The 51,949-nt window shown below is 30.1% G+C and carries 84 protein-coding genes and 1 other RNA gene (2 of these 85 cut by a window edge); 46 read left to right on the top strand and 39 right to left on the bottom strand.

Translation table 11 applies throughout. The features are described from left to right. The 8 genes from tsf to HA152_RS04055 all read right to left on the bottom strand — a co-directional run. Window positions 1–579 carry the 5' portion of a translation elongation factor Ts gene (tsf, locus tag HA152_RS04090; RefSeq protein ID WP_025923057.1) on the bottom strand. Its footprint begins 78 nt before the window's first position, so 579 of the gene's 657 nt are visible here — the first part of the coding sequence; the start codon lies at window positions 577–579; its stop codon lies off the left edge, out of view. A 44-nt stretch (window positions 580–623) separates the two neighbouring features. Continuing rightward, the gene (gene rpsB, locus HA152_RS04085; RefSeq protein WP_011818259.1) at window positions 624–1,328 is read right to left on the bottom strand and encodes a 30S ribosomal protein S2; all 705 of its coding nucleotides are present in this window, start codon (window positions 1,326–1,328) and stop codon (window positions 624–626) included. Window positions 1,329–1,457: 129 nt separating this feature from the next. After that, a complete protein-coding gene (locus HA152_RS04080) occupies window positions 1,458–2,369 on the bottom strand; it encodes a glycosyltransferase family 2 protein (protein WP_209133818.1) in 912 nt (303 codons plus the stop codon). Window positions 2,370–2,430: 61 nt separating this feature from the next. Further along, complete coding sequence (locus HA152_RS04075) at window positions 2,431–2,580, bottom strand: hypothetical protein (RefSeq protein WP_011376314.1); 150 nt, start codon at window positions 2,578–2,580, stop codon at window positions 2,431–2,433. Window positions 2,581–2,598: 18 nt separating this feature from the next. Next, window positions 2,599–3,327 (bottom strand): DevA family ABC transporter ATP-binding protein, encoded by a 729-nt coding sequence (locus tag HA152_RS04070; protein WP_209133816.1) that lies wholly within the window; start codon window positions 3,325–3,327, stop codon window positions 2,599–2,601. A 13-nt stretch (window positions 3,328–3,340) separates the two neighbouring features. Beyond that, window positions 3,341–4,513 (bottom strand): ABC transporter permease DevC, encoded by a 1,173-nt coding sequence (gene devC, locus HA152_RS04065; protein WP_209133814.1) that lies wholly within the window; start codon window positions 4,511–4,513, stop codon window positions 3,341–3,343. After that, window positions 4,513–5,427: an HlyD family efflux transporter periplasmic adaptor subunit gene (locus HA152_RS04060; RefSeq protein WP_209133812.1), complete on the bottom strand. Its 915-nt coding sequence runs from the start codon at window positions 5,425–5,427 to the stop codon at window positions 4,513–4,515. The genes devC and HA152_RS04060 overlap by 1 nt, the downstream gene beginning before the upstream one ends. Continuing rightward, entirely contained in the window at window positions 5,427–6,152 is a 726-nt protein-coding gene (locus HA152_RS04055) for a phycocyanobilin:ferredoxin oxidoreductase (protein WP_209133811.1), read from the bottom strand. The genes HA152_RS04060 and HA152_RS04055 overlap by 1 nt, the downstream gene beginning before the upstream one ends. 41 nt (window positions 6,153–6,193) lie before the next feature. On the opposite strand from HA152_RS04055, the gene HA152_RS04050 reads away from it, so the two are divergent. Together HA152_RS04050 and HA152_RS04045 are read left to right on the top strand one after the other, a co-directional pair. Continuing rightward, on the top strand, window positions 6,194–7,444 hold the full coding sequence (locus tag HA152_RS04050; RefSeq protein WP_209133809.1) for a M16 family metallopeptidase: 1,251 nt from the start codon (window positions 6,194–6,196) through the stop codon (window positions 7,442–7,444). After that, on the top strand, window positions 7,438–8,655 hold the full coding sequence (locus HA152_RS04045; protein ID WP_209133807.1) for a M16 family metallopeptidase: 1,218 nt from the start codon (window positions 7,438–7,440) through the stop codon (window positions 8,653–8,655). The genes HA152_RS04050 and HA152_RS04045 overlap by 7 nt, the downstream gene beginning before the upstream one ends. A 1-nt stretch (window position 8,656) precedes the next feature. On the opposite strand, the gene HA152_RS04040 is transcribed toward HA152_RS04045, so the two are convergent. Further along, entirely contained in the window at window positions 8,657–8,866 is a 210-nt protein-coding gene (locus tag HA152_RS04040; RefSeq protein WP_025938222.1) for an NAD(P)H dehydrogenase assembly family protein, read from the bottom strand. A 107-nt stretch (window positions 8,867–8,973) separates the two neighbouring features. On the opposite strand from HA152_RS04040, the gene ftsH reads away from it, so the two are divergent. Further along, window positions 8,974–10,887, top strand: a complete 1,914-nt coding sequence (gene ftsH / locus HA152_RS04035) for an ATP-dependent zinc metalloprotease FtsH (RefSeq protein ID WP_209133805.1) — start codon at window positions 8,974–8,976, stop codon at window positions 10,885–10,887. A 2-nt stretch (window positions 10,888–10,889) separates the two neighbouring features. Here the strand turns inward: ftsH and clpP are convergent, their stop codons facing one another. Further along, window positions 10,890–11,474 carry an ATP-dependent Clp endopeptidase proteolytic subunit ClpP gene (clpP, locus tag HA152_RS04030; protein ID WP_308789021.1) on the bottom strand — a complete coding sequence of 195 codons (585 nt, stop codon included), beginning with the start codon at window positions 11,472–11,474 and terminating at the stop codon, window positions 10,890–10,892. Between the two features lie 32 nt (window positions 11,475–11,506). Between clpP and psb29 the strand changes: the two genes are divergently transcribed. Then, window positions 11,507–12,163 (top strand): photosystem II biogenesis protein Psp29, encoded by a 657-nt coding sequence (gene psb29 / locus HA152_RS04025; RefSeq protein ID WP_209133801.1) that lies wholly within the window; start codon window positions 11,507–11,509, stop codon window positions 12,161–12,163. A gap of 140 nt (window positions 12,164–12,303) precedes the next feature. Here the strand turns inward: psb29 and petN are convergent, their stop codons facing one another. Then, window positions 12,304–12,405 carry a cytochrome b6-f complex subunit PetN gene (petN, locus tag HA152_RS04020; protein WP_011376303.1) on the bottom strand — a complete coding sequence of 34 codons (102 nt, stop codon included), beginning with the start codon at window positions 12,403–12,405 and terminating at the stop codon, window positions 12,304–12,306. Between the two features lie 114 nt (window positions 12,406–12,519). On the opposite strand from petN, the gene HA152_RS04015 reads away from it, so the two are divergent. After that, window positions 12,520–12,795 (top strand): DUF2103 domain-containing protein, encoded by a 276-nt coding sequence (locus HA152_RS04015; protein ID WP_209133799.1) that lies wholly within the window; start codon window positions 12,520–12,522, stop codon window positions 12,793–12,795. A 263-nt stretch (window positions 12,796–13,058) separates the two neighbouring features. On the opposite strand, the gene HA152_RS04010 is transcribed toward HA152_RS04015, so the two are convergent. After that, the gene (locus HA152_RS04010) at window positions 13,059–13,328 is read right to left on the bottom strand and encodes a hypothetical protein (protein ID WP_209133797.1); all 270 of its coding nucleotides are present in this window, start codon (window positions 13,326–13,328) and stop codon (window positions 13,059–13,061) included. 127 nt (window positions 13,329–13,455) lie between these two features. Here HA152_RS04010 and HA152_RS04005 point away from each other — a divergent pair, with 127 nt between their 5' ends. The 3 genes from HA152_RS04005 to HA152_RS03995 all read left to right on the top strand — a co-directional run bounded on the left by HA152_RS04005 (window position 13,456) and on the right by HA152_RS03995 (window position 14,543). Continuing rightward, on the top strand, window positions 13,456–13,893 hold the full coding sequence (locus HA152_RS04005; RefSeq protein WP_209133795.1) for a hypothetical protein: 438 nt from the start codon (window positions 13,456–13,458) through the stop codon (window positions 13,891–13,893). A gap of 81 nt (window positions 13,894–13,974) precedes the next feature. Then, on the top strand, window positions 13,975–14,151 hold the full coding sequence (locus tag HA152_RS04000) for a hypothetical protein (protein ID WP_198936888.1): 177 nt from the start codon (window positions 13,975–13,977) through the stop codon (window positions 14,149–14,151). A gap of 41 nt (window positions 14,152–14,192) precedes the next feature. Then, a complete protein-coding gene (locus tag HA152_RS03995) occupies window positions 14,193–14,543 on the top strand; it encodes an alpha-2-macroglobulin (protein WP_209133793.1) in 351 nt (116 codons plus the stop codon). 313 nt (window positions 14,544–14,856) lie between these two features. Here HA152_RS03995 and HA152_RS03990 read toward each other — a convergent pair whose 3' ends face one another. Continuing rightward, entirely contained in the window at window positions 14,857–15,039 is a 183-nt protein-coding gene (locus tag HA152_RS03990) for a hypothetical protein (protein WP_209133786.1), read from the bottom strand. Between the two features lie 141 nt (window positions 15,040–15,180). Here HA152_RS03990 and HA152_RS03985 point away from each other — a divergent pair, with 141 nt between their 5' ends. Beyond that, the gene (locus tag HA152_RS03985) at window positions 15,181–15,375 is read left to right on the top strand and encodes a hypothetical protein (RefSeq protein ID WP_011818239.1); all 195 of its coding nucleotides are present in this window, start codon (window positions 15,181–15,183) and stop codon (window positions 15,373–15,375) included. Between the two features lie 12 nt (window positions 15,376–15,387). Here the strand turns inward: HA152_RS03985 and HA152_RS03980 are convergent, their stop codons facing one another. After that, a complete protein-coding gene (locus HA152_RS03980; RefSeq protein WP_032518729.1) occupies window positions 15,388–15,585 on the bottom strand; it encodes a hypothetical protein in 198 nt (65 codons plus the stop codon). Between the two features lie 135 nt (window positions 15,586–15,720). Between HA152_RS03980 and HA152_RS03975 the strand changes: the two genes are divergently transcribed. Next, window positions 15,721–15,894: a hypothetical protein gene (locus HA152_RS03975; RefSeq protein ID WP_209133778.1), complete on the top strand. Its 174-nt coding sequence runs from the start codon at window positions 15,721–15,723 to the stop codon at window positions 15,892–15,894. 56 nt (window positions 15,895–15,950) lie between these two features. On the opposite strand, the gene HA152_RS03970 is transcribed toward HA152_RS03975, so the two are convergent. After that, entirely contained in the window at window positions 15,951–16,154 is a 204-nt protein-coding gene (locus HA152_RS03970; RefSeq protein WP_209133777.1) for a hypothetical protein, read from the bottom strand. Between the two features lie 229 nt (window positions 16,155–16,383). Between HA152_RS03970 and HA152_RS03965 the strand changes: the two genes are divergently transcribed. The 9 genes from HA152_RS03965 to HA152_RS03925 all read left to right on the top strand — a co-directional run bounded on the left by HA152_RS03965 (window position 16,384) and on the right by HA152_RS03925 (window position 25,385). Further along, the gene (locus HA152_RS03965) at window positions 16,384–16,752 is read left to right on the top strand and encodes a CopG family transcriptional regulator (RefSeq protein WP_209133775.1); all 369 of its coding nucleotides are present in this window, start codon (window positions 16,384–16,386) and stop codon (window positions 16,750–16,752) included. Window positions 16,753–16,883: 131 nt separating this feature from the next. Then, the gene (locus HA152_RS03960; RefSeq protein WP_209133772.1) at window positions 16,884–18,203 is read left to right on the top strand and encodes a DUF2130 domain-containing protein; all 1,320 of its coding nucleotides are present in this window, start codon (window positions 16,884–16,886) and stop codon (window positions 18,201–18,203) included. A gap of 97 nt (window positions 18,204–18,300) precedes the next feature. Beyond that, entirely contained in the window at window positions 18,301–18,582 is a 282-nt protein-coding gene (locus HA152_RS03955) for a translation initiation factor IF-2 N-terminal domain-containing protein (RefSeq protein ID WP_209133770.1), read from the top strand. 83 nt (window positions 18,583–18,665) lie between these two features. Then, window positions 18,666–19,079 (top strand): competence protein ComC, encoded by a 414-nt coding sequence (locus HA152_RS03950; RefSeq protein WP_209133762.1) that lies wholly within the window; start codon window positions 18,666–18,668, stop codon window positions 19,077–19,079. Between the two features lie 35 nt (window positions 19,080–19,114). Beyond that, window positions 19,115–20,101 (top strand): ligase-associated DNA damage response exonuclease, encoded by a 987-nt coding sequence (locus HA152_RS03945; RefSeq protein WP_209133760.1) that lies wholly within the window; start codon window positions 19,115–19,117, stop codon window positions 20,099–20,101. Window positions 20,102–20,103: 2 nt separating this feature from the next. Beyond that, a complete protein-coding gene (locus HA152_RS03940) occupies window positions 20,104–21,744 on the top strand; it encodes an ATP-dependent DNA ligase (RefSeq protein ID WP_209133757.1) in 1,641 nt (546 codons plus the stop codon). Then, complete coding sequence (locus tag HA152_RS03935; protein ID WP_209133755.1) at window positions 21,741–24,227, top strand: ligase-associated DNA damage response DEXH box helicase; 2,487 nt, start codon at window positions 21,741–21,743, stop codon at window positions 24,225–24,227. Before HA152_RS03940 ends, HA152_RS03935 begins: the two co-directional genes overlap by 4 nt. After that, complete coding sequence (gene pdeM / locus HA152_RS03930; protein ID WP_209133752.1) at window positions 24,228–24,878, top strand: ligase-associated DNA damage response endonuclease PdeM; 651 nt, start codon at window positions 24,228–24,230, stop codon at window positions 24,876–24,878. It begins immediately after the preceding gene. A gap of 204 nt (window positions 24,879–25,082) precedes the next feature. Beyond that, window positions 25,083–25,385: a hypothetical protein gene (locus tag HA152_RS03925; protein ID WP_209133749.1), complete on the top strand. Its 303-nt coding sequence runs from the start codon at window positions 25,083–25,085 to the stop codon at window positions 25,383–25,385. Between the two features lie 183 nt (window positions 25,386–25,568). Here HA152_RS03925 and HA152_RS03920 read toward each other — a convergent pair whose 3' ends face one another. The 10 genes from HA152_RS03920 to HA152_RS03880 all read right to left on the bottom strand — a co-directional run bounded on the left by HA152_RS03920 (window position 25,569) and on the right by HA152_RS03880 (window position 32,483). Further along, window positions 25,569–25,715 (bottom strand): hypothetical protein, encoded by a 147-nt coding sequence (locus tag HA152_RS03920; protein WP_002808068.1) that lies wholly within the window; start codon window positions 25,713–25,715, stop codon window positions 25,569–25,571. 393 nt (window positions 25,716–26,108) lie between these two features. Further along, on the bottom strand, window positions 26,109–26,918 hold the full coding sequence (gene pstB, locus HA152_RS03915) for a phosphate ABC transporter ATP-binding protein PstB (protein ID WP_209133747.1): 810 nt from the start codon (window positions 26,916–26,918) through the stop codon (window positions 26,109–26,111). Continuing rightward, window positions 26,919–27,812, bottom strand: a complete 894-nt coding sequence (pstA, locus tag HA152_RS03910) for a phosphate ABC transporter permease PstA (protein ID WP_025952644.1) — start codon at window positions 27,810–27,812, stop codon at window positions 26,919–26,921. Window positions 27,813–27,818: 6 nt separating this feature from the next. Continuing rightward, window positions 27,819–28,766 (bottom strand): phosphate ABC transporter permease subunit PstC, encoded by a 948-nt coding sequence (pstC, locus tag HA152_RS03905; RefSeq protein ID WP_075537642.1) that lies wholly within the window; start codon window positions 28,764–28,766, stop codon window positions 27,819–27,821. A 105-nt stretch (window positions 28,767–28,871) separates the two neighbouring features. Beyond that, window positions 28,872–29,843, bottom strand: a complete 972-nt coding sequence (pstS, locus tag HA152_RS03900) for a phosphate ABC transporter substrate-binding protein PstS (protein WP_209133744.1) — start codon at window positions 29,841–29,843, stop codon at window positions 28,872–28,874. A gap of 99 nt (window positions 29,844–29,942) precedes the next feature. Then, complete coding sequence (locus tag HA152_RS03895) at window positions 29,943–30,998, bottom strand: potassium channel family protein (RefSeq protein WP_011376270.1); 1,056 nt, start codon at window positions 30,996–30,998, stop codon at window positions 29,943–29,945. A gap of 183 nt (window positions 30,999–31,181) precedes the next feature. Continuing rightward, a complete protein-coding gene (locus HA152_RS10040) occupies window positions 31,182–31,313 on the bottom strand; it encodes a hypothetical protein (protein ID WP_011818220.1) in 132 nt (43 codons plus the stop codon). A gap of 77 nt (window positions 31,314–31,390) precedes the next feature. After that, window positions 31,391–31,744 (bottom strand): DUF1499 domain-containing protein, encoded by a 354-nt coding sequence (locus tag HA152_RS03890; protein WP_209042739.1) that lies wholly within the window; start codon window positions 31,742–31,744, stop codon window positions 31,391–31,393. Window positions 31,745–31,865: 121 nt separating this feature from the next. Then, the gene (locus tag HA152_RS03885; protein ID WP_193742477.1) at window positions 31,866–32,003 is read right to left on the bottom strand and encodes a hypothetical protein; all 138 of its coding nucleotides are present in this window, start codon (window positions 32,001–32,003) and stop codon (window positions 31,866–31,868) included. Window positions 32,004–32,099: 96 nt separating this feature from the next. Further along, window positions 32,100–32,483, bottom strand: a complete 384-nt coding sequence (locus HA152_RS03880; protein ID WP_209133742.1) for a DUP family protein — start codon at window positions 32,481–32,483, stop codon at window positions 32,100–32,102. Window positions 32,484–32,766: 283 nt separating this feature from the next. Between HA152_RS03880 and HA152_RS03875 the strand changes: the two genes are divergently transcribed. Both HA152_RS03875 and HA152_RS03870 read left to right on the top strand, forming a co-directional pair. Continuing rightward, a complete protein-coding gene (locus tag HA152_RS03875; protein ID WP_011818215.1) occupies window positions 32,767–33,078 on the top strand; it encodes a DUF3303 domain-containing protein in 312 nt (103 codons plus the stop codon). Between the two features lie 96 nt (window positions 33,079–33,174). Next, window positions 33,175–33,366 carry a hypothetical protein gene (locus tag HA152_RS03870; RefSeq protein WP_245211199.1) on the top strand — a complete coding sequence of 64 codons (192 nt, stop codon included), beginning with the start codon at window positions 33,175–33,177 and terminating at the stop codon, window positions 33,364–33,366. 20 nt (window positions 33,367–33,386) lie between these two features. On the opposite strand, the gene HA152_RS03865 is transcribed toward HA152_RS03870, so the two are convergent. Next, a complete protein-coding gene (locus HA152_RS03865) occupies window positions 33,387–33,629 on the bottom strand; it encodes a hypothetical protein (RefSeq protein ID WP_209133736.1) in 243 nt (80 codons plus the stop codon). 21 nt (window positions 33,630–33,650) lie between these two features. Further along, complete coding sequence (locus HA152_RS03860; protein WP_025890625.1) at window positions 33,651–33,887, bottom strand: hypothetical protein; 237 nt, start codon at window positions 33,885–33,887, stop codon at window positions 33,651–33,653. Between the two features lie 532 nt (window positions 33,888–34,419). On the opposite strand from HA152_RS03860, the gene HA152_RS10035 reads away from it, so the two are divergent. From HA152_RS10035 to HA152_RS03835, 6 genes are all read left to right on the top strand, one after another. Beyond that, entirely contained in the window at window positions 34,420–34,545 is a 126-nt protein-coding gene (locus tag HA152_RS10035; RefSeq protein ID WP_257470643.1) for a hypothetical protein, read from the top strand. A gap of 290 nt (window positions 34,546–34,835) precedes the next feature. Further along, window positions 34,836–35,087 carry a hypothetical protein gene (locus HA152_RS03855; RefSeq protein ID WP_025931689.1) on the top strand — a complete coding sequence of 84 codons (252 nt, stop codon included), beginning with the start codon at window positions 34,836–34,838 and terminating at the stop codon, window positions 35,085–35,087. 14 nt (window positions 35,088–35,101) lie between these two features. Then, window positions 35,102–35,257 (top strand): hypothetical protein, encoded by a 156-nt coding sequence (locus HA152_RS03850; RefSeq protein ID WP_012007524.1) that lies wholly within the window; start codon window positions 35,102–35,104, stop codon window positions 35,255–35,257. 90 nt (window positions 35,258–35,347) lie between these two features. Further along, entirely contained in the window at window positions 35,348–35,575 is a 228-nt protein-coding gene (locus tag HA152_RS03845) for a hypothetical protein (protein WP_011862743.1), read from the top strand. Then, window positions 35,575–35,829, top strand: a complete 255-nt coding sequence (locus tag HA152_RS03840) for a hypothetical protein (protein ID WP_209133734.1) — start codon at window positions 35,575–35,577, stop codon at window positions 35,827–35,829. Before HA152_RS03845 ends, HA152_RS03840 begins: the two co-directional genes overlap by 1 nt. 291 nt (window positions 35,830–36,120) lie before the next feature. Beyond that, window positions 36,121–36,261, top strand: a complete 141-nt coding sequence (locus HA152_RS03835; protein WP_209133732.1) for a hypothetical protein — start codon at window positions 36,121–36,123, stop codon at window positions 36,259–36,261. Window positions 36,262–36,362: 101 nt separating this feature from the next. Here the strand turns inward: HA152_RS03835 and HA152_RS03830 are convergent, their stop codons facing one another. Beyond that, window positions 36,363–37,028, bottom strand: coding sequence for an SDR family oxidoreductase (locus tag HA152_RS03830; protein ID WP_209133730.1), 666 nt, complete (start codon window positions 37,026–37,028; stop codon window positions 36,363–36,365). Between the two features lie 174 nt (window positions 37,029–37,202). On the opposite strand from HA152_RS03830, the gene HA152_RS03825 reads away from it, so the two are divergent. From HA152_RS03825 to HA152_RS03790, 8 genes are all read left to right on the top strand, one after another. Next, window positions 37,203–37,409, top strand: coding sequence for a hypothetical protein (locus HA152_RS03825; RefSeq protein WP_042850175.1), 207 nt, complete (start codon window positions 37,203–37,205; stop codon window positions 37,407–37,409). Window positions 37,410–37,470: 61 nt separating this feature from the next. Next, window positions 37,471–37,662, top strand: a complete 192-nt coding sequence (locus HA152_RS03820; protein WP_209133728.1) for a hypothetical protein — start codon at window positions 37,471–37,473, stop codon at window positions 37,660–37,662. Then, entirely contained in the window at window positions 37,652–37,861 is a 210-nt protein-coding gene (locus HA152_RS03815; RefSeq protein WP_209133726.1) for a hypothetical protein, read from the top strand. Before HA152_RS03820 ends, HA152_RS03815 begins: the two co-directional genes overlap by 11 nt. A gap of 181 nt (window positions 37,862–38,042) precedes the next feature. Further along, window positions 38,043–38,255 carry a TIGR02450 family Trp-rich protein gene (locus HA152_RS03810; protein ID WP_209133723.1) on the top strand — a complete coding sequence of 71 codons (213 nt, stop codon included), beginning with the start codon at window positions 38,043–38,045 and terminating at the stop codon, window positions 38,253–38,255. 98 nt (window positions 38,256–38,353) lie between these two features. Then, entirely contained in the window at window positions 38,354–38,527 is a 174-nt protein-coding gene (locus HA152_RS03805; protein ID WP_209133721.1) for a hypothetical protein, read from the top strand. Window positions 38,528–39,048: 521 nt separating this feature from the next. Further along, a complete protein-coding gene (locus tag HA152_RS03800; protein ID WP_209134655.1) occupies window positions 39,049–39,303 on the top strand; it encodes a chlorophyll a/b-binding protein in 255 nt (84 codons plus the stop codon). Window positions 39,304–39,399: 96 nt separating this feature from the next. Beyond that, the gene (locus HA152_RS03795; protein ID WP_025888115.1) at window positions 39,400–39,597 is read left to right on the top strand and encodes a hypothetical protein; all 198 of its coding nucleotides are present in this window, start codon (window positions 39,400–39,402) and stop codon (window positions 39,595–39,597) included. A 6-nt stretch (window positions 39,598–39,603) separates the two neighbouring features. Next, window positions 39,604–39,786 (top strand): hypothetical protein, encoded by a 183-nt coding sequence (locus tag HA152_RS03790; RefSeq protein WP_209133719.1) that lies wholly within the window; start codon window positions 39,604–39,606, stop codon window positions 39,784–39,786. A gap of 498 nt (window positions 39,787–40,284) precedes the next feature. On the opposite strand, the gene HA152_RS03785 is transcribed toward HA152_RS03790, so the two are convergent. Together HA152_RS03785 and HA152_RS03780 are read right to left on the bottom strand one after the other, a co-directional pair. Beyond that, complete coding sequence (locus HA152_RS03785) at window positions 40,285–40,518, bottom strand: hypothetical protein (protein ID WP_209133717.1); 234 nt, start codon at window positions 40,516–40,518, stop codon at window positions 40,285–40,287. 2 nt (window positions 40,519–40,520) lie between these two features. Further along, window positions 40,521–40,811, bottom strand: coding sequence for a DUF1651 domain-containing protein (locus HA152_RS03780; protein WP_209133715.1), 291 nt, complete (start codon window positions 40,809–40,811; stop codon window positions 40,521–40,523). Window positions 40,812–40,941: 130 nt separating this feature from the next. On the opposite strand from HA152_RS03780, the gene HA152_RS03775 reads away from it, so the two are divergent. The 4 genes from HA152_RS03775 to HA152_RS03760 all read left to right on the top strand — a co-directional run bounded on the left by HA152_RS03775 (window position 40,942) and on the right by HA152_RS03760 (window position 42,556). After that, window positions 40,942–41,241 carry a hypothetical protein gene (locus HA152_RS03775; protein ID WP_245211198.1) on the top strand — a complete coding sequence of 100 codons (300 nt, stop codon included), beginning with the start codon at window positions 40,942–40,944 and terminating at the stop codon, window positions 41,239–41,241. Between the two features lie 69 nt (window positions 41,242–41,310). Further along, window positions 41,311–41,568, top strand: coding sequence for a hypothetical protein (locus HA152_RS03770; protein WP_025890613.1), 258 nt, complete (start codon window positions 41,311–41,313; stop codon window positions 41,566–41,568). 31 nt (window positions 41,569–41,599) lie between these two features. Next, window positions 41,600–41,806 (top strand): hypothetical protein, encoded by a 207-nt coding sequence (locus tag HA152_RS03765; protein ID WP_209133713.1) that lies wholly within the window; start codon window positions 41,600–41,602, stop codon window positions 41,804–41,806. Beyond that, window positions 41,807–42,556: an NAD-dependent DNA ligase gene (locus tag HA152_RS03760; protein ID WP_209133711.1), complete on the top strand. Its 750-nt coding sequence runs from the start codon at window positions 41,807–41,809 to the stop codon at window positions 42,554–42,556. A 123-nt stretch (window positions 42,557–42,679) separates the two neighbouring features. On the opposite strand, the gene HA152_RS03755 is transcribed toward HA152_RS03760, so the two are convergent. The 4 genes from HA152_RS03755 to HA152_RS03740 form a co-directional block, all read right to left on the bottom strand. Then, window positions 42,680–42,832 (bottom strand): hypothetical protein, encoded by a 153-nt coding sequence (locus tag HA152_RS03755; RefSeq protein ID WP_209133709.1) that lies wholly within the window; start codon window positions 42,830–42,832, stop codon window positions 42,680–42,682. Then, a complete protein-coding gene (locus tag HA152_RS03750; RefSeq protein ID WP_209133707.1) occupies window positions 42,822–42,962 on the bottom strand; it encodes a hypothetical protein in 141 nt (46 codons plus the stop codon). The genes HA152_RS03755 and HA152_RS03750 overlap by 11 nt, the downstream gene beginning before the upstream one ends. Further along, window positions 42,959–43,258, bottom strand: a complete 300-nt coding sequence (locus tag HA152_RS03745; protein WP_011818187.1) for a DUF1651 domain-containing protein — start codon at window positions 43,256–43,258, stop codon at window positions 42,959–42,961. The genes HA152_RS03750 and HA152_RS03745 overlap by 4 nt, the downstream gene beginning before the upstream one ends. Window positions 43,259–43,353: 95 nt before the next feature. Then, complete coding sequence (locus HA152_RS03740; protein ID WP_209133705.1) at window positions 43,354–43,521, bottom strand: hypothetical protein; 168 nt, start codon at window positions 43,519–43,521, stop codon at window positions 43,354–43,356. A 13-nt stretch (window positions 43,522–43,534) separates the two neighbouring features. Here HA152_RS03740 and HA152_RS03735 point away from each other — a divergent pair, with 13 nt between their 5' ends. The 5 genes from HA152_RS03735 to HA152_RS03715 all read left to right on the top strand — a co-directional run bounded on the left by HA152_RS03735 (window position 43,535) and on the right by HA152_RS03715 (window position 46,132). Further along, the gene (locus HA152_RS03735; protein ID WP_209133703.1) at window positions 43,535–43,684 is read left to right on the top strand and encodes a hypothetical protein; all 150 of its coding nucleotides are present in this window, start codon (window positions 43,535–43,537) and stop codon (window positions 43,682–43,684) included. A 256-nt stretch (window positions 43,685–43,940) separates the two neighbouring features. Further along, on the top strand, window positions 43,941–44,078 hold the full coding sequence (locus HA152_RS03730; protein WP_209133701.1) for a hypothetical protein: 138 nt from the start codon (window positions 43,941–43,943) through the stop codon (window positions 44,076–44,078). Between the two features lie 30 nt (window positions 44,079–44,108). Then, complete coding sequence (locus HA152_RS03725) at window positions 44,109–44,372, top strand: hypothetical protein (protein ID WP_209133699.1); 264 nt, start codon at window positions 44,109–44,111, stop codon at window positions 44,370–44,372. A gap of 792 nt (window positions 44,373–45,164) precedes the next feature. Further along, on the top strand, window positions 45,165–45,530 hold the full coding sequence (locus HA152_RS03720) for a MarR family winged helix-turn-helix transcriptional regulator (RefSeq protein ID WP_209133697.1): 366 nt from the start codon (window positions 45,165–45,167) through the stop codon (window positions 45,528–45,530). A gap of 2 nt (window positions 45,531–45,532) precedes the next feature. Then, window positions 45,533–46,132 carry a GNAT family N-acetyltransferase gene (locus tag HA152_RS03715; RefSeq protein WP_209133696.1) on the top strand — a complete coding sequence of 200 codons (600 nt, stop codon included), beginning with the start codon at window positions 45,533–45,535 and terminating at the stop codon, window positions 46,130–46,132. Between the two features lie 6 nt (window positions 46,133–46,138). Here HA152_RS03715 and HA152_RS03710 read toward each other — a convergent pair whose 3' ends face one another. Beyond that, entirely contained in the window at window positions 46,139–47,278 is a 1,140-nt protein-coding gene (locus HA152_RS03710) for a hypothetical protein (RefSeq protein WP_209133694.1), read from the bottom strand. 7 nt (window positions 47,279–47,285) lie between these two features. After that, window positions 47,286–47,717, bottom strand: coding sequence for a hypothetical protein (locus HA152_RS03705; protein ID WP_209133692.1), 432 nt, complete (start codon window positions 47,715–47,717; stop codon window positions 47,286–47,288). 57 nt (window positions 47,718–47,774) lie between these two features. Between HA152_RS03705 and HA152_RS03700 the strand changes: the two genes are divergently transcribed. Further along, complete coding sequence (locus HA152_RS03700; protein ID WP_209133690.1) at window positions 47,775–48,395, top strand: hypothetical protein; 621 nt, start codon at window positions 47,775–47,777, stop codon at window positions 48,393–48,395. 459 nt (window positions 48,396–48,854) lie between these two features. Here the strand turns inward: HA152_RS03700 and ssrS are convergent. Further along, window positions 48,855–49,039: non-coding RNA, 6S RNA (ssrS, locus tag HA152_RS03695), on the bottom strand. Window positions 49,040–49,056: 17 nt separating this feature from the next. Then, a complete protein-coding gene (locus HA152_RS03690) occupies window positions 49,057–50,247 on the bottom strand; it encodes a 5-(carboxyamino)imidazole ribonucleotide synthase (RefSeq protein WP_209133688.1) in 1,191 nt (396 codons plus the stop codon). 125 nt (window positions 50,248–50,372) lie between these two features. Between HA152_RS03690 and aroB the strand changes: the two genes are divergently transcribed. After that, window positions 50,373–51,464, top strand: coding sequence for a 3-dehydroquinate synthase (aroB, locus tag HA152_RS03685; protein WP_209133686.1), 1,092 nt, complete (start codon window positions 50,373–50,375; stop codon window positions 51,462–51,464). On the opposite strand, the gene HA152_RS03680 is transcribed toward aroB, so the two are convergent. Continuing rightward, window positions 51,461–51,949, bottom strand: partial view of an SAM-dependent methyltransferase gene (locus HA152_RS03680; RefSeq protein ID WP_209133684.1) — the 3' portion only. 702 nt of this gene lie beyond the right edge of the window; the window shows 489 of its 1,191 coding nt (coding positions 703–1,191); its start codon lies off the right edge, out of view; the stop codon is at window positions 51,461–51,463. The two genes, aroB and HA152_RS03680, sit on opposite strands and share 4 nt — an antisense overlap.

Below are 51,949 nucleotides of genomic sequence, written 5' to 3'. Positions count from 1 at the left end.
TGTAAAGCGTCTCACTTTGATATTTTCCCCAATTTTTGCAGCTGCTTGTTTAACAAGATCCTCAACTGTTAGAGAACTATCTTTAATGTAGGGTTGTGAAAGCAAAACAAGCTCATTAAGTCTTTTTGCTATTCTCCCTTCAACTATTTTTTCTTTAATTTGTTCTGGTTTTCCAGATAAATCATCCCTACCCATTTCAATCTGCTTTTCTTTTTCCACAACATCTTCTGGTATTTCATCAATTGATACATACTCAACATTTGGGCATGCTGCTACTTGCATTGAGACATCCTTCAACAGAGATTGGAATATATCACCTCTAGCAACAAAATCAGTTTCACAATTTAACTCTAGTAAAACTCCGACTCTTGATCCGGTATGTATATAACTACCAATTGACCCTTCGGCCGCTACTCTTCCCGATTTCTTTTCAGCACTGGCTATGCCTTTCTTTCTTAACCATTCCAAAGCTTTATCTAGATTTCCTTCAGTTTCGTTAAGTGCTTTTTTGCAGTCCATCATTCCTGCGCCAGTTTTGTCTCTAAGATCTTTTACAAGTTTTGCTGTAATGTTTCCCATTTGAAGTAATAAAAAATAGTGAATAGTAAGTTTTAAATTGGAATTTAATTTTTTCTTTCGGCATTTGAGCCCTTTCTACCCTCGTTTATGGCATCTGCAAGTCTTCCTAAAATAAGTTGCACAGATCTAACGGCATCATCGTTACAAGGGATTGGAACTTCACACAAATCCGGATCGCAATTTGTATCCAACATTGATACTAATGAGATGTCTAATTTTCTAGCTTCTAATACTGCATTAGATTCTCTTCTCTGATCAACCAATACAACCACATCTGGTAATCTTCTCATACCCTTAAGTCCACCTAAGTATTTTTGTAATCTTTCAAGTTCTCTCCTTAATACTGCAGCTTCTTTTTTAGGCCTCATTGCTATTGAACCACTACTTTCCATTCTTTCTAGATCCTTTAATCTTTCAATCCTAGCTTTCATTGTTGTCCAATTAGTCAACATCCCTCCAAGCCATCTTTGATTTACATATGCAGCTCCACACCGTGTAGCTTCTTGAGCTACTACATCTGATGCTTGTTTTTTTGTACCGACAAATAGGAAACGTTTACCGCTTTTTGCAGCGTTTCTTGTCCACTTATATGCATTGTTCATACACAATGCTGTTTTTACAAGATCAATAATATGAACTCCATTTCTAGCGCAATATATATACTTAGACATCTTTGGATTCCAACGTCTAGTTTGATGCCCAAAATGAGCACCAGCTTCCATCATTTCTGATAGCGATACAACAGCCATAATTTAAAAAGGGTTTCGGGTTAGCCTCCATCTGACGGGGAATTAATATTAATAATTCACCCGAAACTGTCAGATGTGTGAAATTTATTCCAACTATTCTAGCAAGTGATGTGTATTTCTAAAAGTTTTTTATCTTGATTTGGTTAACTGTTTAATGTAAATCATATTTAGAGGGATCCTAAGTATCTCAAGTGCAAGTCTATTTCTTCTTATATTTACTAGGAATCTTAATAAAGGAAGGATTCTATCAACACTGATTAGTCCTCCCAAGCAAAGAATTTGCCAAAGTAAATTATGGAGAGGAGTTAATTGAATCATAAATCTAACCCTTAAATTTGGGTGTTTCTTATAAAATACTAAAGCCATTTTTGCTCTCTCTTTTTCTTGAGCTATTAATGAATCTATTTGTTCGCAATTAAATGGCGGATGCCAATGAAAACCTACTGCATTTGGGCATTTTATTAATTTTGTCCCAATTTTTTTTAATCTTTCTCCGAGTTCTAAATCCTCCCAACCGTAAAGACTAAAAGAAGTATCAAATAATCCCACACTTAAAATCAATTCTTTTGATATCGCTACATTCCCAGTAGCAAAGTATGCAAAAGAAGTGTCCATTATTTTATGTTTTTCACTCTGAGGATTTAGAAAATTAGATGTATTGACTACCGAGCCATAGGTAAAACATTTTTTATCATTTTTTCTCCAAGAGGTAAGTAATTTTTCTACGTGGCAATTTATAAAATTGTCTAAAACAATAAGATCACTATCAATGAATATAATAATTTCATATTTTGATTTAATTACTCCCAGATTTCTTCCAAGTGCAGGCCCTCCGTGTTCTTGTTGAAATAGAATAACGTGTGGGAGATTAGCTTTGTTTTTATTTATCCATGAGGTTGTCCCATCAGTTGATCCATCATCAACTACTATTACTTCATAATTACTGATATTTGTATTTAATTTTTGATTCTCAAGCGCAAATAGACATTTCTCTAATATAGGTAATCTATTGTAAGTCGGAATAACAATACTTACATTCATGATTATGTCTTAAATATGCATAATATATTGAATTCCAAATGATAAAAATAAAAGATATTCCCTAATCAGCTGCACCGCCATTATTTGCTGTACCTGTAACGTTTCCTCCATCAGGTCTTCCATCAGTTCTTAATTTCCTTTTTTTAAATTTTCTAGCATAGGCTCTATTACGTTCCTGCTTTTCTTTTTTTAGATTCCTTCTCTTAGACATAAAATTTTTAACTTTTAATTATATTAGCTCACTATGAGCACTATATATTTTACCATCTTCCATATTTAATATCCTATCAGCCATATCAGAAATTCTTGGATCATGCGTCACCATAAGTACAGAACAGTTTTGCTCTTTTGCTAGTTTCCTTAAAAGGGTTACTATTTCTCTTCCTGTTACGCTATCTAAAGCAGAAGTGGGCTCATCAGCCAATAAAAGTTTTGGGTTAGCAGATAAAGCTCGAGCAATTGCTACTCTCTGTTTCTGCCCACCAGATAAGTCATTTGGCAACTTTTTATGATGTTCTTCTAACCCTACTGCTGACAACCAATTCCGTGCTATTTCACGTCTTTGCAAGTATGTTAAACCTTTTATTAAATCGGCGCCCATCTGGACATTTTGTTCTGCTGTTAAACATCTCAGAAGATTGTGACCTTGAAAAATCATTCCAATACTTCTTCTAAGAATCTGACGAGTTTTCCTTGATGCTCCATTTAACTGATTATTTAATACAGTTAAATCTCCACTTTGACAGGTTCTCAAGGCACCAATTAATGTTAAAAGAGTCGTTTTACCACATCCAGAAGGTCCTTTCAAAAGAACCAACTCTCCTTTATCAATAGTTAAATTAACATCATTGAGAACTTGTTTTTTATTCTCATTTTTTCCATAAAAGTGACTCAAATTATTTATTGAGACTGTTTTAAGATTTTTAACATAATTTTTTGATTGATTAGCTTTAACCATTTATCTTCAATTGTTAAAAAATTTCGGCAGGATCAGCGTCAACTAATTTACGCATCGCAACAGCGGCGGATCCCATACACATAACTAAAACTAATACGAAAATTAAAATAGTTTTATCTGCGTCCATTATTATTGGGAGTTTAGTAGAACTTCTTATAACTGAGTAAAGTATTTGACCAGAGAAATAAGCAGGTAAATAACCAAACAATGCCAACAAAAAACCCTCTCTAGCTACAACGAAGAAAAGGGACTTAAGTCTATAACCCATTGCCAATAAGGTGGCGTACTCTGGGAGGTGATCTGTAACGTCACTATAAAGAATTTGATAAACCACCACACACCCTACAACGAAACCCATCAATGCTCCCAAACTAAATATAAAACCTATTGCAGTACTATTTTTCCAATAATTCTTCTCAAATTCTATAAATTGATTTTTTGTAAGAACCCTAACATCATTTGGGAGTGAGTTATTTAATATCCTTGAAATCAATTGAGGATCTGATCCTTTTTTTAGCTTTACCAAACCAATTTCTATACTGCCAGGAGGATTGGCAGGAAAAAGTCTTAAGAAGGTTTCTCGGCTAGTTATCAAATTACCATCTGCACCAAAAGATGGTCCCAACTCCACAAGGCCCTCAACAATTACTCTTTTCCCAGCAACCTCAGTCTCAACTTTTCTTTCAGATAGGAACCATTCTTCAATCGGTCCAAATTCAGGTCTAGATAGTTTGTCAAAAAGAACTCTTGATGGATTCCTCAATTTATATGCTTTCTTTGAGAATCCCTCATCTAAAAGAAGTGAATCGGAGGGATTAAAACCTAATGCAAGTATTGATCTAGTTTTAAGATTTTCTGGATTTCTCCAAAGTAAATAATTTAGATTAATGGGAGCAGTTTTTTCAACATCTTTTACTGCCAGAGTTTGGATTAACCTTCTTTTTGGGAATCCACTCATGCTTATAGAACTTTTTGATCTAGGACTTATCAAAACGAGATCAGCATCTAGAAGTTTATGAATGGTTACGCTCGTATCAAATAAACCATCTCTAAAGCCTAATTGCATAAACATCAAAATCCCTGCAAAACTTATTCCAGCTATGGCAACTGCTAGCCTCAATGGTTGCCTTGTTAATAGCAACCAAGCTAATGGTATTTTTCTAAATTTTAAAAAAGAAAAACTCATCAGGGAATAAACTTTGCAATCACTTTCATTCCTGCATATTTTTGAACGATATCTATAGAATCTTGATCTAGTTTTACTAGCACCTCGACAATTCGCGAATCAGCATCCCCTGTAGGATCAGTCGATAGAACTTTTCTTTGTTTTACCTGAGGACTAATCCTAATCACCTTTCCCTTAAGATTTTTTTGGAATCCGCCATTCTCACTGCTCAATTCAACATTCTGAGAGATAAAGACTCTATCGATGTCAGATTCATAAACCTCTATCAAAGCTTCCATTTTTTGACTAGAACCAATATCCAAAATCCCTTCATTATGTGGCCTCTCACCAACTCTCGTATTTATTTCAAGGATAAAACCATCAATTGGACTCCTTAGTTTTGAATTAAATAGATCTATCTTGATATTTTTTTGATCTCCTATAAGGTTTATTTTCTGTTTTTGCAATTTTAATAATTCATCTTTTCTCTGTGAAAACTCTACAAAAGAATAAGCATCTTTGCTCAAAGCTAAGTCATACCTTTGAATTTGATCTTTCTTTAAGGTAATTTCTTCGATAATAGTTTTAATTAGATTTTCGTTTCTTTCAAGATCAGCAATTAATTTTTCTCCATTTTCAAAAATTGCGAGGATATCACCTTTTTTTACGAAATCACCTTCATTTACTAAAATTTCGACAATTCGGGGGGAAGATCCAAACTGACTTATTGGAGCTGCCAATTGTCTAATCTCTCCCGAAGGAGAAAGTTGACCAAGTGCGGCTACAGCTGTAATAGGTGGAATGAAATCTGCAGTTATTTCATCTTTTAATTTTGAACTAGATTTATTATTTAAAGAACACGAAATAATACCTAGAGATATTGGTGTAAATAATAAAAAATAAATAAATAAATTTTTTAATTTTTTTAATTTCATTAAAAATCGAAGAGTACTGTTTTTATATAGTTATTGACCCATTTTTCATCAAAATATTTTAAAAGAACCATGCTAGTCTTCTCATTTTTCATTTGTTGAACACAATAATTTTTTTGAAAATCTATTCTTTCTTGGATAATATCCTCATTAAATTCCGGTTTAGCTTTCTTACTTAATTTGATCAAAATAGTGAGGTATTGATCCACAACTCTACAAAAATTATTTTTTTCAGATTTACTTTTTAAAGAAGCAAAAAATACATTATTAGAAAAAATCCCCCCCCATTTAGGAATCTCTCTTAAAGAGGTAAAAGAACTTTTATCAACTTCACAAAGTAATTTTTCGTATTTCAAAGCTTGGTTTTGTGATGCCGGGGATAAATCAACAATTGCAGCAGAAACAATATCATTAATTTTTACCAAATCCATCCCAAAAATTGGGATATCGAACTTTGGATCAGGGAAAAAAACACAGTGTAATATTTTAAGATTCTTTGAAAATGCTGCTACTTCAATATGTAACTTTCTAAAACCTTTCGCTTTATGAAATTCATTTTCAATAAAAAGTTCTTTGCCTATTTCTTCAGATATTATGTTAGTAAGTTTTGGATCAATTTTTATAATTTTAAGGTCCTCAAGCGTGGATCTATGCTCTCTAATATTTTGTAATAAATCCAAAATAAGAGGGTCAGTTAATTTTGTTTTAGTTAAAGATTCAGACAACAAGGCTAAAAAGTACCAAAATAGAATTTAAAGATAGAACAGAAATGAACGTAGGAGATGTTAACTACTACACCCATTCAAGCAAAACTAGATGTGTGTTTGTGGATAATAAAGAATTGCCGCTTATAAGCATTGATATTTGGTGCAAAGCAGGTTCTTCATTTGAGGATGTTAATAAAAACGGCACTGCTCATTTTCTAGAACATATGATTTTTAAAGGATCTAACAAAATAATGCCAGGCGAGTTTGACTATAAAATTGAATCACTAGGCGGATTAAGTAACGCTTCAACTGGTTATGATGATGTACATTACCATGTCTTAGTTCCTCCAAGTAACTTTAAAGAATCACTTGCTCTTTTGACAAATATTGTCATTGCTCCAGATTTTAATCCTGATGAGTTCATAAAGGAAAAAGGGGTAGTTATTGATGAAATAAAACAACAAAATGATCAGCCAGAAGAAAGACTATTTAATTATTTTTTGAAAAGGGTTTGGTTAAGTCCGAATTATGCCAATTCTATTCTCGGAACTGAACATAGTATTAAAAACTTGGAGATAAATGACCTTGTGAAATTTCATAGCAAACATTACACTGCCGAAAAAATTTGTATTGCAATTGCTGGGAATCTCTCTGAAGAAATTTATAAAATTTTAAAAAAAAGTGATCTATCTGGCATAAAAGAAAGTCCAAATTTAATAAATCTAAAAAACAAACCTCCTTTAAAAATTAGGAATGGTAGAGAGTCAATTAAGTTTGATAATTTAGAGTTTTCAAGAATATTTATGGCTTGGTTTATCCCAAACCTAAATGATCAAAAAAATATTATTGGACTTGAGATATTAGCATCAATACTCTCTGTTGGAAGAAACAGCAGATTAGTTAAAATTTTAAAAGAAGATAGTAATCTTGTTGAATCGGTGTATGGAGATGTAAATGCTGGAGAATTAGGAGGATTATTTATAATAGAAGCAAGTTGTGAGTCCAAAGATATTGATTTAGTAGAAAAACAAATTAATAAAACAATTGATGAGATCTCAAATTGTAAAACGTTGGCTATGGATGAAATAAAAAAAGCAATTAATATTGTGAAAAGTAATTATATTTTTAATTTAGAGACATCTACACAACTCTCTTCATTCTTTGGAAATGAACTTCTTTGGGGTAGAAAATCTTCAATAAATAATTTAGAGAGTCATTTAAAATATTGGAATGACTTGGATAACTTCAAAGAGATCACAGAATATATCCGTGGAGAGAAATTCACTTTAGTTGCATCCCCTAGTAAATGTTAAAAAGATATTTTTTAAATAATAAAAAAAGAAATTTTTCAACTGCTTCAATTTGGATTAAAGGCGGGAGTGATATGGATAGTATTGGCAAAAAAGGGATAAACAAGATCCTTTGTTCATTACTTACAAGAGGGTGTGAAGGTTTTAACAATTTTGCTCTATCTGAGTATATTGAGTCCTATGGAGCAGAATTAAATCAAGAAATATTTGAAGATGGTATTTCAATAAGTATTAAATCCCTAAATGAACATTTCAGCAAATTATTACCTTTATTAGACTTAATAATTAATAAGCCAATCCTCTCGGAAACTGAATTTATAAAAGTAAAAAAATCTTCTATTGATTACATTAAAAAAGATAAAGAGAATCCATTCAATATCTGTTTTGAAAAATGGAGAAAAATTGTTTACTCAAATCATCCTTATGCTTTCAACACAATTGGCAATGCTAATGATGTCTCAAAAATTACCTATGAAGATGTTTTGCTTGAGTTTAAAAATTTAAAAAATAGAGAAAAGTATTTAATTTCAAATAATTCCGAAATAAATGGAGAAAATTTTGAAACATTAGAAAAACAAATCTTAAAAGAAAAATCAGATCCTTTAAATCAAAATTTAAATACTACGAATAGATTTGATTGCGTTAATAATGATTCAAATCAGACAATAATAATGATGGGGGACCAAACTTGCTCGCGAGGAAGTAGTGAATATTTTCCTCTTAAGGTTTTGGAGTCATATTTATCTTATGGAATGAGCGCTGCTTTGTTTAAACTTTTTAGAGAAAAACATGGTATCACTTACGATTTAGGTGTTTATTATCCTATTAGGAGTGGAAATGCCCCATTTTTAATTTATTTATCCGTATCTAATCAGCAAGCACTTTTTGCTTTTGAACTTTTATCAACACTATGGAAAAATTTACTTTTAAATCCGTTGACTGATGCTGAAATATTTTTAGCAAAAGAAAAACTAAAAGGTTCTTTTCTATTAGGAAATCAATCATTAGATGAAATTTTACAGAGAAAGATACAGATAGTTAGTTATGGTATTTCACCAATTTCTGAGAACGATTTAAATGCAAAAATAGAGCAAATATCTTCGTTAGATATTTTTAAATCAACAAATAAGTATTTTTCAAAACCTTGTCTGAGTATTTCTGGAAATAAAAAAATATGTTTAGAAATTTCTAATAGGTGGAAGAAAAACTTTTAAGTTAGTTTTTCTCAATCTTATCAATATCTATTAAGAACGAACCTCTTCTAAACTTTACTTCAACAGTATCTGGAGATTTAATTGAAATGATTTCCCCTATTTCATCAATTGCCACTAGATCAGGTGGTCTTAACATCGGCATATTATCTGAAGTCTTCAAGTAAGAGACTGGCGCAATCAACTTAACCTTATCGTTGATCTCAAATTTCATATATAAATTAGATACATTAAAGAGTAGTATAAGCATAAAGTTAGAGAAAATATCAACGAAATGCACTGATTCATTCTAGAATCCTAGAATTGACTTTCTACAAATTAATGAATCAGAAATTTAAAACATTAATTTTATGGGCTTTACCTATACTTCTAGTAATAGCGCTTTCATACCAATTTTTATCTTCAAGTAATGTTGATTCACTTAAATCTAATGGGACTACTGTTGCACCAAGAAATTCAGCGGTAGCAAGAGTTAGTTACGGCAGATTTTTAGATTACATTAATTCAGGAAGGGTTACTTCAGTTGATATTTTTGAGGGAGGCAGAAATGCAGTTATAGAGACAATAGATTCGGATTTAGACAATAAAGTTCAAAGGTTACGTGTAGATCTTCCCGGCTTAACACCTGAACTTATAAATATTTTAAAAAATGAGGGGATCAGTTTTGATGTTCATCCAGTAAAAACAGCTCCTCCTGCATTAGGTATTTTAGGTAATTTACTCTTCCCGGCTATCTTAATTGGAGGTTTAATTTTGTTGGCGAGGAGGTCAAATGGTATGCCTGGAGGTCCCGGGCAAGCAATGCAGTTTGGAAAAACAAAGGCAAGATTTGCAATGGAAGCTGAAACAGGAGTTGTATTCGATGATGTTGCAGGCGTTAATGAAGCTAAACAGGATTTGCAAGAAGTTGTCACTTTTTTGAAAAAACCAGAAAAATTTACTTCTGTAGGTGCAAGGATTCCCAAAGGGGTTCTATTGGTAGGACCTCCTGGAACTGGTAAAACTCTTTTAGCTAAAGCAATTGCAGGTGAAGCTGGTGTGCCATTTTTCTCATTATCAGGGTCAGAATTTGTTGAAATGTTTGTAGGTGTTGGTGCTAGTAGAGTAAGAGACCTTTTCAAAAGAGCTAAAGAGAATAGTCCTTGTTTAATCTTTATTGATGAAATCGATGCTGTCGGTAGGCAAAGGGGCGCAGGAATTGGTGGAGGTAATGATGAGAGAGAACAAACTCTCAATCAATTACTTACTGAAATGGATGGTTTCGAAGGTAATAGTGGCATAATAATAATTGCAGCCACTAATAGGCCCGATGTTCTAGACTCAGCGTTAATGAGACCAGGCAGATTTGATAGGCAGGTAACAGTAGATGCACCTGATATAAAGGGTAGACTATCAATATTGGAGGTTCATGCTAGGAATAAGAAACTTCAAGAGGATTTAACGCTTGAAAGCATTGCGAGAAGAACTCCAGGGTTTACTGGAGCAGATTTAGCAAATTTATTAAATGAGGCTGCTATATTAACCGCCAGGAGAAGAAAAGATTCTATAAGTATCTCAGAAATTGATGACTCTGTAGATAGGATTGTCGCAGGAATGGAAGGTTCTCCATTAACAGATGGTAGAAGCAAGAGATTAATTGCTTATCATGAAGTTGGCCATGCTCTCATAGGTTCACTTGTTAAAGCCCATGATCCTGTTCAAAAAGTTACCGTAATTCCAAGAGGTCAGGCTAAAGGATTAACTTGGTTTACCCCAGACGATGAACAAACACTTGTTAGCAGGGCGCAATTAAAAGCCAGGATAATGGGTGCTTTAGGAGGAAGAGCTGCTGAAGATGTAGTTTTTGGAGAAGGTGAAATTACAACAGGAGCGGGAGGTGATTTCCAACAAGTCGCTTCAATGGCCCGCCAAATGGTTACTAGATTTGGAATGAGTAATTTAGGTCCTATAGCTTTAGAAAGTGGTAATCAAGAGGTATTTGTTGGTAGAGATTTAATGACTAGAAGTGAAGTTTCTGATTCAATCTCTAAACAAATCGATGAAAGTGTAAGAGTAATGGTCAAGGAATGTTACAAAGAAACTTACGATTTAGTAAGCAAAAATAGAGAAGCTATGGATAAGATAGTTGACCTATTAATCGAAAAAGAAACATTAGATGGTGATGAATTCGTAAGTATTCTCTCCAAATTTACTAAAATACCTGAGAAAGAGAGAACACCTCAATTATTAAACTAGACCTAAATAGGTTTCTTATTTAATACCAGATCAATTAAACCGTATTCAACTGCTTCGTTTGGGGACATATAAAAATCTCTATCAGTATCTTCTTTGATAGTGTCATAATCCTTTCCAGTTCTTTCTGACAATTCAGTATTAAGTCTCTCTTTTAAGAACAAAATTTCATCTGCTTGAATCCGTATATCACTAGCTTGTCCTCTAGCACCTCCAAGTGGTTGATGAATCATTATTCTTGAATGTTTAAGGCTGCTTCTTTTACCTTTAGTGCCTGCTGCAAGTAAAAATGCACCCATACTAGCTGCTAAGCCTACACATACTGTATGAATGTCAGGTTTAACATGTTGCATTGTGTCGAAGATACCCAATCCATCGTATACTGATCCGCCTGGTGAATTTATATACATATAAATATCCTTATCTGGATCCTCTGCTTCGAGGAACAATAATTGAGCAACAATTCTATTAGCAGTTTCGCTAGTAACTTGTTCTCCCAAAAAAATAATTCTCTCTCTTAATAATCTTGAATAAATATCAAAGACTCTTTCACTACCGCCGGATTCTTCTAATACTAAAGGGATCATAATAATATTTATCTGTTTATTAGATACTAACGATATTGAGTCAACATACGCTAACCTTATTAAGGTTTACATATAAAAAATTGAAAGAAAAATTGACTGTTTCAGATAGCAAAAAGTTATTTCATGAAAAATTCCCTTACGTCATTCCAGGTTTATATAAAAGAATAGTTGATGAAATGCTTGTCGAACTTAATCTTCTAAACCATCAAAATGAATTTACGGAAGATTATCTCTTTTGTGTAGGTCTCACCGAAACATTTAAAGAATTAATGAAAGGATATCAACCTGAAAAACACTTGGATCAACTTTTTGAAGCATTATGCAGTTCTTCAAATTTTGAAGCGAAGGAAATTAATGAAATTTCTCAAAAATCTCAAAAGGAATTCAAGAATAAAACATCTAACGATATTTTGAAATTATTAATAGAAAAAAGTAATTCTCAACTTTATCCTTCAAGGATTTTGAACTTAGCGATATATAAATTAATTTCAAAGGCCCAAGATCTTAAAGAGAAAGATGAATCAGAGACAAATAAGATGATTTCTGATATTTTTGAAAAATTAAACTTATCTTCTAATAAAGCAGAAAAAGATATTGGTATATATAAAAGCAGTATCTCAAAAATGGAACAAGCAAAAGAATTAATTGAAGAGCTCAGGACTAAAGATAAGAAAAAAGAACAAAAAGAATAATACCTATTTATTTAATCTTTTTTTGTCTTTCCAAGAGACATAGGATATATAAACTACAGCGAATGTTATACATATGAGTAAAACGAACGATGTTAGGATAAGAAATTTACTTATATAGACTTCATAAGTTAAAAATGGAATCATATATCAATGGAACCATCACCATTTCTTCCCCATACAACCATTGCAATTGAAAAAGTAAAAATTGCAGCCAATGCTGCCCAACCTATTTGAAAGATCATTAAATTTAAATCACTAGTATAAATATAACAGAACCTCATAATTTTTAATCTTTTTAAAACAAAGTTAATTTCTCAGAAACAAAATTTTCACAATAGAATAAAAATAAATCTAAATTGGGAAGGTTAGTTTTAAATCATAGTACAAATATAGAAGGTCTAATTCCAATCCTCCAGAAGCTAGCACTGGATATTAATATCAAGACAATAACTCCAGCTGTTATTTCAAGAGCTAGGGGGAAATCTTCCAAATTGATAATTAGATTGTCAGTGAAAACTATAAACGGATATAAAGCAATAGCAAGAAAGGGTAAAACAGCCCAAGAAGTTTTTATTTCAACAGACTTAAATAAAGATGAATTACAACAAATTATAGATATTTATAATAGATAGTAATTAAATTAAAGAGAATTAGAAAATAGTCAGGAACGAATAAATGAAATTGGCATTAAATTTTTCTATATTTATATTGTCCTTTTTTTTATTATGTAATGAATCATTCGCATTTACTGACTACCAAATAAAAAGGTTTTGCTCAAAGGGAAAAAGGGTATCTATTTGTATCAAAAATTTAGAAGAAAAAAGATCTGATCTCCAAAAAGGAAAGCCGATTGAAATACCAGTAAAACCTTACAAAAGGTAATTAGAAATTTAATTTAAATTTCAAATTCTGATTCGAAAAGATTAAAAGCATTTTTGTAGTTTGTGAGTAGTTCTTCTGAATTATCAGAAAATCCTTGTCGTTCATAATCTTCTTTTAATTCATCATATATGTAAACCACTTTTTTAAAAGCACTCATATATTCTTTTTGTATATCTTCATCATCGATATCATAGATTTTTGCCAATACTAATTCGACACTTTTTTTTGATGAATATATTTTTCTCTCAAACTCTTTATTTAACTTCCTTCTTTTTTTTGCCATTTAAAATTTTAAATACAGATTAACAATACTCAAATTCATAGATAAATTAAATTAAAACTTATAAAATAAAAATATAGTTTCCAAATCAAAATAAAACCTCTACATTCCAAATAAATCATTCGATGATATGAGTAAAAAAGAAACAACTAATTCTAAAGAGGTTAGAGACCAAAACTATGACGCCAAGAAAATGAATACTTCCGAAAACTTAAGGAAAAAGAACCTTAAAGATCTTCCTTGGTGGGTAGAGTTTTTATTCGTTCAAATAGGCTTACCAGATAAATTACTAATAAAAATATTAAAAGCAAAAAAAACATCTAAACAATTTATTAAGAATGAAAAAAAATTAATAATAATTTTTTTGTTTGTAATTACCACATTGGCATATTTTTATCCAGTTATTAAACATTCAAAAAACAAATTAGATTGTGAAGCGATTGCTAAAAATTATATTATTAAAAATAAAAATATAATCGGAATTAATAATAAGGAACTAAAAATGATATCTACAAATTTTTGTAATGGTGGCGAAGAAATCTATGAAATAGAAAACTTAAATAATTAAATTTTGAATTATTCTCTATTAATAAGCATCTTAATATTATGATATTAACTTTAAGTTTAATAAAGTTAAAATTTTACTCCTATGACTGATATAAAACAAAAGAAAGAAAACGTAAAAATGCATTTAAAAGATTTGAGGCAAAACTTAAAGAAAATGCATTTAGAAGTTACGGAAGAATTGATATTACCGAAGCCAGGCGATGTTAAAGACTTGATGAATAAAATGGATAAACTATTAAAATTAATAGAATCAAAATAAACTATAATTTAAATCATTTAGAATTATCAAAAATTAAAAAAATGAAAATAGTAAAACAATTTCCACTGATAATTCTAATTGCAATTTTCTTAATTTCTTGCAGGACATCAACTAATAAAGATTATCCCAGAAATAATTCGGGAAAAAATATTGACGATAATGCTAAACCAGAAAAGAAAAGAATGGAAATAAAGTTTTCTTGTGGAGAGGATGGTATTAACGACTATTTAGATGATGGATGGAATATTTTAAAAGAAGATTCCCAAGAAAAAATTTGCACATGGAAATCTGTTCCTGCCACAAAAGATTGTAATATGGAAAAAGATAAAGGATGTAAAATAACAAAACCTGATAAAATAGGTGAAGAGAAAATTTATTTATTGGAAAAATAAATTTAATATATGACTCCAAAATCAGATCACTTAGTTGATTTAATTTTTAAGAAATTAAACACCTATAAGAATAAAAAAATATTTTTAGAAAAAGAAAGTTTGAATAAGTTTATTCTTTCACTTTTTAAAGAAAATTGAATGCAGGACTTACTTAACTTTACTGCTATAGTTAAATAAATTTTTTAATTCATAAAGATATGAATAGTTTTTCTTCATTAACTATTATTCTGTCAATAATTTTTATAGTAAGTCTTTACTTTTTATTTAGGGTTACTTCTAGTGCAAAGAATTAGAAAATATTTTTAAATCATTCTTAGATGATCGGATCATCTCTTAATAGTAAGACTGTATGCTTATTTAAACCATCATTGAACCATTCCTTGTATTCTTCTATCACGCACTTTTTGTCAGAATTATCTAGCAGACTAATTCTTTTTTTTGCATTATCTAAGGCCAACTTAATACAGAATTTAAAATCCTTTGAGTTTCCTTTCATAAGTTTTAGATAAATCTTAGTAAAAATAATTTCTTTTTATGTAATGAAAATTACAATAATAAACGTTGATTTAATAAGAGTATCAAGCAATACGGAAGAATTTCTAATATATTTGGGATAATTTGATTTTATAAAAATCCCATGTCATACGAAGCAGGCAGTAAAGAATGTAGACATTTAATTGAAGCCAAAGAAAGCCTTCTTTCAACATTAGATGCGTTAAGTAATATACATTCCACCGATCTAATACAAATCCAAATTAAAGAAATTTACAATAAATTAGAACAGATGCACGATAATAGAAAAAAAATTGAATCAGCTACAAATTATCTTTAAATATATTATTTTTCAAAATTGGCTTTTTATCTTGGTTACTCTTTTTTCTGATAATAAATCCAATAAAGCATCAAGCTGTGCGAGTACCTCCTTTGCTTCATTAAGATCAGGTAACAAATCTTCTTTGATAAGCATTTGATGCATCTCTCTAAGCTCTAACCTTATATATCTAAGGTGAGAACATACCTCCTCTCTCTTAGTTGCACTCATATTTCCTTTATATTCTTATCATTATACAATATGGTCTTTTTGACTCCCATATCATTTTTGTTAAATTGAAAAATTATTTCAAACTCAATAACATATCAAAATCTTCTAAAGTCGCTTTGTAGTAATATATCCTTCATGAAAAAGAAAAAATCAAAAAAAAATCAAACTAATTCAAGTTTTAAAGATCAAAAATTAGGTCAAACAAAAAATTCTGCAAAATTAGTTCTTTTTGTTTTTGGGATAGGTCCAATTATTGGCATAATAATATTTTTATACAGTAAGGGATTTTTTAATGCACCAACTATTTAAATTCTGAATAATTAAGATTAATTAAAAAAATTTATTTTTATAAAATTTAAAAATAATTATTGAAATTTTTTTAATGAAAATATCCTAAATTCTGCCATTTTTCTAGCATTTTCTGGATTAGATATTAGAAAAGGGTGGTCTGATAAAAGTTCAAATACCTTATCTATCTTTAAACGTATATCCTCACAGTCGATATTTTCCCATGCCTCATCAAATGACATTGCAAAGCTATCAGCATTATCATAAAGTTTATTTTTCATAATATTTAGAATTTAAATTAAGAAAAATTCAGAAATCCGACCCAATCTGAAAGAGTAATTAGAAGAAGCATACAAAACTATGCTTAGGACTATTTGAGAAATAACTTTGTAAGAGTGTTCTTTAAAATTATACTTTAATCCTATTATTTAAATTTACACATAATTGCTCTTAATCAAAATATGATTTAATTTGACAGAAGTGTTACAATATTGACATATGTAAAGACTTATGGAAAATAAAGTTAAAAGAATAGGGTATCTCCCTAGGAAAAGAGTACTTGAAATTATTGATGAAATATCCAAAAGCGAATCTATAAGTAGATCTAAGGTAGTTGGAATATTAGTTGAGGAAGCATTAGATGCGAGAGGAATTGCGAATTTTGGATATAGTAATATTAGTAAGTCAAATATATACAAGTCGGATAATTTTAAAGGTCTCCAAAGTGAGAATGCCCACCTAAAAGATGCTGAAGACGAATTTGTTGATGATAGTGGTTACACAGTTTCATCTCAGAAAACTTTAGACCGCTCAATATCTTCCGCAGATATTGAATTAGCGAATAAAATAAATATTCTTAAGGAATCAGGATTAATATGACTTTTATTGAGTAATTATTTTATTTTTTAATGCATATTATTGGATCATTGTTTATTCTTAGTCAAGAATAATATTCTTTTTACATAATTCGAATATTAAATCATTTCAAATATCAATCTTATAATTAAAAAATGAAAGATATTAAATGTCCTTCATGCGGCAAAACTTTCCGAATTGATCCAAGCAGCTTTGAAGAAATTCTTCTTCAAATAAAAGACGAAGAATTCAATAAACAAATAAAAGAAAGACTTATTTTGGCTGAAGAAGATAATAAAAAAGCTTTAGAAATTTTAAAACGTGAGTTAAAAATACAGTTAATTGAACAAAATCGCATTAAAGAGTCTGAGATACAAACTCTTGAATCTAAATTAAAAATAGCTGAAGAAAAGAAAATAAATGCTCTTAATGATTTAAAAAATCAAGCAACAAATAAAATCAATTCATTGAATAATGAATTAGTCAAGTTAAAGGATGAAATTAAAAACCAGTATTTAATTTCAGAATTATCTTTAAAAACCAAAGTCAGTGAAGCTGTTACTAATTTAGAAAAAGAGAACTCATCACTAACAAATTCCATTGAAAAAATGAGGCTTGAACATTCAATTAATGAAAAATTAATAGAAGAAAAGTTTAAAAGCAAAATCAGTGAAAGGGACCTGACTATTCAGGAGTTAAGAGAAATGAAATCTAGATTATCTACAAAGATGGTAGGAGAAACCTTAGAAATCCATTGCGAAACACAATTTAATCTGAATCGTGCCTCTGCTTTTAAAAACTCATATTTCGAAAAGGATAATGATGTCACTTCTGGAAGTAAAGGTGACTATATATTTAGAGAATTTGATGAAAATAAAACTGAAGTCGTATCCATAATGTTTGAGATGAAGAATGAAAGTTTAAATGGAACTAATAAAAGAAAAAACGAAGATTTTTTAAAGGAATTAGATAAAGATAGAAGACAAAAATCTTGTGAATATGCAGTACTCGTATCGCTTCTAGAACCAGATAGTGAACTTTATAATTCAGGCATAGTAGATGTTTCTCATAGATTCCCAAAAATGTATGTCATAAGACCGCAATTTTTCTTGCCCATTATTTCTCTTTTAAGAAATGCATCTATGGAAACCTTAAAGTACAAATCACAAATTGATTTAATGAAACGTGAGAATTTTGATATAACTAATTTTGAAAGTACCCTTGAGCAATTCAAAAATGCAGTTGGTAAAAATGTTTCACTTGCCCAAGATAGATTTAATGATGCAATTTCAGAAATTGATAAATCAATAACACATTTACAAAAAACTAAGGAAGCTTTAGTTCTCTCAAAAAAACATCTTTTATCCGCTGACAGCAAATCTCAAGACCTGACAGTAAAGAAATTAACTAGAAATAATCCAACCATGAAGAAGAAGTTTAATGATTTAAATAATTTTGAAGATGAAGTAGCCTAATAAAAAAAAGTTTTTAAAATTAATAATAATTAAAAATATATTTAATTTCTAAATTATAAATATACTATAAATAATAAATTTCATAGTAAAGAAAATAATGTCTATCAACACTCCTATTTTCAGTATTGCCAAAGATCTTAATGTCGAAAGTAATAGAATATTATTAGCCTGCAAGAAACTTGGAATCAATGCAAAAGGTGCAACAAAAAGATTAAATAAAGAAGAATTAGAAAAAATAAAAAGTTATTTTGAAACGGGCAAAAATGTTTCAGATGAAGTGATCAATTTAAATAAAGTTAAAACTAATAGTAGTTCTAAAAAAATTGTAGAAAAGGTAAAGATAAAATATTTTGCTAACAGACTTATTCGTAAATCTTAAATAAAAATAATTTTTTTAATTACTTAAAGGAATAAGCCACAGAAGAAAAAAATAATAATTTATCATAAGTAAAAATACTTAAAATGAGCATAAGCAAAATTTTAAATTCTCTTGAAAAATCCTGGGAAAGAGATGATATTCTTTTAAATATAAAGAAGGGCTTAGGGACAGATGAGATAGTTAATGAATTTCTTATGAAAAACGAAAGACAAATTAAAGAATTAAATTCTTTATTAAGGCCAGAAGATATTGAATTATTAAATCAAGTAGAAAAACTCTCAACTTGCGAATCTAAATTAATAAATGAGATTAAAAATTTAAATTACTTAGAAAATAATGAAAATCATCACATTATGAATAAAAAAAAGATATTGCCATCTAATAGAGTTTCTTTCAACAAAATTAGTTCATTCATGATTAATTGGAGTAATAAATTTGTATTTATTTCTTTACTAACAATTTCAGCTATAGCTTTATCAAAACAAGCATGGGCATAATTAGCTAAATTAACTTCATTGTAAGAGATGTAGTTTTGAGAACTAAACAAGAATATTTAATTAGATATAAAGATGGAAATCTTTATTGTGAACTTGCTGATATTTGGATTGATCCAAGCATGCCAGTAAAAAAGGCCTTAATAACTCATGCTCATTTTGATCATTTTACATTTGGCTGTGAAGAATACATTTCTACAAAGGAAACTGCGATACTTCTTAAAGAAAGAGTTGGAGATAATATCAAAATTAAGACTTTTGAATATGGAGAAGAATTTAAGATAAATGGTATTAATATTTCTTTTCATCCATCCGGTCACATCCTTGGATCTAGTCAAATAAGGTTTATTTTTGCTGAAGAAAAATGGCTAATTTCAGGTGACTTTAAGCTTCAAAAAGATCAGACTTGCAAACAATATGAAATAGTAAAAACTGATTATTTAATAAGCGAATGTACTTTTGGTTTGCCAATATTTAAGTGGGATGAATCAAATAAAATAGCAAATGACATTTCAAAATGGATAACTAATTCACCAGAAAAAACTTCTTTACTTTTCTGTTATTCACTTGGAAAAGCTCAGAGATTGTTAAACGAAATTAGTCAAACAAATTTTAATGGCAATATTTATTCCCATGTCAGTATTCACAAAATGAACAATAGTTATAGGGAACTTGGAATTGATATTAGAGATACTATAAAAATTGAAAATAAAAAAAAGATAGATGAACTTAAAGGAAGTCTAATATTATTACCGCCATCTTTAAGTAAGGGTTCTTATTTAAAAAATTTCAAAAACATTCAAACAGCTTTCGCGAGTGGATGGATGTCAATAAGAGCTCTAAGAAAAAGATCAGGATATGATAAAGGATTCGCAATCTCTGATCATGCGGATTGGGATGGAATTCTGGAAGTAGTAAAAAAGTCTGAAGCAAAAAATGTATTTTTTCATCATGGAGATAGTGAAGCCTTAAGTAAATATTTAGTTGAAAAGGAATCAATAAATGTCCTTTTATTCGGTAAATAAATATGAGCTTAAAAAATTTTTCAGAATTATTTGGCGATCTAGATTCAATTAACAGTACAAATAATAAAATTGAAGTTTTAAAGAATTATTTTTTATCTAATGATCCAATAGATAATTCATGGGCAATATATTTACTAACTGGGAAAAGTAACAAGAGATTTATTAGTGGAAGATATTTAAAAAATCTTTTTTCTCAAATATATGAATATCCTCAATGGTTAATTGATACATGTTATTTAAAAGTTGGTGATTCTGCTGAGGTAATAACGTTATTACTTAAAAATAAAACTAATTCTAGAAAAAAGAAATTATCAAATATAAGTCTCAATGAATTACTAAGCGAAACAATACCTGAATTATCAAAACTTAATGATGAGGAGAAAAATTTAGAAATTAAAAATCTATGGGAAACATTACCTGAAGATAACCATCTAATTTTTAATAAAATTCTTACAGGAACTTTTAGAGTAGGAGTCTCTATCGGATTAATCACAAAATCAATATCAAAACTAAATAATATTGAGGAAGAGATTATTTCCCATAGGTTGATGGGTGATTTTAAACCTTCAATTGATTCATATGAATTTTTAATTAACAAGAATATCAATCTTCAAGAGTTAAATTCCAAACCATTTCCATTTCTTCTAGCAAATACTATTGAAGATAAAATCTTCAAAAATTCAATAAATGATTTTCAATTTGAATGGAAATACGACGGTATAAGGATGCAATTAATTAAAAGATCAGGCAATGTTTCGTTATGGACAAGAGGGCAAGAATTAGTAAATGAATCTTTTCCAGAATTAGTAGAGAAAATGTCACATATAAAAGATGATTTTGTTCTTGATGGGGAATTATTAGTTTGGAATTTTAAAGAACAAATTGCCTTTGATTTTTCTTTACTTCAAAAAAGAATAAATAGAAAGTCTCCTACTAGATCAATCCAAATAAAATATCCAATTATTTTTATTGCTTATGATCTTTTAGAGATTAATGGGAGAGATATAAGAGAAATTAAATTAGAAAATAGAAGAATTGAGTTAGAAAAATATTTTTCAAAATGGCAAATTAAAACTGAGAATAACATCTCCGATATTTTCAAAATATGTGATTTAATCTTTCCTAAAGATTGGCCTGATGCTTTAACTTATAAAGAAAAATCTCGAGAAAATAATACTGAAGGATTAATAATTAAGAAAAAGACTTCTATATACTCATCTGGTAGAAAGAAAGGTATTTGGTGGAAATATAAAGTTGATCCTATGCAACTGGATGCTGTTCTAATTTACGCTAAGGGCGGTAGCGGTAGAAGAGCTGGTCTGTATACAGATTACAGTTTTGCATTATGGAAAGACAAAGAATTAATTAAATTTGCAAGTGCATATTCTGGTTTAACGAATATTGAGATTAAAGAGCTAGATAAATGGATAAGAAAAAATACAATAGAAAAATTTGGTCCTGTTCGATCTTTAAAACCAGAAATGGTATTCGAAATATCTTTTGAGAAAATACAAATTTCTAAACGTCATAAGTCAGGCATAGCAGTAAGATTTCCAAGAATAACAAAATGGAGAAAAGATAAAAAAATTAATGATGCAGATAGCCTAGATAATGCTTATGAACTAATGAAAAAAATATCATGAAAAATATTACGAAAAATAATACGCAAAATAATTTAATTTCTAAAATAAAACATTTTTTCTCCACAAATGGATGGGAGCCACTACCCTATCAGATCGAATCTTGGGAAGCATTTTTAAATGGAGAGAGTGGAATAATACAAGTTCCTACGGGATGCGGCAAAACTTATGCTGCATTAATGGGACCTCTATCAAAGATAGAAGATCCCAAAAATAATAAAAGTGTGAATATATTATTAATAACCCCTTTAAAAGCACTAAGTAGAGATCTAAAAAATTCCATACAATTAGCAGCTTTGCATTTTAATAAAGAAATCAATGTTGAAATTAGGAACGGGGATACAACCCCATATGAAAAGAAAAAACAATTAGCTAAACCACCTAATATTCTTATTACCACTCCAGAATCTTTATCTCTTTTACTTTCTAATAAAGAATCTAATAATCTGTTCAAGGAGTTGTCTTCAATAATTATTGATGAATGGCATGAATTGATGGGTAGTAAAAGAGGAAACCAGTGCGAATTATGTTTAAGTTGGCTAAGAGGTAATATAAAAAATTTACAAATTTGGGCAATGTCTGCAACTATTGGAAATATTGAAGAAGCAGCAAGAGCAATAGTTGGGATGAGCGCTATTAAACCCAAAATTATAAGTACAAATATTCAAAAAGAGATCGAAATTATAAGTGTTTTACCAGAGGAGGAAACTACCTTTCCATGGAGTGGGCATCTTGGGATTAGAAGTCATTCTTCATTATTAAAAATCCTAGATAAAAATAAAAGCACCTTATTATTCACTAATACGAGAAATCAATCTGAAAGATGGTATCAATGTCTTAAATTTTTTCTCCCAGAGATGGAAGACAAAATTGCACTTCATCACGGCTCCCTCGATAAAGAAGATAGAAAAAGAGTTGAAGAAGGGGTTAAAGACGGATTAATAAAATGGGTAGTCTGCACCAGCTCTTTAGATTTGGGAGTTGACTTCCAACCTGTAGATCAAATAGTTCAAATTGGTAGTGCAAAGAATTTAGCTAGGCTTATTCAAAGAGCTGGAAGAAGTGCTCATAGACCAGGTGGAAAATCAAAAATAATTTTTATGCCTACTAATTCTTTAGAGTTATTAGAGATTAGTGCAATGAGAAGAATAATAAAAAGTGGTATATCTGAGGAAATCAGACTTCCTGAATTATCTTATGATGTGCTTCTACAACATCTAATAAGTTTGGCATGTGGAAATGGCTTTGATCCGAAAATTGAGAAAGAAAGAATTAAAAATTGCTGGAGTTATAGAAACTTAAAAGATCAAGATTGGAATTGGTGTCTTGACTTTTTAGAATATGGAGGAAAATGTCTTAAAGCATACCCAAAATATAAAAAGATAGTTAAAGAAGAATCACAAAATAATAATGAAAACTTTAAATATTTTGTAAAAGACAACTCTTTAATAAGAATGCATAAGTTCAATATTGGGACAATTACAAGTGATAAATTTGTGAATGTCAAATATATGAAAGGTAAATCTCTAGGTAATTTAGAGGAAAATTTTGCTTCAAAATTAAATCCTGGGGATACATTTTACTTTGCTGGCAAAATGCTTCAATTTGTAAGAATAAGAGATATGATTTTATACGTTAAAAAATCAACAAAAAAAAGTTCTCTAATTCCTGCATGGGTTGGAGGTCAAATGGCAATTTCTGATCTACTTTGTGAGAGTTTGAGAAAAGAAATAGATATATGCAATGAACTAGAAAATTATGATTGCTTAAATCCTGAACTAAATTCATTACGCCCAATATTGAAGAAACAAAAAGTTCTTTCAAATATTCCAAAGAAAGATGAATTCCTTATAGAGATATATAAAACCAAGGATTTATCAAATCTTTTTGTTTTTACACTTGATGGCAAATTTGTAAATGAAGGAATTGCATTTTTATGGGCTTTGAGATTAGCAAAATTAAAACAATCTACATTTAGTATTACTGCTAATGATTTTGGATTCAGCTTAACTACTGCAGAAGATTATGATTTTTCCATAATAAAAAAAGAAGCTGATTACTTTTTGAATAACAAAAAATTAGAAGAAGATCTAGAAAATGCAATTAATTTTTCAGAATTAAAAAAACGTAGATTTAAAAATATTGCTCAAATAAGTGGACTAGTAAATCAAAATAATCCAACCAAAACAAAAACTTCTTCCCAACTTCAAATAAGTTCAAGTCTTTTCTACGATGTCTTTACTAAATATGAAGAAGACCATCTTTTGATAAAACAATCGCATCAAGAAGTTAAAGAATATCAATTAGAAAATAAAAGAATATCTAGATCATTAGAAAGATTAAAAAATTTAAAAATGCTACTAAACGAGATAAAAACTCCAACTCCTTTTGCTTTCCCTTTACTAGTTGAAAGACTTAAAAATACTTTAAGCAATGAGCCAATAGAAAAAAGAGTAGAAAAACTTATAAAAAAATATAGTAATTAAATGAAAAAAAGTTCTTTTAAATTTTGTTGGGAAGATACATTGTTAGAGATGCTTCCTTCAAGAGCGTTATTTCTACCCGAAACAAAAGAGTTGTTAATATGCGATATTCATCTTGGGAAAGCTGAGTATTTTCAGCAAAATGGTATACCTCTTACTAATAATTCAGATAAAAACAATTTTGCAAGAATAAAAAAAATAGTAAAAAAATATAGTCCTGAAAAGTTAATAATATTAGGAGATTTATTCCACAGTAAATATTCAATAGATAAAACTCTTCAAAAAAAAGTTGAGGATCTTCCTGAACTACTAAAAACTAACGTTGAACTAGTCCTAGGAAATCACGATGTAGGTTGTGATATTAAAAATATAAAAATTTTTGATATTAGAAAAACTAAAAATATTACTTTTAGCCATGAACCAGTTGATTTTGGCGATAATAAATCATTGAATATTTGTGGACATTATCATCCAAAAATCTACTTAAAAAGCAATGGAGATAAATTATCTTTCAGGTGTTTTGCAATGGATAAGAAAAAAAATACTTTATTTTTACCTGCATTTGGAGACTTAACAGGAGGATATCCCTGCAAAAAGTCATTTAAAAAATGGGCAATTGTTTCTGAAGAAGAAATTATCGAAATGAAATCTTAAGGAAAATCCTATTAAAGTGACTTAAATTTTTCATTTAGATATACAAATTTATACTTAAAAGTCTCGTTTATTTTATTTATCTATTATTTTGAACCTATTAATAAATTTCTACTAGTAGAAATTGATAAAAAATTTTTTACAGCTAATGACCCTTTCCTTAGCAGACAATCCACGTTATAAAAAAAATAAACACATTTTATAGAAATGAAAAAATTAATAGCCTTGATTTTATTTCCATTTCTTATAATTCCATTTGCGGCAAAAGCAAATGATAATTTTTCTGTTGAGATAGAGGCACTTACACTTGTAATGGAGCAATATAAGGAAGATACTGAATCAAGCATTGAATTAGATATAGAAGACAAAACGCCAAGTTACATGGCTCTCAAACAAGACGAATGTAATGCAACTGTTGAAGTTACAGAAAAAACAGGTTTAGAGGTTGTAAATACAGAATCTTTTGATGTAAACGTATGCTTGAAAGAAATCTATAAAGTAATCAACTAAATAAGCAGGTTATAAAAATATAATAAAAACAAACAAATTAAAGAGGTCTTTTACTTAAAGAAGGTAAGACCTCGAGACCTAACAGAAAACTTTGGAACGGGTTCTGCATAACCAATTAATAACTTCGATGGAATTGTATAGGTGTAATTAAAAGTACAAAACCAAAAATTATTTTTTAAATAATTATTTCTTCTTTGATAATGTTTGTGATTCTTCTCTAGACATTAAAGCCTCGATTTGAGCAAGAACTTTTTGAAGTTCATCCGTCTTTGTAAGAGATGCTTCTGCTACTTCTCTTAATTTTTCTAACTGTTCTTTAGTTTTATCCATGATAAATAAATTAGAAATTAACCACTCTTAAAAATGGTTTTAATACAGATTTTTCACTCCCACACAGGTTCATATTCTCTCTTTTTTTTATAAAGTCAAATAAATTTCCATTTATAAAGGTTTTATGAGGACTTCCAATTAATTCTTTATTTATTATTGAAAGCATAAGATTACCTAAAATAGTAATACTCTTAAATTATGAAGTAAATACAGGCAATCCTATTGTTGCAGTAGTTATGAGAGCTCCTGCGAAAATCAAGAAAGGTAGAAAAGGGTAGTTTTTCAAAGATAAACTTACTAATTCGAAATAACTATATAGGTATTTATACTGTTTGTCTACCCTTTATCAGTTTTAAAGCTAAAAATCTTTCTTTTAACAGTAAAAAATTAACATCAGCCAAATTTACCTGATATGTATTCCTGAGTGGTTTTTTCTTTTGGAGAGTTAAAAATTTTCTTTGTCGAATTAAATTCTGCAAGGTAACCAACCTTTCCTCCATCACCATCTTCATATTCAATAGCATTAAAAAATGCAGTCATATCACTAACTCTTAATGCCTGTTGCATATTATGAGTAACGATTATTATTGTGTAATTCTTCTTAAGTTCATGCATAGTCTCTTCTATTTTCAAGGTAGAGATTGGATCTAAAGCTGAACAAGGCTCATCCATGAGAATTATTTCAGGCTCAATTGCGATGGTTCGAGCAATACATAATCTTTGTTGTTGTCCACCAGATAAAGAGTAACCACTATCATTTAATTTATCCTTACATTCATCCCATAAAGCAGCCTTTTTTAGTGAACTTTCGACTAATTCATCCATATCTCCTGTAAAGCCATTAATTCTTGCTCCAAATGCGATATTTTCGTAGATAGATTTCGGGAAAGGATTAGGCTGTTGAAAAACCATTCCTATTCTTCTTCTTACTTCAACTGGATCTACTCTTTTGTCGTAAATATTAGTTCCATCAAAAATGACTGTTCCTTTTAACGAACAATTAGGAATTAGATCGTTCATCCTATTTAAAGATCTAAGAACAGTTGATTTGCCACAACCAGAAGGACCAATAAGAGATGTTATGTTGCTTTTTTTAAAGTTACAAAAAACATTTCTTACTGCTTCAAAAGTTCCATAACTAATAGAGACATTCTCTAGAGATAAAATGATATTCTTTGGTATTTTTTTATTAGTTTTAATCATTTATACTCTCTTGGTTTTCTCAGTAAAAGCGGCCAAAATCCTTGAAAATATATTTACTGATAGTATCGACAAAACAAGAATAAAGGAAGCTGCCCAGGCTAATTTATTCTGCGCATCGTATGGTTCTAGAGCAAAATTGTATATCAATACAGCCAAAGAACCCATCTCATAAAACAAGTCTCCAAAGCCTGTTATGTAGTAGTAAGAGAATAAAGCCGTAAATATCAAAGGTGCTGTTTCACCTGCAGCTCTCGCGATTCCAAGTACAACGCCAGTAGCAATAGACCTAAAGGCAGAGGGCAAAGTAACTTTCAATATAGTTGTATACATACTTGCTCCAACTCCAAGAGAAGCATATCTCAACTCATTAGGCACAAGCTTTAAACCTTCGTCAGTTGTTTTTATCACAGTGGGCAACATCAATATTGAAAGCGCCATTCCTCCCGCCAAGCCACTGTACATACTTCCAAACAAGATCTTTGTAGAAACAATTAAGGCATAAATAAATACACCGGCAATAATTGAAGGGACTCCAGCTAAAACATTTACCCCAAATCTTATAAACCTAGAAAAAGCACCACCTTTAGAGTATTCAGCTAGATATATTCCACCTCCAACACCTACTGGTATCGCAATAATTGAAGCAATGGTAGTTATTATTAATGTCCCAATCAATGCAGGATTAATACCTCCTGCATCTAAATCATCTCCAGGAGGATTTGGCTCTAGAGTAAATAATTCTGGTGTAATTTGTGATCCACCTTTAATAAGAATATAAGTTACCAAAAAAATCAAAGGAAGTATTGCTATCAATGCACAAATTACTGATAAAGAAGTAAAGAATTTATCTCCTATATTTCTTGATAATCTTTTCTGGTAATAAAGTGAATTCATAATTATCTAATATTTGAGACTGAATTTCTTAACAAGCCACTGTGCAAAGATATTTACCACTAACGACAGGATCATCAACACAAAAGCCGCATAAAATAGTGATGAAACCTGACTTCCATCAGCCTCACCAAACTGGTTTGCAAGCATGGAGGAAATGGTATATCCGGGAGATAAGAGAGACCAACTAAATGCATTGGAATTGCCAATAATCATTGTCACAGCCATAGTTTCTCCCATGGCCCTGCCTAAAGCTAATAGAACACCTGCCATAATTCCTGATAATGCTGCTGGCAAAATCACTGAAAATATTGTTTTCCATCTACTAGCTCCAATTCCATAGGCTGCATTTCTTAACTTTTTAGGAACTTGATTAAGAGAATCTCTAGCTATCGCAGTCACTATTGGCAAAAGCATCACGACTAAAATCAATATTGCTAACAAGGAATTCCTGCCTGTAGGTTCTGTACTAAATAAAGGTATCCAACCAAAGAAATTATGTAAAAAGACAAAAAATGCTCTAAAAAAGGGTTCCATCACAAATATTGCCCAAAGTCCCAATACAACTGATGGTATAGCCGCTAGTAATTCAACAAAGGAGCCTATTATTTCTCTAACAACTTTAGGTACAAAGTCTTCGGTAATAAATATTGCAGTTCCAACTCCCAAAGGGATAGTTATTAGTAACGAAAGAAATGAGGTAACTAATGTGCCATAAATTGCAGTAAAAGCTCCGTATTCATCTTTTACTGGATTCCATTCAGAGGTTACTAAAAACTTCAAGCCATACCTTGAAAAGGATTCAAATGACTGAAAAAAAACTACTAAAATAATTCCTAAAAGTATTATTGCTACGAAACTAGACAAGACTAGGGCAGTATTCTTGAAGATAATATCTATATTTTTTTCGATACCGAATCTTTTACGATTCTTGAAAAGAGTTAATTTCTCTTCCATTAAAAAAAGAATATCTCTATAAATCTACTACTAAATGCTGTAAAAGACTTTAAGAGCCGTTAAAGGTATATGAAAGTCATGATAATTTGACATGGTTTGATAAATTTATCTACCTATTTTTTTAACGGCGGCTCTTGATTTATTTAAAATTTCTCCTTTCAAGGGAACAAAACCTAAGGCAGAAGCTTTATCTTGGTATTCATCACTGAGCAATTTATAGAATGTATCTTGAATTGCATTAGTATTCCTACCATTACCTTTTTCATAAGCGAGTATCCAAGTTAAGGTTGCTATTGGATAAGCTCCTTTAGCGGTAGGGTTTGGATTTTTACCCGCCAAGTTCTTATCAAGATTTATTCCGTTTAAAGCTATTGCTCCTGCTTCAGTATTCGGAGTAACGAATTCGCCAGAAAGATTTTGTAAAGCTGCAGCTCTTACCTTCCCTTTTATATATGATTGATTGACATAACCAATTGCTCCGGGAGTATTTTGTATAACACCTGCAACACCAGAATTTCCTTTTGCTCCAACTCCCGAAGGCCATTTAACAGATTTACCAGTACCTAAATTCCAGGTTTTAGAAAAAGCTTCCATAGAATTAGTAAAAGCTTTAGTCGTGCCTGAACCGTCGGAACGATGCGTCCAAGTTAATTTTCCTGATTTACATCCTAATTCCTTCCAATCTTTTATCATTCCCATTGCTACTTGAACAGCCTGCTCTTGAGTTAGTTTTAAATCGCAATCATAGTTATATCCAAACGCAATTGTTCCGCCTACCATCGGTATTTGAACAAGTCCTCTTTTAACTTTCTCTATATCAGAATCTTTCATAGGATCATCTGATGCACCAAAATTTACAGTTTCATCTATAAAGGCTTTTCTGCCAGACCCAGAACCTACTGCTTGATAATTAACTCTAGGGCCTCCATCTTTAGCTAAGTCAAAAAACCACCTGGTATAAATTTTCGAAGGAAATGATGCACCAGCTCCACTCAATCTTTTTGAAGCCATTGCAGATGGAGAAAGTATTAATGAAATTGCAGAAGAGAAAATCAGGGTTTTTTTGAAAATGCCCACTATGTAATGAGAACTAAGTTTGTTATGTACAAAGATAATTTACAGCCATTAAGAAATTAAAAAATTGAAAGATTTATATATCAAATTATTTTGATATGTCTATTTTAATAACTCTACTGCTACTACAAGATTACCCAACAAACCGTTCAAAATATTTAGTTGTTCTTTACTACCAAATGCTATTAATACCTGACCTGGTTGAAGTATGAAATTACCGCCAGGGTTAGTAAATAATTTTTCGTTCTCTTTTATAGCCAAAATTTTTGCCCCGCTTTTTTTACCTATTCCAAGTTCAGAAAGTGATCTTTTCTCTGCTGTTTCAAAAAGACTAATATCATTACTTAATTCAAATTCCTCAATCTCACATTCACTTCCTGCTAGAAGATCTAGAAAGTCAATTGCGATAGGTCTTAAAGCCATTGATGCCATTGCTCTTCCTGCAGCAATATAAGGGCTTACAACTATACTTGCCCCAGCTAATCTCAACTTACTTGCAGCTTCTTCAGTTCCAGCTCTTGCAATTACTCTTATAGAACTTCTTATCCCTTTAGCGCTTAAAACTACATATAAATTAGCAGCATCATTAGGTAAAGTTACGACCAAACTTTTGCATTTTTCTAATCCTGCCAGTTTTAAAGTCTCATCAAGAGTCGCATCAGCACAAAGAACTTCTAAACCATTTTCTTCAGCAATCTTTTTTCTATCTTCATCGCTCTCAACCACAATAATTGGAATATTTTGCGTCTTTATTTGGTTAGATATTTCCTGACCTACCCTCCCATATCCGCACAAAATTACATGATTTTCCATTTTTCTAAGAAGTCTTTTAAAACGTAATTCGTTTACTCTTTGAAAATAGCCGGATTCGAATAATCTAACAGCTTTTTGAAAGGTAAATTGAATAAAGATCAATCCGCCAACGATTACTAAAACAGTTACTATCCTGCCTTCAGGACTTAAAGGTTGAACTTCTCCAAAACCAATAGTGGTTATTGTGATTAGAACCATCCATAAGCAATCACTCCATTCCCATCCTTCTGTTATTCGATAGCCAATTGCACCTAAAAAAAACAGAAAGAATAAAGAATAAATAAGACCAAACCAAGGTCTTAAATAGTCTTTAATAAAATAGAACTCAAATAATCTAAGCTTCATAACCCTTATTATCGTTAACTATTCAAAAATTTCAAAAAAATTTTCTATTATGTTCCTAAAACTATTTATTTGATTAAGTGAAATACATATTGAGCAGGATAATAATATTTATTTTTGTAGCTGTTTGCATTAAACAAATGATTACTGTCTCAGGTCTTATTTAATGCTTGATTAAAAATTAATTTATGGTTTTACTTGTACTGATTCAATAAGAAAATCAGAAGCTGCTTTTAACCAATCAGCGACTGTAAGACGGAGGTCAGGTTGAGAATATACAAGTGCGACAATAATTCCAACTAAAATTATCTTCACCATGGCAATTCAAATATTATTATGAATTAAAGCACAACTATTTGGTAAAAAGAACCTTAAATTTATAAAAAATAGATTAATTAAAATTTCTCTAATTGATTAAACAAGTATTCCACTCTTCTTAGATTCACACCTAAATCTGATTGCCCTAATCTTGCTGCAGATCTTATCTGAATAATTCCTTTAGATCTATCTACATAACTTCTCACATCAAGCTTTAAAATTTCGAGGTCATCTGGAAATCTAAAAATTAAGCTTCTACAAACGCCCCTCCAATAATTTCTACCACTTTCAACAACTTCTGTCCTAGGTAACCCTTCTGCCAGAGAAACAAGTTGAATGAACTTTTGATCAACATTTATTAGTTTCTTTTCTATTAAGACACTATTTAATGGATTAGTTATTGGAGCAAGACCTTGAATGGAGGAAACCATATTTTTAAAAACTATATAGATGTTCTAACCGATTTCATACACAAAGTGAGAGGGAAAAAGTAAAGAATTCTCCCATAAATTTGATCTCTTTATAAAGATTCCTTATTTTGTGATCAAAATTCTAAAATTTGAGATTTTTAATTGTTTTTTTTGATAGAGATGGTTGTCTACCTTTTTTACTAGTTAGTTTCCTAACCCATATAAAAACTCCTACAAACAAAAATATTTCAACAATAATTCCAAGCTGTATAAGGCTCATTTTTTATCCTCTTTTTTCTTGTTGGTGCCTTCGATATATGGCACAAGGATATTTAATAACCATTTTTTAAATGCACTTAAAGGTTTCATAATCTATTTACTTGCCTTTTCTCCACATACTCCTACCTTTGATGAGATCCTCTATATTTGGCCAAGCTGCTATTAATTCTTTTAGTGCCTTTCTATTAGGAGTATAGAAAACACATGACAATGCACTTATCACATAAAGTATGAACCATAACTTACTTTCTGAATAAGCTAAAAACAAAGAGAAAAGAAAACTTCCAATAAAGAAAAAGAAAAATGACCTATTTAGTATTTCTAATGGAGTTCTTTTAAGTCTGTAAAATTTAATCTTTTTACTATCTTCTTCAGTATCTTTCTGAAATTTACTTTCGTAGGAATTAATTATTTCTTCTTCTAGAACTTTTTCATACTCTAAATTATCAATTGGATCGCTTTGATCCTTTTTATTTGTCATTGCTATCTATAAAGTACAAATATGTTAACTAATTTAAGGTATTTTAAAAAGTATCAAATTTTATCTGTTAACTGGAGCTATACGAACAGATCATGGTTTTGAAAATACTTCAAGATTGTCTTATTTATAAAAGATAAATTAGTCAAAATATTCTTTTTAATTTTCCCAAATCTTTCGGTCATTTAAAATAATCTCTTCTATAAACTTCATAGCATTAATTAAATTGGGAGGCAATATCTAAATCTAGAGTTAAAATGGTTTAGAGGTTTTAATAATAATCTATATGCAAAGGTATTTGATTTCCTACGAATTTACAGATGGCGAGGATCAAGAAGAAGGGGCAGAAATGCTAATTAATTGGTACGAATCAGGAGGTCCCCAAAACAGACCTGAAAACTATGAGGTTCATTCTTGGATTTTTATGGTTCAAAATGGAATTGGACATTCTGTAGTGAGTGCAGATTCTCTTGAAACAATTTGGAAGCAATGGCACCCCTGGAGAAGGTTAATGGATATAAGTATTCAGCCGTGTATGGATCTTGATGAGACAGTCGGTTTATTCAAAAAACAAAAAATGAATACAAGGATAGTCTAAAAATATTTCTAACTTCTAAATAAATTTCTTTTTAGTAGCGCCCAATACTACATACATATATCACTGCGTTAAAAAGGATAAGATTAATTTTCCATGATGAATGATTCTTATCACATTTACTTCAAAGGAGAAATTCTTTTCAAGAATTTAAGTAAAGATGAATTTGAATTTGTTTGGGGGAAACTTTATACATCTTATATAAATGCCCTAAATAAAGAGCTAACCTACGAATTAATTAGCGAAAGCAATATTATGGAGCCGGCCTTTAACCTTGAGGCATCTTACTAAATCAAGAACTAAATCCTAGATTATGAATAAAACAAGAACAGCTGTCTCTCTTTTATTTTGAGGTACTCTTTTTCTTCTTTAGTTATGTCTAAAGCAATTTTATTTGCCTCAATTTCAGCATTCGAACTATAAGTTTCAAAGTTTTCCTCTTTTTTAAACAGAGCAACAATGCCAATATCTGTTATGAACCAAATAAAATGATCCGTTTCTCCAATTGGCTCTTCTTTTAAAGAATCAATAATCAAATCACAAGTTGAATCCATTTAATTAATCTGAGAGTGGGTTTAATTGCCCCCATTGCAATACCTTACGGCCTCAGAATTGGTGCCACCATCTTCAATTATTTCTGCAACACATTTATTAAAAAGTTTAGATTCCTTTTTTACTGAACAGAATCCAAAAGCGATTGCAGCTAAAGCTATTGCCGATACGAAACTAGAACCAAGTTGTATAAAACCATAGGCAAACATAATGTTTTTCTTTCCAGAACATTTTTTTGAATCCTTTTTTTCTTCTGTCATTTTAAATATTTAACTCATACAAACCTATTTGATTAGTTTTAGGTTTGAGAAATATTTGCATAGAGAAAACCGAATTAAACAATTTTTAATCAGCTATGACAAAAATTAAAAATTTCAAGTTTAGATTGATTTTTCTTCACTTTAATTTTCAATTTGATACATCATGAAGAAAAAACTTTTTGAATTTTTTATCAACATGAGCTTCTGGTATAGAAAATTTATCTTTTTTAAAAAGTAATGATCCCATAGTTATAACAAGAGATTATGTTACTTTTTAAACTATATTTTATTTTTTTTGATGAAGTATTAATACTTAAAATTTTTTCCAGAAAAGCTTGTTTTGATAATGCTCCCGAAGAGTTATCCACTTTTTAAGCGTTTTTCAACAGGGTTTTCCACAATATGTTGATTAAATTTGAATTTCTATGTGCAAAATAAAATATTATCTTCTTTTAAGAAAAAACTATCCACAAATTTTTTTTGGGATCACTATGATTGCAACTGAATTTTAAAAATTTCAAGTCCAAATCCTATGAATCCAAATGAGACGAAAAAGGATTTAAATCCCGAAATCAAAAAAGAGTTGGCAAAATCCAAGCTCCAAGTTCTAACTAATGAAAATGATTTTTTAGTTAAAAACCTCAAAAAGGCTGGATGATCTACTAGAGCTTTTAAATACTTTTCAAACAATAAATTATTTAAGCTTCTATTCAAAGACAAAAAAATATTTTCTTGAATGATTACCGACAAAATTTTTAGTTTATTAAATATAAAATTTCTATTAAATATACAAACTAATTACTCCAGTTACTAAACATATAAACCAAATACTAGTTATATTATTCAAATCTCAGTAAGAGATCAGATTAGAAATATAAACGGAAAAATTTTTTAAATTTATTTAAACATTTAGTTTTTCCTGTATTCGCATCATAGTTTCTATTAAAGATGAATATCCAAGAACTTAAAGTCAACTACAAAAAGCTTCTAAACAAAGCCGCCAAAGCAAACGGTCGTAAAGAAACTGTTTCTTACTTAAATCGTGCTGCTAAAATTAAATCAAAAATCTATTCAAACACTAAAGTAAATTGCTTTAGATGTAATGGAGCAGGTTTTCTAAGAATTTCATTAGATGAGACTAAAACATGTCTATCTTGCTATGGGAAGGGTTTTTTAATTAAAGAAATTCAGCAGGTTTAAAAATTTTATTCTTCATGAAAGATCTCATTCAAGCTCACAAAAAATTGATTAAAACAGTTAAAGAACAAATGGGATTTTCTGATTATGGGATGTATTGGTTAGCTTTCCTGGAAGGGGGTCTAACTATATGGCTACTGGATAGAATATTTTTCCACTGGTTAAAGTTTTAATTTTTATTTAAGTCAAAAAATTTCTACAGGTATTAAATAAATAAATTAATCGAAACCATTCGAAAAGTTGTAGGATGGTAAAAAACCAATATGCAATTACTTGGATTAATTCTTCTTCTAGCTAGTAGCTGGTATTTATGGAAATTAACATCAAACTTTCTTGATGAACCAACAAAAAAAGAACTGACTAATAGTTTAAATAACCTCAAAAATAAATTCTCTGAGGGAAAACAAAATTTCTCTAAAGCAAAAATAAGTGAAGCTTGGGAAAAATACAAAGAAGAAGGTGGTGCTTTATCTAATAAAGAAAAAAGCTAGTGGACTTTTTTATTATTACAAGTCTCACTAAAGATATTTCTAGAATTGATCTAATTGGTATTTTGTTTGGTCATTTAATTTTTGGTATTGCATTGACACAGCTTTTAGATTGGAAGTGGTTAAAGAACCTTATGAGTGAAGAAGATAAAACAAGGATGCTTAAAAGTTATACATGGAAAGACCTATTAGTAGATGGAGCAATTGTCACGGTAGTTCTAGGAATAATCTTTTTGATAATTAGCATTTTTCTATAAATGAACGTAACTTACATCCTTTTAGTTTTTTTAATGATATCAATTGTGATTTTTACTCAAATAATCAATTCCTCCGATAAATCAAAATAAATGAACGAAGTAACTAGCAACTCCTCAACTGGATGGTACTTAATCGCTTTGGTAAGCACTTTATCTTTTTTAGCTTTAATTTACTTCGGCCAAAAAAGATAGAGTAAATTTTGAAAGACTATTTAAATTCATAAAAAAAACTCTGCAAATTGATGATTTGCAGAGTTTTTAATTATTAAGGAACTGATTTATATAAATCTATTGATTATAAAACCTTTTTTCTTAATCAAAGAAAAAGAGACCGATGAATGTGATGAAGATACTGAATTCACGGCCCCTTTGATAACCGCATTTTTCGGTAGATACGACAATGAATCACCTCCTTTACTAATGTTTTTCTAAAGATAACCAAAAGAATTAAACAAGGAAAGAAATTCGTTAAAAATTTAAAAATTTTTTAACAAATTAAAGATATAAATCTCTTCAATATAAATGTATTGATATTACCAAGGCAAAACTTCTCCGTTGGTATGCCAAAAAGTACCCGAGTTATTTTTATTTAAAGAATCAATACGTTTTAAAAGGCCATTTGCTGATTCTTCAGGACTAATTCCATTTCTTGTAAAGCCAGTCATTCTTGTACTCACTAACCCAGGATGCAAAATAGCTACATAAATATCTTCCCTTGATAAATCTATGGAAAGTGATTTTGCTGCCATGGACAAGGCAACCTTAGACATTCTGTAACCATAAGAACTTCCTGATGTATTATCTTCAATAGATCCCATTCTACTTGTGATAAAAGCAACTTTAGAAGATCTTTTTAAAAGATGTTTAAGTGATTGAGTCATACATATTGGGCTCAATGCATTGACTTCAAATTGACGCAAAATACTTTTCTTTTCTAAGTTTTCGAAAGAATTAAATTCATAAATTCCTGCATTATGAATTAAGCAATCTAAATTAACTCCAGATAATTTTTTACACAAATTTGTTATCGACTCATCAGAAGAAATTTCTACATTCTCTTCAACTCTCACTCCTAAATCTCTAAGTTCTTTTGAAGCTTTCCTACACGTTGCAATTACATTATCTCCCCTCTTATGAATTTGCCTACATAGTTCTAATCCAATACCCCTATTTGATCCTGTAATTAGAAAAGTCGACATCTCTAAACTTAAAAATAAAAACTAATCTAAATCCAAATATAAAAGAAAACAAACTAGAAAAAGAAAAAATTTATAAAATTCCTTATTAGATTTTTTAAGGTTATGATGGATTATGAAATTAAAAAAGATTTTATAAAAGAAAGCAAAGATATTTTTATCATCAAAATTTAATGTATGGAAATTTTCAATCAAGAATTTATACAAGAGATTATTAGGCTAACGTGGAGAAATCCTGCTTTCATGGCTATAGCTATCGCGTTAGTTTGGCTTATCCCACAATTATTTATCAGAAAAATAATGGCTAAAAAATATGAACAAAGAAAAATAGAAATACAGAAAAATAAAATTCAGAAGCTTTACCCAAGCAATACTCCTAAATAAGATTCTTATTTAGAAGGTGATCTAATGAATCAAAAGAATACTTTTCGGATCTAAGTAAAATATGAACTACAAAATAATTAGAATTGATGGGAAAGATGACGAATTAACCGCTCAAAGTTTTGATAAGTATTCAGATGCGTACGATTTGTTAGAGGAACTTTATGGAGATTTATGTTGTTCAGATGCTGATTATGGAGACATAACCTATTACGATATTGTGGAAAATAATTTAAAAAATATTAATGAAGAATAAAAAATGGGCTCCCTCTCAAGAAGAAAATTTAGGGGCAATAACAAGAGTGTATAAATTCATTAAAGAAGAACTTTCAGAACTTCAAAAAGAAACTGGATGTCCCGATTCATTTATTTATGATTTTATTGGCAAAATTCAGACTGAATGGCATCCTCAATCTTGCCACTCCATAGTTAGAAATAAAAAAAGGAAAAATTAGAAAATATTAAATCTTCAACTCAAATTTATAAATCTTCTTTAATATGATTTGAATTTAAAAACATTAAAGCATGATTATTAGAATACTAGGTATCGTACTTATCCTTGGTACGATTGCTTATTATGGTTTAGTTTTGACTGGGCAAAGCAACCTTTAGTTTTTTCAACTTTTAAAATTTCTCATGAAATGGCCTCCTACTCTTTGTTGGACAGCACCAAAAACTATTAATGGTAATAGGCATTTTCAAGTTAAAGCTTATGGTGGTAAAAATGATGATAGATGGGTTGATATTTTTCCTACCAAAAATAAAAAAGATATTAAAAGGATCCTATGGACAAAACTAAAATCAGAATGGACTTCTGGATGGTTAAGGCTCCCAAAAGATAAAGATTAATTTGTCTATGTAAATAAATATTATTAACCAGAAAACTGTAAAAAATAATACCTAATACAAAAAAAATAACTTCTAAAATTTTTAAAATGCTCTTTAATATGAAGCCAGAACCGAAGAAAAAACTCCCGAATAAAAAAGTTATAAGTTCAGCAAAATTTGAGGCTAAAGAACAATTCACAAAATCTGCATTAGATAATTTAAAAACAGAAAATGAAAGGCTTGTTAATTCACTAAAAAAATCTGGGGAAATTAAAGAATCAAAAAGAAAATAGAATTACAGTATTAAAAAATTTTTATTATTATATTATTTTATGGATTGAGAAATGATTGAAAAAATCTCTCTAGCAAATTCTCATTTACCTCAACTTATTGGGTTCGTACTCATGTCAATTGGTTATACATTAGGCAATAAATTTTACCTTCCTGAAATCAAACAAAAGTAGTAATTTCTAGTTATTAAATATATTTAAAATAAATTATATTAAATTTATATTCCTAGTAAAAATTAAATACATTATCTGATTTGGCGAAACAAAATTTTAAAGCTTTCTGCAATTCAATTTAAAAAAGTCATAGGATAAAATTAACACAGAAATGGAACACTTTTGTCTTTAAAAGTGTTAAATCCAAAGAAAAAGTAAGAATTCATACTAATTTTTTTTAAATATGTTACATTAATTAATAATTCAAGTTAGGTTTCCTCTGTTAATAACGCAGAAATAAGGAAATGTTTGATACATACAAATGTCATTTACTCTTTGACTTACTAATTGATCACATATTAAAAATAAAAATGGATGCTCTTACTAGTTTTATAGTTGTTATCATCGCAATCACTATTCAATTCTCTTTATACGCCATCAAAAGGGTGCGGGAACCTTTAGAACCAAATTATTTGATAGATAAAAATGCGAAAAAAATAAAAAACTACATGGGTAAATTTTGGAAAAACGCCGAAATAACAAATGGGAGATTAGCTATGATTGGTTTTTTAGCTTTGATAGTAAACTACGGTTTTTTTGGATGGATAATACCTGGTTTTATTTAAAATATAAATACATTAAAGACTAGAAGAAAATAAATCCCTCGTTCAAAACAAACTCTCCTTTTAAAAAAAAAAATTTTATTATAAGTAAAAAACCAAGTGAGTAATTCTGATTTTGATAAAAATGGATTAGACAGCTATGGAATACATTGGCTTCAATATGCTGCTTTTGCTGTCTCTGGTTTTGCTATATTTACAACCTGGGCATTTTTTTATGATGAAAGATTCCACAACTTTGTAATGAATATTTTTAGATTTATTAACTGCAGCGGGTTCAACTGTAATGGAGCATTTTAAAATTCAATGGCTAATCCAGATCAAAAAACAATACTAATTGATAGTGCTTATGAGGAAATTAAAAATATTTGTATAAATCTTCAAAAAGATACTGATGCTTCGAATTTAGAAGTTAAATGTTTACTAAAACTAATTATGAATGAATGGGAAGAAAAGGAAGAGCAAAAAAGTGGTTTTGGATTCAGGTAAAGTTAGTCAATATCTAGAGGAGACTTTGCCATCAAATTATTTTAATATGAACAGATTTTTTATTTTAAAAATTTAATATTTATAAATTCGCATTTTTTTAGAAAAAAATTAAAAAGGAATGAATATCAAAAAGATGATTCATTCCAAATTTAGCATTAGTTTTATCTAGATTTAAATTTTATAATCTAACTCCTCTGGTGGACTGTCAATCATTAGATCCCTCCCATACAACAAATTAAACATACGCCTTACTTATAAAGAAAGTAAATCAGTAAAAATGCTGATTTATTATTTTCTAAAATGTTTGAATTAAAGTAGCCAATTCTGGTGCATCTAATAAAAGTGCAAAAAATGTAAGCACAACTAATAGAAATATAGAAAAGTAAAATTGAATCATAATTTTCAAATTACTTAAAAAGATTTTTTTAAGTTGTATAAAATAATGCTTTGTTTACATAATTAAATATCTGTACCTAGAAAAGTTTAATTGGATAATGATTAAGATCCTTCAGGGGAAAATATATTCCTATTTTTTTGCCAATACTCACAACCTTTAAGTAAATGATCACCCTGCGGTATACGTTTTTCGTATCTTGGACATATCAAGACAGTAGCAAAAGTTTCTGTAGTGCTGTAGCGAAAGTGATTGCAAGTAATACAAATCTTTGTACGTTTTCGTTTTAGGGTAGATTCTTTTAGATATTCCCATTTTGAAGGATTTAGCTTAATCATGATTAGTGGAATCTGCTAGTAACAATTTCCCAACCTCCTGAAACTAATTCATCCCATGTTTCGCAAGCACACTCAATAGAATGTAGTCTTGAATTTTTGAGTTGGGCAGGTTCACCTAATTCATTTGCATAGAAAAGGTGAGTATAAACTTTTAAATTATTAGTTAGAGATTTCTTATAACTCTCAAAAAGAATTAATAAACCACTTTTTTTGTTAAACAACCAGCCAGTTGGGGTGTCAATAAGGCTGCCACTATAAAAATTAGTCCAAACATTAGCAACTCCTGGTGTCATTAAGATAATACAGTTGTACTATTAATATAAATGTACTACTCCTAGGTGTCAAGTATTCATCCAAGAAATTATTTAAATACGAAAATTACTTCCGAGAAATAAACAGAAATAAACTTCTTATTTGGTAATAGTGAATACAAGTAACTCCTTGAAAAGGAAAATATCATTTAAAGAGTATCTCCAAAAGAATGCAATGTATCGAAATCCCTTCTACTTAGGATGGAACAAAGGTTGGTCTTTTTTATTTTTTTTAGAGGGTGGCATTGCAAAAATTGAAGCAAAAGGTTTTGGTATTTCTATTACAACAAAAGTTAAGAAAGGAGAATCGCCCCTAGAATCTGCGGATAGATTAGTCTCTAAAGAGCAAAGGATTAGAAAATCAAGATATTATTCTTGGGTTAAATCTATTAATAAAAAAACAATAAATTAACCAATCCTTAAATTTCTAAAGTAATTTGTTGACAGTCAATTTAAAATAGAAAATAGTCATTTATTTTTCGTGTCCAATAAATTTTATGAATGGTGGAAAAACCATAGAAAAGTTGTAACCTATGGGGCTTTTATCATCTTGTTTGGTTTTTATTTATCTCCTGTTGTCAAAGAAGCAAAATACAAAAACCAATGTATTAAGTACTCTACTAAAGGAGCTTTAACTAAATTTAATAAGGACGATATAGGAGAAACTTTACTAGAAGAAACAGGTTTGAACATTGATGAACTAGCAAAGATTGAAGGCTATAAGAATTGCATTAATTAAAAAGTTTGCAAAATTTACGCTGAGTTTTTAAATGATTAAAGGCATATTTAAACTTATTTTATTAGTAATATTATTTGGATTTATATCAATAAGTCCAAAAACAAGATATTTGGCTGGAATAACTCTAAAAGAAATCTCTTCATTTCTTTTATGGACTGTTAAATATGAAGATAGAGAAAAATGGATCATAGATAAACCTAGTTGGATACCTACTCAAAAACTTAAGCCATCTTATTAAATGAAGACTTATTTAGAAGAACGAATTGAATGGTATGACGATAATTATAGAAATGGTAATGCTTTAATCTCTGATAAGCAGTTCGACCAACTTGAAAAAAATTTATTAAGAACAAACCCTAATTGTGATTACTTTAAAAAGAAAAATAAACTAGTTTTACCTTCATTAGAAAAAGATTCAATAGATGAATTTTTGAAAGGATTATTAACAGATACCAGATTATTAATTGAACCAAAAATTGATGGTTGTGCTGTTGCTTTGCAATATAGGGATGGCACCTTGGAAAAGGCAATTTCAAGAAAAGGGGCCGACGTTACTAGTAAACTTATTAAAGTCCCAGACATTCCCAATAATCTCCCTTTAAGAGGAGTTCTTCAAGTTAGAGGTGAATTATATGCACCCAATCAAAATCCAAATATCTCCCAGAGAATCGCTTCTGGATTTCTAAGAGCTAAAGAAGGATTTTCTGAAAGTCTTAGCTTCTGCGCATTTCAAATACTTAATTCAAAACTTAACCAATATGAGTCAAAAAAAAGTCTTTCAAAGCTTGGCTTCACGATACCTCAGGATATTTCATGCAACTTTACGAGCCAAGTTGAAGTATTTAGAAAACAATGGCTAGAAGGGAAGCTTTTTAGTAAATATCCAACAGATGGAATAGTAGTAAAAATAAATTCTAGAAAATTACAATTGATTAGAGAAAAATCAAATTTAGATTATCCTTATTGGCAAGTAGCAATAAAACGTTAATGGAATTAATACACCAGATTTTTCCTACTTGGCATATTTACTTGGATATGTTTTTGGTTGGCTTTGCAACTTATGGTTTTCTACGAATTAAGAAAAAAATAAAAACTAAATAAAGTTTTTAAATCATCCGTGGTCCTTAAGCATGGATTTAAGTTGTTCACTGTCTAATTGTTCAAGATAATTTCTCATTGCCAACCAAGATCTTCTGCTCTCTAACTTTCCACTTTGTTTAAATAAATTTGCGGAAACTTGATCTATCAATTCTTTATGATTCATATTTATATTCTTCATCAAGTTCAATGACAACACCATTAAAAAATTCTGCTAATAATTTTGATGGGTCTTGCATAGATATCTTTCTATCTACTTTTGATAATTTCTTTTTGATTGGATTTAACTTAGTCATACTGATTCAGGTAATTCAAGTTCTTCAAAAGTCCAACCTTCTAATTGAAGGTCATGCCATTTATCCCAAGCATTATCCAAATACATTTGAGTGGATGATTTAATTGCCATTGGCTCACCAAGATCATTTGCATAATATGTATGAGCAAAAATTCTCATACTATTTCTTGGAGATTTTTTATTCCTTGTAAATAAAATTAGTCTGCTGCGGTCTGGGCTAAGCAACCAACCACTTGGGGACTCATTACGATAACCGTAAGAAAAATTAGTCCAAACATTAGCTCCTCCTAAAGTCATTACTTAGTAATACATGTGTACTACTAATATAAATACATTAGCAATGGATCGTCAAGTATTTTGGCAAATAAATTATTTACAATCATCACTATTAGCTAATCTAAACAGTTGTAATACTTTGCCAAGCCATCCCAAGGTTCAATAATTCCCCAGTTTCTTTGATATGCGAATTCTTGAAATTCATCACTAATGATTTTCCAGTTTTTAACACGTCTATAAAATACAGCACCTTTTTGAATATCAACAGGAATTTTATGCCCCACTTGACCATTTGCCTTGAAATTTATAGGTCGGTTTGAGGAACTATTAGGTACGGGAAGAGGTATATTTTTTGAATCAATAAATACTAAAGCAGTCCTAGGATTAATACATGGTTGTCATGAGACAGTTGCAGGGATACAACTGAAGCCAACCATAAATTATTAGAGATCGATTCAAGATTTAAAACACACTCAATTTTTAAAAACAATCCTTCAATACAGATAAAACTGAAATAAATCAGGATTTGAAAACAATGTAATCTTAGATACCAACAGGTATTTAGCTAATTGATTATAAGTATTACACACGAGTTAACCCGTTCCAATTTGTTGACTCTGAGGTTTTACCGTTGATTCCTTATCTACTGAAAGTTGTTCCTTGCAGCTTGAGATTCAAAAACGGTCTTTATTTAATTTAAACCATGCAAAAGAAAATCGTAAAAAAATATGCTGAATTATTGCATCAGGCGCAACAAGCTACTGGAAGAAAAGAAGCAGTTGGACTATTACATAAAGCAGCAAAGTTAAAAACTAAATTTGATAATTATGAGATGATGTGATCATCTACAAAGCAATTTTCACAAATAAGAATGTCATTGTTAAATAAATTCTCGATTAAAGATATCATTCTCTCAAGCAAAGAGGCATATCAAAAGGAACTCAAAAACAACGCTGTGGGTTCACAAATAGGAAGGTCATTATTTAATAAATTCTCGATTAAAGAAATTATACTCTCAAGCAAAGAGGCATATCAAAAGGAACTCAAGAACAAAGGTGTGGGTTCAGATATAGGTAAGTCATTATTTAATAAATTTTCGATTAAAGATTTTTCCTTCAATATTTCCAACAGATAAGCGTAATTTATAAAAGGGTACCATTACCTATACAGGGGAGGCCGAAGTGTTACGTTTACAGGGGAAGACTAAACCCTTATGTATAAAGGGGAAAGACTAAACCCCTCCGTATATAGGGAGAAGACAACAAGACAAAAAGTATCTCTTAACTAATATCCTCAGCGAGACGAAGTCGAGCGGGTGATTGGATATTCTGTAAACACTTCCCCACACTCATCTAACTAAAGGGATAGTGATGTAAGTAATGACCACGAACATCCATTAATAACACTATTAATACCAATCTATAAATACTCAAAATTACTATTTAAAAATGAAAAACATACACAACATTCATACTTCCAAAACTTCATTTGAAGAAGCAATTAAAACATCACTCTTTTACAAAGACAAATATGATGATTGAGAAAGAAAACAAATGATTATTCAGGACTTCAAGCTCACATTTCTAGTGAACTATATGTTGATGGTTAAGTAGCTAAAGATAAAAAGAGTTCAGAGTAAAGATTAAATATTTAAGTTAGCCAGTCCTGACATAATTTTTAAACATTAATTTTATTTATACCTAAGTGTATCAATAACTAGTCCTAGAAAATACTTTAGAAGTCTTAACTAGACCAACAAAAACATCCCTAAGCATACTTAAGTGTATCCTTTACATTTTGTTGAGAACTTCAATAAAGAAATAAATAATATTCCAATTTAACTGATATTACTGGACTTTATGGAAAAATAAATATAAGATCATAATCAAAAATAAAGCTAATTTATCCTCTAAACGAATCCTCACAGATGACAGATCAAGACCCCTCAAGAGCGATAACGGACATTGATATGGCGAAGTTAGCACAAGCAATTGAACACTTTCGTACATTAGATAAAGAAATACCCGCTCAAGTTATTGCTACTTTTCTATACGTTGCTTCCCATGATGACTGTTCTAAGGTCGATCTGGAAAAGGCTCTTGCCTTCTCAACTGCTAGTGGTAGTCGTAACACTGATTGGTTAAGTGCTTATCACAGACTAAATAAACCTGGACTTGGACTGATAATTAAGTATCGTGATCCCAATAATCGCAGAAAACAAGTTTTGCAATTATCACCCAAAGGTCGAAAACTTGTACAAGAGCTGAAACAGATTCTTTATTCTTCTAATTGATTATGAAAAAAGAAGATAATAGTCCTCCAATTCTTGAAATCCTTGATGATGATTATTTATCCAGTGCTGAAACAATTTTCACTATTAGTGACTGTTCAGAACCAGCTTATGGATGTTTCCTAGAAGGCAAATCGACTGCGTCTTGGTATCCCAATTCAGAAAAAGATGAATGTGATACTGAAGTAATAGCTGAAGCAAAAGTTGCATCAATACTTCATCAAGGGTATTCAAACAAAGCAATCTATGAATGGCTTGATAACCACTCTTCAGATTTCAGTTCTGCAGGCGAATTGCTTCTTGATTTACTGGATTGGGAGGGAGAGAATCTTGATGAAGAGATTAGATGTTCTACCACAAGAATAATAATCTTAGAAAAATTCGAAGTTAAAGCAAAATATAGGAACAAAGGAATTGGAAAATTTCTTGCAAGAAAAATTCTTCATAGCGCAGCAGCGAAAGGTGAGTGTGTAGTTGTACAACCTGATCTTGGTACAGAGAATGGAAATGAACCTGAAAGACTTAAAAAGTTTTGGCTTGGTCTAGATAAGGGAATGAAATATTCAGCTCAATTCAACACAATATATACAAGTATTTTTGATTGAAAAATTTTAGTGATCTTTAAAATATTTCATAATTATCTCTACTACTTTTTTATCGGGAGCAATAATTTCTTCACATTGATCATTAATTAGGGATTTAATCTCTTGTGATGCCAAAATTAGATTCGGATTTAATCCATAACGTAGAGGTATCCCAGCATCATTAAATTCTATTCCAATAGCATCTGTATACTCTTTCTTACTTTTAAAAAAACCTTTTTCTAAACTGCATTGATTAAATGCAAATATACCAGCTGCAGTAGAAAATTCTTCAAGTGTCATTTTTATTTCTTTTTTCTTTTCTTGATTAAAGCTTAAATTATATGAATTAGAAATTTCCAAGACAATTTTACCTATTTGTTCTTTATCAATAGAGCGACAATCATCTGAGATAAATTCTTGAAATTTAACTGCTAGTAATGTAACCAATGGATCAGATAATTCATTTAAAGATATTCCCAGAGAATTTAAAAAATTTTTCTTAACATCCTCACTAAAAGCTCCCTCTAATTTCTCTCTACATAAAAGAGTTGTTTTAACTGAAGCTATTTGAGCAGCACTTAGGATATCAGACAGATTAGAGCTGATTTTTGATCTCTTTAAAAACTCTTCATCCTGTGAGGTTGTATTATCAGAGGTATTATTTTGATTTTGTTGTATATATTTAGCAATTGGATCTCCATCAACATAATCCAACAGGCATTTTCTATGGACTAGAACAGCTTTGCTAAGTAAAGCTAAATTATATTTACTATCAGTAGTATACGAACTTGAACTTGATTGATATCGAATAATCAATTCTTTATATTTAGTCCATTCCCAATAGGGTATTTCCTCACCATTAGAAGGAATAACCTGAATTGGTCCTTTATCAAATTTATATTTTTTACTCCCATAAACAGCATTTCCAATTTTAATAGCATATAAATTTTCTGAGGATAGACTTATTCCTGCAGGATTAGTGATAGAGCAAGAAAACTTATCTTCAAAAGCATCATAATTTTTGGTTACTTTTATAGATTTTTTTTTACCTACATACTGTTTTTGCTCGAATAAAGTATCAGAGTAATTATCTCCTTTATATTCTCTGGCATTTACGTTATTAGGTAATACAAAAGCAGTTAGAAATAAGATAAATATTTGCAGCATATTTTCTCTAAAATTTAAATCTCTTTAATACTTTCTGACCAATTTTTAATTCTTTTTGCTCAAGATAAGTATAGTGCTTTCCCTTTTTAACTCCTGTTGCTTCATAACCTAGAATTGTATTAGTACGTCCATCATCAACACAACTCCTCATATCATTTTCTATTGTTCGGTAGTATTCACCAGAACCATTAATAGATCTCATAAGGTTGTCAACTCTTCTGGTATATTTACCTCCTGACTCTGCCCATTTTCTACAGGCGTCTAGAGCTTCATTATACGATCCATAAAATCCAAACCAATTAGCTTTCAAAGAAGAAGGAGAACTAATGGCAATTAAAAACAATATAAAAAGTTTTTTCAATAGGAAATTTTCTTTTAATTTTAATTCTTTTGTCAACGTAACAACTACTAATTGTAAATATCTATAAATAATGAACATCTACTTCTTTGTTGGAAAAGGTCTATACCATTATCATCTCTTTAACTAACTAGATTAATGTCTAACGAAAATTGGGACCCTGCCACTGGCATGCAACAGGATCCAAATTCAAATAAAGATAATAAAAAAACAATCTTAATAACGATTGGATTATTGCTTGCAGCGCTCATAGGATTCCCGACAATAATGATTTCAATTTTTAACAGGGAAAGATCAAGTAGAGATGGAGAATTTGCTTATACAAAAACACTTGAAAATTTAATTAGAAATGTAGGTACTAAAATTAAAGAAAGAAACGATTGTGAAAACGGAGTTCAAGGTTATTATCTCTTTGAAAAAATTCCAGGTAAAAAAACAATCGATGAAGTGGTAATTTGCAACAATAACTATATGTTCAATAAACCAAACCCTTCTGAGTATTGGAGACTTTTAGCGCATGAATCAACTCATATTATGCAAGCATGCTTGGGAACAAATCTCTATGGTTCTTATCAAATAAAAGACATGAGTTATGAACTTCTCGATCAAGATGAAAATTCTTATAGAACTATTCATGGTGCGTATGCCTCGAATAAGGAGGATAATGAAATCGAAGCTAGATGGATGGAACTGCAACCAAAGCAATATGTTATTGATTCTCTAAGAAAATATTGTATGGAAAGACCTCAAGATCGTTAAATAAAAAATTAATCAGCTCTAGATTTTTGACAGAAATTTGTTGACCCTCATATCGATAGGGTAAGGACCTAAATTAACCCCTAAGGGGTCTAGATGACTCTCAGAGAGGCTTTAAGTTTGGGCTTATGTCCTGATACAAGTTGACCAAGTAGTTCATGCAGGACCATACATGCCAAATAAAGAATAGTTATATCAACTATTTTAAGAGGATTAACTGGTCCTGCATCTATTTACTTTTTCTTAAAGGAAAAGCCGGTAAAAAGATAAATATTGGATCAAACTATTCAAGTTTTTTTATTTTAAGTGATCTGTTTCTCCAGCTATAGCTTAATTATTTTAGCAATCGCTAATATGGTCCTGCATTAGGTCCTGCACTTTGGTCCTGCACCTTGGTCCTGCACACCAAATTCATAAAATAAAAAGACCTATCAAAAGCCTGTTATAACAAGCAGTTTGATAGGTATTACCGGACCCCCGTCAGTTCTCTGCTGCATCGACCTGGAAAAGCCAGAAGAGGATTCAAAGTGGGCTTTCGTTTCCGATTACAAGATCGGTTTACTACCGCATCACGACAGTCTCCTCATGTCGAAAGAGAGTCAGATCAGAGCACATAAAGAAGAACTTAACCAAAGATCCAGTAATCTAACTCTAACTTATTTTTTTAGGCATTTGGAGATGGCCAAATGTCTCTTACCATAGTTAATAAAATTTGAGCTTCATCATATCTTTCTGAATGCGTTTTACCATTTAATAAAAATGTGATGTGAGCCATTTTTCTTCCCAGAATTTCGCGAGATTTGCCATAACAATGAATATTAGAACCCTCAATTTCAGATAACATTTTAATTCTGGTTTCCATTGAGATTGGGAAATTCTTTCTTAATCCCAGTAAATTTATCATAATTGCCCCTTCACAGTTCATTTTAATTTCAGGTGGCATTATCCCAGAAGAAATGCAAACATATTGATCAAACTGACTTGAAGTGCAAGCTTCTATAGAGAAATGAGCTGAGTTATGTGTTCTAGGAGCTATTTCATTAATTAAAAGACCATTATCCCCATAGAAGAATTCAATAGCTAAAACTCCAACGTAATTAAGTTCATTGACTATTGAAGAGAAAATATTTATTGCAAATAAGTTCAAATCATATTCATTTGTTCCAGGTGCAAGAACCCAATCACAAACATGGTTTGATTGGAATGTCTCAACTATTGGAAAGAATCTTATCTTACCGGTCCTATCTCTCGAACCAACAAGAGCCAGTTCTTTTTCATACTCTATCCATTCTTCTATTAACCATTCATCAGAATTATTCTCTGTTAAAAAAGAATCTAAATCTTCTTTTGTCTTTATTTTTTTGTTCCCTTTACCGTCATATCCACCTTTATTGGATTTTGCCATTAGAGGAAAAGTCCAATTTTTGATTTCCTCATCCGAGAGATTTTTAAAATCTTCAATACTTATCCATTTTGGACAGGGAATATTCATTCTATCTATTAATTTTTTTTGAGAAAACCTATCTACTAATGGCTTAATTGCATTAAGGCTTGGAACAAAAATATCGTTATTGCCAATTAAATTTAATTTATCAATTTTTATCCATTCATTTTCAAAAATTATTTTTTCACACTCATTAATTAATGATTTATTACCTCTTATCTTTAAAGGATCAGCTTCTATGACATGATCTGCTTTTGAACCAGCAGGATCATCACAAGATTTTGTTTGCACACATACTTCTAAATCTCTTTTTTTTGCTGCCTCAGTTAACATCAATGCCAGTTGACCACCTCCAATTATTCCTAGGGAATAATTTTTCTTAATATCGTTTATATTTTTTTTTAAACTCATAGCATGATTTTATTACCATTTGTAATTCTTAACAACTGAATTTTTAAGGATCTAAAGCTTAGATTTTGCTAATATATAAAGTATTTAATACCAAATATTTATAAATTTTAACTAGGTAATCAATTGTGAATAAGAGAAAAATATTAGTCCCATTAGGTGATAAGTCATACGAAGTAACTCTAGAAGCAGGGATACTGAATAATATCAGCGAAGAACTTTTAAAAATTGGAATAACAAAGAATAGAAAAATACTTGTGATTTCAAATGAAGAAATATCAAATTTGTATGGAGAAAAATTTTTAAATAATTTAAAAGATAATAAATTTCAGGCCAAAATGTTCCTTATCAAGGCTGGAGAATCATATAAAAACTTAAAAACCTTAAGTGAAATATATGATGTAGCATTTGAATTTGGCTTAGATAGAAATTCAATAATTATTGCCCTTGGAGGGGGAATTGTTGGAGATGTAAGTGGTTTTGCAGCTGCGACTTGGCTGAGAGGTATCGAATATATTCAGATCCCAACAACATTATTATCAATGGTTGATTCATCTGTGGGGGGGAAAACAGGAGTAAATCATCCAAAAGGTAAGAATTTAATTGGAGCTTTCAATCAACCTAAAGCAGTTTTTATTGATCCAGAAACTTTAAAAAGTTTGCCCAAAAGAGAATTTAGTGCAGGCATGGCCGAAGTAATAAAATACGGAGTAATAAGAGATAAAGAACTTTTCGAATTCTTAGAAATTGAAAAAAACAAAAATGAACTTATAAATCTCAAAAATGAATATCTAATTAAAATAATTAATAATTCAATTAAAACAAAGTCTCATGTTGTTTCTCAAGACGAACATGAAAATGGTGTTAGAGCAATATTGAATTATGGTCATTCTTTTGGTCACGTTATTGAAAATTTATGTGGATACGGCAAATTTCTGCATGGTGAGGCAATTTCAATTGGTATGAATATTGCAGGGAAAATAGCAATTGAAAAAGGGTTATGGTCTAAAGAAGAATTAGAGAGACAGCGAATTCTCTTAGAGAGTTATGATCTTCCTACCGAGATCCCCAAAATAAATAAAGAAGAGGTTCTAACAATACTTATGGGCGATAAAAAAGTTCGTGATGGCAAAATGAGATTTATATTACCGAAAGAAATTGGTGCTGTTGATATATATGATGACGTAGAAGATTCCTTATTTTTAAAGTTTTTTTCTTAACGCAAACAGGTTGAATTTATATTCATTTTCTTCTCATTAAACTTTTTAAAAACAAACCATTTAAAATCACCTAAACAAACAGGATCTACGAGTCTAAGTAATGCCTCTCTTCTTAAAAGAGCATTTGATAAATTCTCCTTAAATTCTTTCTGAATCCCATAAAGTCTCTCTGCCAATCCAAGCGCCAACAAAGCCTCGCCTTGTTTAGTTATACCATCAGTATTAAATCCAAGATTCTCAGCATCATTAATTAAAGTTTCTATGCACACATGAGATGTTAAATCGCAATTTCCAGGAGAATCTAGGACATTTTTCTTCATTTTTTGATTTTCATATGAAACTATCGTCCCATCAGAATTCTTAGAGTTATAGTATTTTTTAGCTTCTTTAGCGTAATCAATTATCAATAAAATACCATTATTTATTTTCCCATAAATAGCTTCTAACCATTTTGAGTTATCTACATGCCATTCTGTCGTCCATCC

This window comes from Prochlorococcus marinus XMU1412 (genome assembly GCF_017696315.1).
In the GTDB taxonomy this organism is placed as follows: Bacteria; Cyanobacteriota; Cyanobacteriia; order PCC-6307; family Cyanobiaceae; genus Prochlorococcus_A; species Prochlorococcus_A marinus_AF.
This window is presented reverse-complemented; position numbering and strand designations above follow the sequence as displayed.

Coding starts and splice junctions, on each gene's coding strand:
- rpsB (WP_011818259.1), bottom strand. CDS start 1,328: ATGGCTGTTGTATCGCTATCAGAAATGATGGAAGCTGGTGCTCATTTT.
- HA152_RS04080 (WP_209133818.1), bottom strand. CDS start 2,369: ATGAATGTAAGTATTGTTATTCCGACTTACAATAGATTACCTATATTA.
- HA152_RS04075 (WP_011376314.1), bottom strand. CDS start 2,580: ATGTCTAAGAGAAGGAATCTAAAAAAAGAAAAGCAGGAACGTAATAGA.
- HA152_RS04070 (WP_209133816.1), bottom strand. CDS start 3,327: ATGGTTAAAGCTAATCAATCAAAAAATTATGTTAAAAATCTTAAAACA.
- devC (WP_209133814.1), bottom strand. CDS start 4,513: ATGAGTTTTTCTTTTTTAAAATTTAGAAAAATACCATTAGCTTGGTTG.
- HA152_RS04060 (WP_209133812.1), bottom strand. CDS start 5,427: ATGAAATTAAAAAAATTAAAAAATTTATTTATTTATTTTTTATTATTT.
- HA152_RS04050 (WP_209133809.1), top strand. CDS start 6,194: ATGAACGTAGGAGATGTTAACTACTACACCCATTCAAGCAAAACTAGA.
- HA152_RS04045 (WP_209133807.1), top strand. CDS start 7,438: ATGTTAAAAAGATATTTTTTAAATAATAAAAAAAGAAATTTTTCAACT.
- HA152_RS04040 (WP_025938222.1), bottom strand. CDS start 8,866: ATGAAATTTGAGATCAACGATAAGGTTAAGTTGATTGCGCCAGTCTCT.
- ftsH (WP_209133805.1), top strand. CDS start 8,974: ATGAATCAGAAATTTAAAACATTAATTTTATGGGCTTTACCTATACTT.
- petN (WP_011376303.1), bottom strand. CDS start 12,405: ATGATCTTTCAAATAGGTTGGGCAGCATTGGCTGCAATTTTTACTTTT.
- HA152_RS04010 (WP_209133797.1), bottom strand. CDS start 13,328: ATGGCAAAAAAAAGAAGGAAGTTAAATAAAGAGTTTGAGAGAAAAATA.
- HA152_RS04005 (WP_209133795.1), top strand. CDS start 13,456: ATGAGTAAAAAAGAAACAACTAATTCTAAAGAGGTTAGAGACCAAAAC.
- HA152_RS04000 (WP_198936888.1), top strand. CDS start 13,975: ATGACTGATATAAAACAAAAGAAAGAAAACGTAAAAATGCATTTAAAA.
- HA152_RS03995 (WP_209133793.1), top strand. CDS start 14,193: ATGAAAATAGTAAAACAATTTCCACTGATAATTCTAATTGCAATTTTC.
- HA152_RS03990 (WP_209133786.1), bottom strand. CDS start 15,039: ATGAAAGGAAACTCAAAGGATTTTAAATTCTGTATTAAGTTGGCCTTA.
- HA152_RS03985 (WP_011818239.1), top strand. CDS start 15,181: ATGTCATACGAAGCAGGCAGTAAAGAATGTAGACATTTAATTGAAGCC.
- HA152_RS03980 (WP_032518729.1), bottom strand. CDS start 15,585: ATGAGTGCAACTAAGAGAGAGGAGGTATGTTCTCACCTTAGATATATA.
- HA152_RS03975 (WP_209133778.1), top strand. CDS start 15,721: ATGAAAAAGAAAAAATCAAAAAAAAATCAAACTAATTCAAGTTTTAAA.
- HA152_RS03970 (WP_209133777.1), bottom strand. CDS start 16,154: ATGAAAAATAAACTTTATGATAATGCTGATAGCTTTGCAATGTCATTT.
- HA152_RS03965 (WP_209133775.1), top strand. CDS start 16,384: ATGGAAAATAAAGTTAAAAGAATAGGGTATCTCCCTAGGAAAAGAGTA.
- HA152_RS03960 (WP_209133772.1), top strand. CDS start 16,884: ATGAAAGATATTAAATGTCCTTCATGCGGCAAAACTTTCCGAATTGAT.
- HA152_RS03955 (WP_209133770.1), top strand. CDS start 18,301: ATGTCTATCAACACTCCTATTTTCAGTATTGCCAAAGATCTTAATGTC.
- HA152_RS03950 (WP_209133762.1), top strand. CDS start 18,666: ATGAGCATAAGCAAAATTTTAAATTCTCTTGAAAAATCCTGGGAAAGA.
- HA152_RS03940 (WP_209133757.1), top strand. CDS start 20,104: ATGAGCTTAAAAAATTTTTCAGAATTATTTGGCGATCTAGATTCAATT.
- HA152_RS03935 (WP_209133755.1), top strand. CDS start 21,741: ATGAAAAATATTACGAAAAATAATACGCAAAATAATTTAATTTCTAAA.
- pdeM (WP_209133752.1), top strand. CDS start 24,228: ATGAAAAAAAGTTCTTTTAAATTTTGTTGGGAAGATACATTGTTAGAG.
- HA152_RS03925 (WP_209133749.1), top strand. CDS start 25,083: ATGAAAAAATTAATAGCCTTGATTTTATTTCCATTTCTTATAATTCCA.
- HA152_RS03920 (WP_002808068.1), bottom strand. CDS start 25,715: ATGGATAAAACTAAAGAACAGTTAGAAAAATTAAGAGAAGTAGCAGAA.
- pstB (WP_209133747.1), bottom strand. CDS start 26,918: ATGATTAAAACTAATAAAAAAATACCAAAGAATATCATTTTATCTCTA.
- pstA (WP_025952644.1), bottom strand. CDS start 27,812: ATGAATTCACTTTATTACCAGAAAAGATTATCAAGAAATATAGGAGAT.
- pstC (WP_075537642.1), bottom strand. CDS start 28,766: ATGGAAGAGAAATTAACTCTTTTCAAGAATCGTAAAAGATTCGGTATC.
- HA152_RS03895 (WP_011376270.1), bottom strand. CDS start 30,998: ATGAAGCTTAGATTATTTGAGTTCTATTTTATTAAAGACTATTTAAGA.
- HA152_RS10040 (WP_011818220.1), bottom strand. CDS start 31,313: ATGGTGAAGATAATTTTAGTTGGAATTATTGTCGCACTTGTATATTCT.
- HA152_RS03890 (WP_209042739.1), bottom strand. CDS start 31,744: ATGGTTTCCTCCATTCAAGGTCTTGCTCCAATAACTAATCCATTAAAT.
- HA152_RS03885 (WP_193742477.1), bottom strand. CDS start 32,003: ATGAGCCTTATACAGCTTGGAATTATTGTTGAAATATTTTTGTTTGTA.
- HA152_RS03880 (WP_209133742.1), bottom strand. CDS start 32,483: ATGACAAATAAAAAGGATCAAAGCGATCCAATTGATAATTTAGAGTAT.
- HA152_RS03875 (WP_011818215.1), top strand. CDS start 32,767: ATGCAAAGGTATTTGATTTCCTACGAATTTACAGATGGCGAGGATCAA.
- HA152_RS03870 (WP_245211199.1), top strand. CDS start 33,175: ATGAATGATTCTTATCACATTTACTTCAAAGGAGAAATTCTTTTCAAG.
- HA152_RS03865 (WP_209133736.1), bottom strand. CDS start 33,629: ATGGATTCAACTTGTGATTTGATTATTGATTCTTTAAAAGAAGAGCCA.
- HA152_RS03860 (WP_025890625.1), bottom strand. CDS start 33,887: ATGACAGAAGAAAAAAAGGATTCAAAAAAATGTTCTGGAAAGAAAAAC.
- HA152_RS10035 (WP_257470643.1), top strand. CDS start 34,420: ATGAATCCAAATGAGACGAAAAAGGATTTAAATCCCGAAATCAAAAAA.
- HA152_RS03855 (WP_025931689.1), top strand. CDS start 34,836: ATGAATATCCAAGAACTTAAAGTCAACTACAAAAAGCTTCTAAACAAA.
- HA152_RS03850 (WP_012007524.1), top strand. CDS start 35,102: ATGAAAGATCTCATTCAAGCTCACAAAAAATTGATTAAAACAGTTAAA.
- HA152_RS03845 (WP_011862743.1), top strand. CDS start 35,348: ATGCAATTACTTGGATTAATTCTTCTTCTAGCTAGTAGCTGGTATTTA.
- HA152_RS03830 (WP_209133730.1), bottom strand. CDS start 37,028: ATGTCGACTTTTCTAATTACAGGATCAAATAGGGGTATTGGATTAGAA.
- HA152_RS03825 (WP_042850175.1), top strand. CDS start 37,203: ATGGAAATTTTCAATCAAGAATTTATACAAGAGATTATTAGGCTAACG.
- HA152_RS03820 (WP_209133728.1), top strand. CDS start 37,471: ATGAACTACAAAATAATTAGAATTGATGGGAAAGATGACGAATTAACC.
- HA152_RS03815 (WP_209133726.1), top strand. CDS start 37,652: ATGAAGAATAAAAAATGGGCTCCCTCTCAAGAAGAAAATTTAGGGGCA.
- HA152_RS03810 (WP_209133723.1), top strand. CDS start 38,043: ATGAAATGGCCTCCTACTCTTTGTTGGACAGCACCAAAAACTATTAAT.
- HA152_RS03805 (WP_209133721.1), top strand. CDS start 38,354: ATGAAGCCAGAACCGAAGAAAAAACTCCCGAATAAAAAAGTTATAAGT.
- HA152_RS03800 (WP_209134655.1), top strand. CDS start 39,049: ATGGATGCTCTTACTAGTTTTATAGTTGTTATCATCGCAATCACTATT.
- HA152_RS03790 (WP_209133719.1), top strand. CDS start 39,604: ATGGCTAATCCAGATCAAAAAACAATACTAATTGATAGTGCTTATGAG.
- HA152_RS03785 (WP_209133717.1), bottom strand. CDS start 40,518: ATGATTAAGCTAAATCCTTCAAAATGGGAATATCTAAAAGAATCTACC.
- HA152_RS03780 (WP_209133715.1), bottom strand. CDS start 40,811: ATGACACCAGGAGTTGCTAATGTTTGGACTAATTTTTATAGTGGCAGC.
- HA152_RS03765 (WP_209133713.1), top strand. CDS start 41,600: ATGATTAAAGGCATATTTAAACTTATTTTATTAGTAATATTATTTGGA.
- HA152_RS03760 (WP_209133711.1), top strand. CDS start 41,807: ATGAAGACTTATTTAGAAGAACGAATTGAATGGTATGACGATAATTAT.
- HA152_RS03755 (WP_209133709.1), bottom strand. CDS start 42,832: ATGAATCATAAAGAATTGATAGATCAAGTTTCCGCAAATTTATTTAAA.
- HA152_RS03750 (WP_209133707.1), bottom strand. CDS start 42,962: ATGACTAAGTTAAATCCAATCAAAAAGAAATTATCAAAAGTAGATAGA.
- HA152_RS03745 (WP_011818187.1), bottom strand. CDS start 43,258: ATGACTTTAGGAGGAGCTAATGTTTGGACTAATTTTTCTTACGGTTAT.
- HA152_RS03730 (WP_209133701.1), top strand. CDS start 43,941: ATGCAAAAGAAAATCGTAAAAAAATATGCTGAATTATTGCATCAGGCG.
- HA152_RS03725 (WP_209133699.1), top strand. CDS start 44,109: ATGTCATTGTTAAATAAATTCTCGATTAAAGATATCATTCTCTCAAGC.
- HA152_RS03720 (WP_209133697.1), top strand. CDS start 45,165: ATGACAGATCAAGACCCCTCAAGAGCGATAACGGACATTGATATGGCG.
- HA152_RS03715 (WP_209133696.1), top strand. CDS start 45,533: ATGAAAAAAGAAGATAATAGTCCTCCAATTCTTGAAATCCTTGATGAT.
- HA152_RS03710 (WP_209133694.1), bottom strand. CDS start 47,278: ATGCTGCAAATATTTATCTTATTTCTAACTGCTTTTGTATTACCTAAT.
- HA152_RS03705 (WP_209133692.1), bottom strand. CDS start 47,717: ATGTTCATTATTTATAGATATTTACAATTAGTAGTTGTTACGTTGACA.
- HA152_RS03700 (WP_209133690.1), top strand. CDS start 47,775: ATGTCTAACGAAAATTGGGACCCTGCCACTGGCATGCAACAGGATCCA.
- HA152_RS03690 (WP_209133688.1), bottom strand. CDS start 50,247: ATGAGTTTAAAAAAAAATATAAACGATATTAAGAAAAATTATTCCCTA.